The sequence below is a fragment of the Candidatus Baltobacteraceae bacterium genome, from assembly GCA_036559195.1.
Lineage (GTDB): Bacteria > Vulcanimicrobiota > Vulcanimicrobiia > Vulcanimicrobiales > Vulcanimicrobiaceae > JALYTZ01.
This window is the reverse complement of sequence record DATBTN010000049.1, coordinates 1-50,731: the sequence shown is the minus strand read 5'-3', so window position 1 is coordinate 50,731 and position 50,731 is coordinate 1. Positions and strand designations below refer to the sequence as shown.

The window sequence follows — 50,731 nt, the reverse complement described above, 5'->3', positions numbered from 1 at the left end:
GCGATAGCCCAGCCCCGCCGGGGAAGCGCAAACCTACGACGGCGCCCCCGGCATCGAGCGCTCCGCGGAAGACGGCGAACTCGCTCTGCACGAACGCGGCGCCCACGTCTGCCAGCTCGAGGCCAAAGCGCAGGTCGGGCTTGTCCAAGCCGTAGCGCGCGATCGCGTCGCGGTGGCTCAAGCGCGGGAAGGCCGGCAGATCGGTCTCCATCACCTGCGCCCAGACGTAGCTCATCGCCGACTCCATCGTCTCGAGCACGTCTTCTTGCGAGCAGAAGGCCAACTCTACGTCGAGCTGCGTGAACTCCGGTTGCCGGTCGGCACGCAAATCTTCGTCGCGCATGCAGCGTGCGATCTGCATGTAGCGCCCGAAGCCCGCGATCATCAAGATCTGCTTGAGCAGCTGCGGCGACTGCGGCAGCGCGTAAAACGTGCCGCTGTGGACGCGACTGGGCACCAAGTAGTCGCGCGCGCCTTCCGGCGTTGACTTGATGAGCATCGGCGTTTCGATTTCGAGAAACTCGCGCGCGTCGAAGAAGTCGCGCATCGCTTTGAGGATGCGATGGCGGATCGTGAGATTGCGCTGCAGCCGCGGGCGCCGCAGATCGAGATAGCGGTATTCGAGTCGCAGGTTCTCGTCGACGTCGTCGTCGGTGTTGACTTGAAACGGCGGTACGAGCGATCGGTTAAGAACCTCGAGCGTCTGCACGCCAAGCTCGATCGCTCCGGTTGGAATCTTGGCGTTTTCGGTACCGGCCGGGCGAGCGCGAACGATCCCGCTCACGCGCACGACATCCTCGTGACGCAGCCGCTCGGCCTGCGCAAAACACGGCTGCTGCGGATCGAACGTGATCTGCGTGATTCCGTCGCGATCGCGCAGATCGATGAAAATCAAACCGCCGTGATCGCGGCGGCGATTGACCCAACCGTTGAGCTCGGCGCTCGCGCCTTCGTCGCCGGCGCGCAACGCACCGCAGGAGCGTTTGGGTGGGCGGCTATCCGTCATGGTGTGAAACCTTCGGGGCGTCCTTCTCGGCTAGAGCGTTTTTTATGCCGGAAAGATAGTAGTACTGCTGTACGACGTCGCGTGCGAACTTCGAGTCATCGGCGCGCCGATCGAAATACCCGAGCAGCCACGGCAGACGCGTGAGCACGCCGTGCAGTCCGAGCGAGACCGGCGTCATGCCGAGATTGAGCCGCACGTCGAAGTTGGGATGCTTGCGAAAGAACCGAACCGTCGATCGGCCGGCGAGTTTCATCTTTTCTTTTTGGTCGTCGTGCGGAACGTCCTGACAGTGGTAATTCACCGCGTACGGTTCGTAGAGGATCGTAATTCCGGCGTGCTGCAAACGGTAGCCCAGCTCCAGATCTTCGTGGCCGTAGCCGGTGAAATTCTCGTCAAAGCAGCCCACGCGCAAGAGGTCGTCGCGCCGTACCGAGGCGTTGCCGGTCAGAAAGTAGAGCCAGCTCAGCGTCTTGCGCGAAGGCGGATGCAGGCTGCCGCGCGCCTCCGCATGGTCGCGCTTGTACGCGTAGTCGGCGAGGTCTTTGACCTGCACTTCCCAACCGACGACGGCGATATTGCGGCGTTCGCGATGATGGCGCAGGTGCCGCTCGAGCAAATCCGGCGACGTGAGAATGTCGGCATCGTTGAAGAGCACGACCTCCCCGGCGGCCGCACGGATGCCGGCGTTGCGCGCGTCGGCGCGCCCCGTATAGGGCCCGGGCAAATGGCGCACGTTGGGATGCTCGGCGTGAACTCCGGCAAGATACTCCGCCGTACCGTCGCTCGAAAGTGAGTCGCAGACCAGCACTTCGAAATGCTCGGCAGCAATAGTTTGAGCGAGCAGCGTCGGGATGACGTGCCGGAGTGTATCGAGACGATTGTACGTCGGTATGACGACGGAAAGTTCAAGCATGCAATATGTGGGCGACGGCGTCGACGATCTGCGCGCGAAAACGTGCGAGCGATTCGTCAGATTCATCGGCCGGCTTACGAACCAGCACGTTCGGAACGCCGTACGGCGACCATTCTTGCGAGTTCAACCGGAAGTAGCGGTGTTCGAAGGCGACGACCGTGGGCCTGCGCATCGCGCTTGCGACGTGAGTCGCACCGGTATCGACGGTGACGACGGCCCGCGCCCGCTCGAAGACCGCCGCCCAGCGGAAGAAGGGCAAGCCGCCCAGCAACACGTCGGCCACGCGTTCGGCGGAGATGCGTTCGATGAATTGCTCGCACTCCGGCCCATACGTCACGACCAGCGGGATTCCAAATCCGCCGAGTTCGCGAATCAGGGCGATCGTCGATTCGAGCGTGCTGCCGTCGCGAAACCATCGCAGCCCCAGATGCATGACCAGGGGCGCGTCGGGCAAGTAGCCGATCGCGGCGCGGTCTTCGCCCGTTACGTCCAGGCGCAGGGTCGCGACGCGCTTTGTGGCACCGGCCAAGGCCACCAGATCGAGCAATTGGTCCACCTCGTGGCGCACGTGCCGGTGCGGGTCGCGCTCGCTTAAGTCCGGGTCCGCTTCCGAGAGCATCAGCCGGTTAACGTAGAGCCGCGCGGTCAAACGCATCGCATAGCGCCGTACGTACGTGTAGCCGACGCGCACTCGGGCGCGCGTGGCACCGGTTAGCCGCAAGTCGATCGCGCGCGGCGCGAGCGCGATCGCAATATCGGTGGCCCCGCGGTACTGCCGTCCGAACGCCTCGGGCGTCTCGCCGTCGAAATCGGCGATCTCGTCGACGTCGGAGTTGCGCTCCATCACCGCGCGATTGTACGGACTGCAAACCATCGTGATGTGCGCGGCGGGGAACGATGCGCGAACCGTCGCGATCGCCGGCGTCGACAAAATGAGATCGCCCAGCCGGTCGGTGCGCGAGAGCAGAATACGCATCAGTCGCCCGCGCCGCGCGCTCGCTCCAGTTCCTCGAAGTACGTTTCGGAGACGAGCTTGCGCGCGAGACGCAATTCGCGCTTCGAGAGCGTGCGATCCGTCGAAAGGTCGCCGAGCTCCGTGCGATATTTTCGAGCGGCGTCGATGCCGCGCATCCAAGCATGCAAGGCGCGCTGCACGGGGTTGTCGCCGGTTGCGAGATACGTGCGCCAATGCGGATGGATCTTTGCCAACTGCACCGCCGTGCGCGCCTGCGCTCGCGCTTGCCGCATCATATTCTCGACGTTTCCGCTGCGCGGCTGCGGTTTGTAATGATAGACCAGCGCGCGCTTGTTGAAGACCGCCTTCACGCCGCCAAATCGCAGGCGCAGCCCGACGTCGATATCTTCCCACCCGTACTCGGCAAAACTGTCGTCGAACCCGCCGATCGCGCGCATCGTCGCTAGGGGAACCGAGACGTTGGTGGTCCAGAAGAAATTCCCGCTGTAATCCTTGAGACTCCAGACCGGCGGCGGCAGATCGTCGAACGATTCGACGTTGATCGCTCCGCCGCGAACGATCGCGCGCGGATGCCGTTCGTGCGAGTGCAGGTGCGCCTCAACAAAGCGCGGCGTCGGGAGCACGTCGTCATCGATGAAGATGATGCGTTCGCCCGTTGCCGCCGCGATGCCGGCATTTCGCCCCTTCGCAAGCCCCGAGTTGGGCTGATCGATCACGGTCATGGCGCAGGTCGCGCGCGCCTTCGCGCGCGCGATCGTCGCCGGCGTTGCATCGGTCGAACCGTCGTTGACGAGCACGATCTCGTAGCTTTCGGCGGCGGCCGTTTGCTCGAAGCACGCATCGAGCACGCGCTCGAGCAGCACGGCGCGATTGTACGTGCAGAGTTGAATGGTCGCCTTCATGTTCTCCTAGGTCGCTACGCGAGCGGCGGAACGGTGCCGGCGCCGACCGAGTCGAGCGTGATCTCGACGCCGCCCGTCCAGCGTGCGACCAAATTGTAGATCGCGGAGAAAATAATTCCGAAGATAAAACCCAAAATGAAGTACAAAATCGGGAAGAGGACGATCGCGAAGATACCGAGCCCGGCGCCGGGCATCGGGCCGCCGCGCGCGGTGGGAAACGCGGCCATCGTGGCCGCGAACGGGATCCAAAAAAGGCCGATGAGTAAGCCGAGAAACGCATAGATCAACCCCGAGACCAGCGCCCATTGCACGATGTTCATGCTGCGCAAACGCGTGACCATTGCTACACCTCCAGCGATTGTTGCGATTTAGGCAAGCGGATTCGACTCCTGCCGCCGAGCTACTTCATTTCGCGCCAACAACGTCTCGACGGCGGCGACGATCCGCGGGACGTTCAGGTTGGCGACGCAGGCGTAATCGGGACAGGTTTCTTTGCGCTCGCCGGGCCGGCACGGATAGCTCGCGCGCACCGTCGCCGTGCGTTCGCCGGTCGGACCCCAGCGCTCGGGGGTATCGGTTTGAAACGGAAAGATCCCGACGGTCGGCGCGCCGGCGGCCGCCGCTACGTGCATCGAACCCGTCGTAATGCCGGCAAAGAAGCGCGCCCGGCCCGCAAGAGCGGCGAAGGCGCCGATCGAGGTTCGGCCCGCGATATCGATGCCGCCGCCGTCGCGCGCGATCTCCGCGACGATCTCCGCGTCGGCGGCAGATCCGCTGACGAGCAGCGGCATGCCGAATCGTTCGCGCAGCGCGCGGCCGAGCGCGCTCCACCCGACGGTCGGCCACAGCCCGCGCTCGGTGGCGACGGCATTGGCGGGATGAAGGATCGCATACGCGCCCGCAATTCCGAGCGATTCGAGCAGCGCGCCGGCCTCGCGTTCGTCGGCGGATGTGGGAGTTACGCGGGGCACGGAATCGCTCGCGTCGCAACCGATCGCGCGCGCGTAATCCAGGAGGATCTGCGACCAATGCGTGGTGACGTCGCCGCGTTCGCTGCGCACCGCGACCTGATGTGTGAAGCGATGCGAGTAGAGCCGGCGCGATTGTCCGACGCGAATCGGAATCGCCGCCAGTTGTGCCAGACGCGCGGTGCGCGAGGTCGCCCATGTAACGACGCAGGCATCGTACGCATACGACTGGAGCACCTGCGCGGCCGCGCGCATGTCGCCGCCGTCGTCCACGTGAACCCGGTCGATCTCCGCAACGCGCTCGAGGAGTTCGCGATGCGCGGGAAGCGTGAAGGCGTCGACCCGCGCGAATCGCGTTCGCAGCGCCCGCGCGACGACCGAGGCGATCAGCGAGTCGCCGAGACCGCCGCCGGCGCAGAGCAACAGCGCGCGTCCGTCAACGGCCATCGAGCGCGCGCGCGAGTTCTTGCGTGTAGACGCCGTCGAGTAATTGCGAAGTCGCCATCGCGCGAACCGCCGGGGGGAAGCGCTCGTCGGTCGCGACGCCGGCATACACCGGTAATAGCGGCGAGAGTGCTTTCGCGCGCAGCAAATTGAAGCGATAGGCGCCCGTCGCGGAGCGCACCCGGGCCGACGGGTTCTTGCGCACGAACCGCGCGGCCATCTTCGCCTTCTCGATCGCCTTGCTAAGCTGCACCTCGAGCGTGTCGTCGTGGGGAGGCTTGATGTGCCAGATGTACGCGTCCCATGCGAAGCTCCAGCGCAGGCCGACGTCGCGCAAACGAACCCCGAGATCGGTATCTTCCCAGCCGTAGAGATTAAACTGGGCGTCGAAGCCGCCGACCGCATCGAGCGCGGCTTTCGGAATCGATACGTTGCACGTGCAGACGAACGCGCGCGAGTAATTGGCGGGGCTCGGTTTGGGCCGATCGTGATACGACGGCACGTTGAGAATCGGACCGTTGACCACCAGATTGCTCGAAGTGTGCGCCGCCTCGTGCGCGGCTAGAAATCCGGGCGGCGCGTACACGTCGTCGTCGCAGAAGAGCACGAGATGGCCGCGCGCCACGGCGATGCCGCGGTTGCGCGCCGCGGCGCGATTGGGCCGCTCCTCGAAAACGTAGTCGACCTCGAACGGGCAAACCTTTTTCGCTCGCTCGACGACCTGCGCCGTCGCGTCGGTCGAACCGTTGTCGACGACGATCACTTCGAACGGCGGCGCGCCGATCTGTTTGCCGAACGACGCGAGCGCGCGATCGAGGTATTCGGCGCGGTCTTTCGTGGCGATGACGATCGAGAGGCGCATGCCCGTCCTTACAGCTCCAACAAGTCGCGGGCCATGCGATCGGCCGCGCCCACGTGTTCGGTATATAACGTTCCCAAGCTCTTCGCGGTGGCGGCGAGCCAGGCCCGGTCGGCGAACCGCTCGAGCGCGACGCGCGCCACACGCCCCGGGGTCAGCGTGCCGTGCAGTTCGGCGACGAGCATCGCTTGCGCGTCGATATTCGGCTGCGTGTGATAGGTGAATCGCCGGCTGACGCCGACCGCGATCGCCCGCTTGAGCGGCACGCCGATAAGCGGAATCCGGTTCACATAGGTGAGCGGCCCGTTGATCGTAATCTCTTCGGGAGCGTTGAGCGGGGTGATCGTGACCATCGGCTTGCCCAGACTCGCAACTTCGATCGTCTTGGTGCCCGGAATCGTTACGACCAGCCGCGCGACGGTCGTCGCCGAAAGCGCGTTGCGCAGGATCGGAAAGCGCTGCGAGCCGTCGACGCTTGCCAGGTACGCGGCGCCGTTTTCTTCGATCAGGCGCCCCTTCTGGGCCCAGATACGCTCGTGGCCGCCCGCTTCGATCGCGCGCCGAACGGCGTCGAGCGAGGTGAAGGGCGAGATGCCGAAGGCGATCGGCAGCGCCGGATCGTCGCGCCGCATCCAGAGGGCACTTGTAAAGAAAAACGGGATCAGATGCTCGACTTCGTACCGGCGCGAACCCGGCATGAAGAGCACGCCGTCGTGCGGAGCGCCGGCCTCGACGGGGTTCTGCGCTTCGAGCAGGGCGCCGTCGATGGCGAGATTTCCGATCTTGCGGATGCGTTCGGGCGGAGTATTCCAGGCGCGCAGCTGCTCGACGTTGCGATCGTCGACGGCGAAGACCCGTTCGAACGTACGCGCGAGATTCGCGCGCGAGAACTTGTAGCCGGTCGCGATCCCCCGCAGACGTTTGTGCAGCCGAACGACGTGCATGAGATCGCCGCCGAGATATTGGACCACATCGACGGCAGCGGGCAAGCCTGCAACGCCGCGCCCGAGCGCGACGCGCACGTAGGTTTTCGGATCGTAGACGTGCGCGTTTGGAAAGAGCGCGCGCGCGAGATCGGCTTCTTTGCCCGTGGCATAGTCGTCGGGAACGAAGAAGAGATGCACCTCGGTCTGCGGCGCGAGCGCGTAGAGTCGCCGCAGCAACGGCCGAGCCCAGCCCGCCATCTCCCCGGGCCCGTTACAGGTAAACGCGATGCGCATCAGCGTCCTTCGACAGGCTCAGGATGACAAGAGGCAACGCCGCCATGGTGAGCTTGTCGAACCACGAGCGCCACACCGCTGTCATGGTGAGCTTGTCGAACCACGAGCGCCGCACCATTGTCATGGTGAGCTTGTCGAACCATCAGCGCCACACCGTTGTCATGGTGAGCTTGTCGAACCACGAGCGCCGCACCATTGTCATGGTGAGCTTGTCGAACCACGAGCGTCGCACATCGCTGTCCTCGATACCGTTGCTTCGACAGGCTCCGTCCTTCGACAGGCTCCGTCCTTCGACAGGCTCAGGATGACATAATCCGCACACAACGGGTTAGCTGCCGTAGCGTTGGATGATGCGGGCGATCGTGTCGGTCGTCGACGTGCCTTCGATGTGCGGGGCGAGCAGAATCGTTCCGCCGCCGGCGATGACGACGTCGCGCTCGGGCAGTTCGTCTTCGCGATATTGCGCGCTTTTCACGTGGACGTCGGGCTTGATTCGGTCGAGCAGCACCTCGGGCGTACGTTCGCCGAATGCGACGACGGCGTCGACGCTGCGCAGAGCCGCGAGCACGCGGGCGCGTTCGTCGAAGGGCACGATCGGCCGGAGGTCGCCTTTGATCGCGCGCACGGACGCATCGGTGTTTAGGCCCAGCATCAGCGCGTCGCCTTGCGAGCGAGCCCAGGCGAGATAGGCCACGTGGCCGGCGTGCAAAACGTCGAACACGCCGTTGGTAAACACGACGCGCTTGGACTGCGCGCGCAACGCTTCGCGCCACGCGATCGCCGAGTCGAGATCGAGCACCCGTCCGAAAAGGTTCTCAGGCTCCATGTTCGACCAGTCCGATGATTTCCTCGGCCGACGCGGTCGCCGTGCCGAGCTTTTCGACCACGGCACCGGCGGCGAAATTCGCCAACTGCATTGCAAGTTCGATTCGCGCGCCGGCGGCGAGCGCCAGCGTTAACACGGCGATGACGGTATCGCCCGCGCCGCTGACATCGAAGACTTTGCGCGCGACCGACGGGATATGCAAACGTTCCCCGTCGCGCCCGAAGAGCGCCATGCCGTGTTCGCCGCGGGTGATGACGACGTACCGGCACTCCAAACGCTCGAGCAGTAACGCACCCGCGCGCTCGAGCGATGCGTCGTCCACGATGGCGACGCCGGTCGCCTGCGCGGCTTCGTGCGCGTTGGGCGCCACGCAGGTCACGCCGGTGAAGAGCGCGAGATTTTGCGGCTTCGGATCGGCGAGCACGATGGGACACACGAGCGCGGCCTCGGCAATCTCGCGCGAGAGCAATCCCTTGGCATAATCGCTGAGCACGATCGCATCGACGTGCGGCGCGTGCTCGCGCACGACGGCGCAGAGGCGTTCGCGATCGGCCTGCGCGAGCGGTGCGGCCGACTCCCAATCCGCGCGCACGACCTGCTGATTGTGCGCGACCACCCGCGTCTTGCGCGTGGTCGGCCGATCGTCGAGCGCGAGTAAGCCGCCGGCAGCGACGCCCTCGCGTTCGAGCAGTTCGCGCACGTTCTCGGCAAACGAATCGGTACCGACGGCCGCGACGAAATCCACCGCCGCATCGAGCGCGCGCAGGTTGTTCGCAACGTTGCCGGCGCCGCCGAGCGTGAACGAATGATCGGTGACCGCAACGACCGGAACCGGCGCCTCGGGGGAGATGCGCGTGACGGTGCCCCAGATCCATTCGTCGATCATCACGTCGCCGACGACGAGAATCTTGCGGCCGCGCATGCGCGCGAAGAGCGTGCGGGCGTCGGGCGGAGCGAGTACCGTATGCTCCATCAGCGTTCGAAGATGATGCGTTGTTCGACGAGGTCGCAGATGATGTGGCACATGCGCTGATGCACTTCTTGCACGATCGCCGAATAGCCGGTGGGACCCAGCAGCACGAGATCGACGATCTCGGCGACTTTTCCGCCGCCGTTTCCGGTGATCGCGACCGTTACCGCATCGCGTTTGCGCGCCTCTTCGAAGGCCAGCACGATATTCGGGCTGCCGCCGCTGGTGGTAAGGCCGATCAGCACGTCGCCGGGCTGCACGAACGCCTCGACTTGCCGGCGAAAGACGTGATCGTAGCCGTAATCGTTGCCGACGGCCGTCAGCGTGGATGTGTTCACGCTGAGCGCTTCGCTATAGAGGCCCGGACGTTCGCGCAGAAATCGGCCGCTCAGTTCCGCGGCCATGTGCTGGGCCTCGGCCGCGCTGCCGCCGTTGCCCATCCAGAGCACTTTGTTCCCGCGACGCAAGGCCTTGACCATCGCGTCGGCGATCGCCTCGACTTGCACTTTGTAGTGCGTCGCATCGAAAATACCATCGCGGTCGGCCATCAATTCTTCGAAACCGCGCCTGCCCTTGATGTCTACGGTTCGATCCAAAACATCTCCTGACCGAGCGAAACGAGCTCGCCGTTCTCCGGAACGATGCGCGAAACCACGCCCGCGTAATCGCTCGTGATCTCGTTGAAGAGTTTCATCGCCTCGAGGATGCAGAGCACTTGGCCCACCTCAACGCGATCGCCGATTTGCACGAACGATTCGGCATCGGGCGAGGACGAGCGATAGAACACGCCGACCAGCGGCGCCGTGACCTTCTTGATGTTGGCCGAAGCGGCCGCCGGAGCGGTCCCGGAGGGGCCCGCGTTGGTCGCGGCCGCCGAAGCCGGTAACGCACCGGCGGGCGCGTACGCGACCGCATTGCCTTCGCGCCGCACCAATTCGAAGATCTGCTCGCCGACCTTCACTTTAATCGCATCGAGATCGTGCTCGTGCATGATCTCCAGCAGTTCCTGTAGGGTTTTGGTTTCGTCCATCAACGCTCCACTTCAACGAGAGCTGCCACGACGTCTTTTCCGGTCGCGAGCGGCAGGCTCCGATCGGTCCGTGAGACGAGGTCGCGCAGCACGATCGTACCCTCGGCGAGCTCGTTGCTCCCCAGGATCAGCGCGTAGCGCGCGTTGTTGCGATCGGCGATCTTGAGCTGCGCCGCCACCTTGCGCTCTTCGTAGTCCATGAAGACCGGCAGATTGGCGGCGCGGCGAATCTGCGCAACGAGCGCCACCAGGCGTTCGCGCGCGTCGGCGCCTAGGGCAACCGCCTGCACGCCGGCGCGCGCCGGTTCGCCGGTGCCGCCCGCGGCCTCGACCACCATCAAGAAGCGTTCTAGGCCGAGGCCGAAGCCCACCGAGGGAACGTCCGGACCACCCAACGACGCCACCAGGTCGTCGTAACGGCCGCCCGCGCAGACGGTGCTCTGCGCGCCGAGCGAGCCGGAGATAAACTCGAAGACCGTTCGCGTATAGTAATCGAGGCCGCGCACGATGCGCGGGTTGACCACAAACGGGATCCCCAACGCGATCAAATATCGCTTGACGGCCTCGAAGTGCGTTCGGCAATCGCCGCAGAGGATATCTTCAAAAGTCGGCGCCGAGTCGACGTACGGCTTGTCTTCGGAGGCTTTGCTATCGAGCAGCCGCAGCGGATTGCGTTCCAGGCGCCGTCGCGAATCCGCGGAGAGGCTCTCCACGTGGGGGCGGAAGTGCGCGAGCAGCGCCTCGCGATAGTTGGGGCGGCAGACCCGATCGCCGATCGAGTTGACGTTGAGCACGACGTCGCTCAGCCCGTACGATTGGAGCAGATCCCAAGCTAGCGCAATCGCCTCAACGTCGGCTTCGGGACCCTTGTAGCCGATGCACTCGACGCCGAACTGGTGCGCTTGCCGGTACCGCCCGGCCTGCGGGCGCTCGTACCGAAAGATCGGCCCCACGTAGTAGAGGCGTTGCGCGCCGGTCGCGAAGAGGTTGTGCTGCAGCGCGGCCCGCATGACGGGCGCCGTCCACTCGGGGCGCAGCGTCATGCTGCGTTCGCCCTTATCGAGAAACGTGTACATCTCTTTTTCGACGATATCGGTCGTTTCGCCGACGCCGCGGACGAAGAGCTCGGTCGCTTCGAAAATAGGCGTGCGGATCTCGCCATACCCATAGCGATGGGCGAGCGCGTGAATGCGCGCTTCGAGCTCCTGCCAGCGCCCGGAGAACGGCGGGATGAGGTCCTGGGTGCCGCGCGGGGCGGCGATCTTCGATGCCATGGCTTGAGCCCTGTTCGCAGAGCCGCCCGGTATTCTTGCCAAACGCCGCCTCGTCGTGATGGGTGGGCGTGCGCGTGCTGCCGATTCTCGCCGCGACGCTCGCGATCGCATCGCTGCCGGCGGATACAACTCGCTCGCTGCTGGCCTCGACCGCGGCCACGCTGCTGGAAAGCGCGCCCTTCATTCTTGCCGGCTCGGGACTGCTTGCGGTCTCGAGGCGGTGGGGTGCGCGGCTGGTTCCGTACCTCGGATGCGGGTGCGGGGCGGGACCGGTCGCGCGATCGCTGCCGGCGGCGATTGCCGTCGCCTTGGCGTTCGGGCCGCTCGTCGCCGGTGCGCGGCTCGCAGCGGCGATGCTCGTCGCCCGCGCCGTCGATCGAACGGGGCGCGAATGCGGTCACGCGCGCGCTCCGTTGGCGCAGTTACAAACCATCGTGCCGTTCGGCGTTGCCGCCGCGATCGCAGGCGAACTCATCGCGCCGCGATTGACGCTCGCACACCTTCCACACGCGCTCGCGTTTGCGGGCGGAGCCGTTCTCGGAGCCGTCGGCACGGCCTGCGCGCTCGGCGCCGCCGGCTTTGCCGGCGCGTTGCGGACCAGCGCGCCGCTCGTGGCGGCGGGCTTCTTGTGCACGTCCGGGATCGCCGATTTGCGCCTGGCACTACGAGTGCGAACGCACGCGCCCGACACGTCGCACGACGCGTGCGCGTACGTCATCGGCGCGCTTGCCTGTGGGCTCGTTGCCGTTCGTCGCGGCGACGCGCTGGTGCATCCGCACTTCACGTTCGCGCTTGCATGCAGCGCGATCGCCTTCGCATCGCTCGCATGGCGGCATCGCGCGCGCCGCGCACGATACGTCTGGCTCGCGCCCGCGATCATGTTCGCGGGTGCGGTTCTCGGCGCGCCCGCGCCAACGTACCGCGCGAGCGAAACGACGTTGAGCGACGCATTCCCCGGCGAAGTCGTGGATTTTACCGGCGAGGTAACGCGCAGCGGCGCCGCCGTCTCGCTCGTGCGCTACGCGATTACGTGCTGCCGCGCGGACGCCGCGCCGATCGTCCTGCGTTTGGAATCGTCGCCGCGCGAAACGCGCGGCTGGATGCGCGCTCGCGGCACGCTCGTCAACGCACCCGACGGATTGCGCCTGCGCGTTGCAAGCGCCGAGCGGATCGCGCCCCCAGCCGACCCGTTCGTTTACCGCTGAGGGCGCGCGTGGGAAGTTGAAATGCAGTTGACAATATCGCACGTGCGATATAGTATAACAAACAATAGCGCATTTGAGATATGTCTGGAGACATTCGTGCTTGGTACCTCAGAAGACCGCGCTCACCCGCTGGGTGCCAGCGCATTTCATATCCTACTTGCGTTGGCTGACGACGAACATCACGGCTCGTACATTGCCGACGAGGTCGAGCGGACTACCAACGGCGCCATTCGCCTAATGCCCGGGGCGCTCTATCGTTACCTCAAGCAAATGTCGAACGATGGCTGGATCATCGAAAGTGACACCGACGACAACGACGGTCGCCGCAAATACTACCGCCTGACGGCGCGCGGCAAACGCGTCGCGCAGGCCGAAGCGCAACGACTCGATCGCCTCGTGCGTATCGCGCGGACTCGCCGTCTTCTGCCGGTGCTTGAGTGAGCGACCCGGCGATGCACCCATTGCTGCGCTTTGCGCTCTGGTCCTGTCCACGCGACTTTCGCGATAGGTACGGAAACGCCATAGCTCGAGACGCGTCGGAACGCCGGATCTCGTTCGTCCTGGTCGCGCTCGATTTGATCTACCAAGGCAGCGTCATGCGTGCCGAGAGCGTGGCGCGGGATATTGCCTATGGAGCGCGTACGCTGGCACGATCGCCAACGTACACGATCGTTGCGGCAATTGCCATTGCGCTCGCAATCGCCGCGAACGTTGCGGTTGTCAGCGTGCTCAACGGCATTTTGCTGCGCCCGTTACCTTATCCAAGTGCCGAGCGGATAGCCTCCGTTACCTCAGGCGCACAAAACCTAACGAACGCGCCGTTTTCGTATCTCGACGCGCGCGACCTTGGTGCGGCGACGGGCAACACACTGCAGGCCTTTGGCATCTCGTCGCCCGACGCCACCGCGACGCTGAGCGGAATCGCGCGGCCCGTCATCCTGCAAGGGAACGATGTCGATGCGGGCTACTTTCGCGTGCTCGGCGCACGTGCGGCACTCGGGCGCGTTTTCTTAGCGTCCGACCTCGGTACGCATCACGTCATCATCTCCGACCGGCTGTGGCGCACGTTTTTCAACGCGAACCCCGCCGTGCTCGGTCGCACGATGCAACTCGACGGTGCGACCTATTCGATCGTCGGCGTCATGGGAGCGCGGTTTCGCGACGTGACGCCGATCGGTCTCGTGCGGCGAGACTATTGGACCGCTGCCGATCCGCAAGTGCAAAATAATCTCTTTCGCGGCACTATTACCTATAACGGCTGGGCATTGCTGCGTTCGGGCACCTCCTTCGCTTCTGCCCAAGCCGACGTCGACCGCGCAATGAGCGAAATCGTTCGGCGCTACCCCGTCGTTCACGAAGGTTGGGGTAAGCCGCTCCTTCGTCCAGCGCTGGAAACGATCGTGGCCCCCGTTCGCAGTATGCTCTGGCTCCTCTACGCGACGGTTTTGCTGCTGCTGATCATCGCCTGCGCTAACGTGATAAACCTGACATTGACGCGAGCCACAACTCGTAGAGGCGAATTCGCCATTCGTGGCGCGCTTGGTGCCTCACGCACGCGACTGGCCGCACAGCTTTGCTCCGAGACGGCACTCCTTTCGGCGATCGGCGGAGTAGCAGGACTTGCGCTCGGCTGGGGAGCGCTGCGAATCTTTAGCTCGGCTGCCTCACGGATATTGCCACGTTGGGAAGGCGTACACGTCGACCTGTCGGTCCTCGGTTACGTCGTCGGCGTACTCGTGCTCACCACTATAGCTACCGGAATTATTCCGGCGCTCTCCTCGCGGCACACCCTGGTGGCCGGCTTGAAAGCCGCAGGCCGATCCGGCGACGTTGCCGCATCCAAAGCGCTTCGTTCTAGCTTCGTAATTGCCGAGATCGCGTTGGCCCTCGCGGTCGTGCTCTCCGCCGGGCTGGTGGTGCGCAGCTTTATCGCGCTGATGCAGGTCCCGGTCGGTTTCGACGGCCAGAATCTCTATGCAGCCGACGCACCCGGTCTGCCGAGCTCGCGCTATCCAAGCCACGAGGCCGGCTTGCGCGCTGTAGACCGTATCGCAATGCAGTTGCAGGGCATACCCGGCGTGCAGGCCGTCGCCATTACATCCGGGCCGCCGTTCCTGGCTGAGGAGAATACCTACACGAGTTTTCCGGATCATTTGGCGTCGGAGCCGGTTGACTTAAACGTGGTCTCAGCGCGCTATTTCAAAACTATGCGCATCCCGCTGTTACGTGGCCGCGATTTTGATCAGCGCGATCGGCTTACATCCGAACAAGTTGCGATCGTGAACGCGGCCTTCGCCCGCCGTTACTTTGGCACGCTTGAGGTGCTGGGGCGAACGTATCACCCGCATATCGGCTGGAAAGGCCGGGAGATCCGGACAATCATCGGCGTCGTCGGCGATACGCGGAACAGTTTCCACGCACCGATTGCGCCCGTGCAATATCTCACCACGAAGCAGGTTCCCGGCATATTCGCCCAGTTCGTGATCCGGACGAACGGGCAAGACGGTGAACTAGCACAGGCGGTCGCACGCGCGTACGGTAATGTCGATCCACTCTTCCCCGCGCCGAGCGTTCGGGCGTATCGGCAACTCTTTAGTGAGGACGCTGGAAGCGCACGGGTCGCGGCGATGCTCTTCGGCGTGTTCGCGCTGATCGCGCTCGTATTGGCTTTGGCGGGGATCTATGCCATAACGACATACGGTGTGGAGCAGCGCACGCGCGAATTGGGTGTCCGAAAAGCGCTCGGCGCAAGCGATCGCGCAGTTCTTGCCGATGTCTTGATTGGCGCGCTGCGGATAAGTGCGTTCGGCATTGCCCTGGGACTGGCCGTCGCGGCTCTTGGCGCACGACTGCTGACGACGATCCTCTTCCAAACTTCGCCGTTCGACCCGCTGACGTTCGGGGCCGCGATCGCACTCGTGGTCCTTTCGAGTCTATTTGCGGCGTACGTGCCCGCGCTACGCGCGACCCGCGTGCAGCCGGCGATAGCTTTGAGCTATGAGTAACGTCGTTCAACCGCGATCGGTAACGCCAGCCGCCCCGATGGACGTGGCGCGCGAGCGCCGTCGCGCGATACCGAAATCCTTGTATGCCCTTGCCGCAATTGCGCTGCTCGTTGGTCTCACGCTTTGGGCCGTGAACTCTCTTTCAAAGGCCGGCTCCGCCGGCACGGCCGTCGATAAGTCAACGTTGGTCACCGATGTAGTACGGCGCGGCACGTTCGTACGATCGGTGACTGCACAGGGCGTCTTCGCGCCCGAGCGCGTGCGCGTCGTCTCGGCGGCACAGAGCGGCGTCGTTGAGCAAGTCTTGCTAAAGGCCGGCACATTTGTCGAGTCCGGTTCGGTAATCGCGCGCATGGAAAATCCGCAGATCGAAGCAGCAGTGACCCAAGAACAGGCCGCCCTGCAAGTGGCGCAAGCCAACCTTGCCAGCGCCAAACAGCAAGCTCGCGCGGCCGTTTTGACTGCGCAAACGGCATTCGCCGACACGCAGGCGCAGATGCAGCAGGATCATTTGCAGGCCGAATCGTTTGCATCGCTCCACCGCCAGGGCTTGATCAGTACAGTCGATTACCAGAAGGCGGCGATTGAAGCCGCGAAGAGCAGCAACGATCTCCGCGACAGTCGCATACAGATCGGGGTAAGCGCGGCCGATGCGCAAGCGAAGGTCGCGGCAGCGCAGGCACAGGTGGAGCAGACGGCGGCGGTGCTTGCCGCCGAAGGTGCGCAGGTCGCGTCGCTCACCGTGCGTGCCGCCTCAAGTGGCATCGTGCAATCGGTCGATGTCGATCCAGGTGCGAGCATCGCACAGAACACTGAAATCGCACGCGTGGCCGCCATGCACGATCTCAAAGCAATTCTGCAGGTCGCCGAGAGCGACGTGCATCCTGTTACGATCGGCATGCCGGTTCGAATCGACACCGGTAACGGCATCATCATGGGCCAGGTTATGCGCATCGCGCCAGCCGCGCAGAACGGAACGGTCGCCGTTGACGTGACCTTCCGTCGTCCACCGCCGCCGGGCTCGCGCCCCGATGCCAACGTCGACGGCGCGATCGAGATCGCGTCGGTGCGGAATGCGCTCTCGATCGTGCGCCCGGCCGGCGCTTCCGACAACAGCACAATCGATTTGTTCAAGGAGATCGACAACGGCAAGAGAGCCGTGCGCATTCGCTTGCGCCTGGGACAGGGATCGAGTAACCGCGTGCAAGTGCTCTCCGGCCTCGAGCCGGGTGACGTGGTGATCGTCTCGGACATGTCCGGCTACCTCAACCAGCCCGAAGTCACGCTGAACTAAAGGAGATGAACTATGGCGCTTGTTGAACTTCAAGACCTCGGGAAGAGCTTTCTTACCGACGAAGTCGAGACCCGGGCGTTACGCGGCGTCACGTTGCAGATCGGCCGCGGCGAATACGTTGCAATCCAAGGACCGTCGGGCTGCGGAAAATCGACGTTGCTATCGATCATCGGCCTTCTCGACGTGCCCACCGGAGGGAAGTATTTCTTGGATGGAACGGCCGTGGAGCAATTAAGTTCAGGCGAGCGTTCTCGAATCCGCAATCAGGCAATCGGCTTTATTTTTCAGAGTTTCAATTTGATCGGCGACCTCTCGATTTACGAGAATGTGGAGTTGCCGCTGGTGTACGCCGGTATGACGAAAGGCGCACGCCGTACGCGGGTGGCCGAAGTCCTCGAGCGCGTGCGAATGTCCCACCGCGCCAAGCACTACCCGATGCAGCTCTCGGGCGGCGAGCAACAGCGCGTGGCAGTGGCGCGCGCTCTCGCTGGCGACCCTGCAATCATGTTGGCCGACGAGCCAACCGGCAATCTCGATACGCGCAATGGGGAGGCCGTTATGGAGCTGCTGCGCGAGCTGAACGACTCAGGCTCGACGATCGTCATTGTGACGCACGATTCACGCTTCGCCAAACACGCCAAGCGCACGATCTGCCTCCTCGATGGGCAGCTGGTCAACGGGCCGCTTTCGGTGATGGCCGGCTAAGGGTCGTCGACTGACTCGTTGCGGTTTAGTAGTGAGGCGCGTGTCGGGACTCGGGTGCGATGACATTCACACGAAAGATCACCGGACGTGCGCCAGGTGCGGATAAACGCAACGTATCGCGGCCGATTCGTTTTGTCACATAGCCGCCTTGAACTCCTCGCATCCACATCACACCGATGCGCGGCGCCAGTATGGTCGGGTCGGCGTTGGCAACTCGCCAGGTGCGGCCGTCGCGCATCGCGACGAGGACCGAATCTCCGAGCGGCACCGCGATCGTGCGGCCCTTCTGCGCGGTTGACAATTGAACCGCGGCGCCCGCGTGGTTCCGCAGCGGCAAAGCGAGCGTGGCGGCGAGCGTAGCTAGCGCAAGCATCATCATACCGTTACTACGTAGTACGGACGGAAAACGTTCTTAAGACGGCGAGTCTTTCGTGCGCGGCTCGAGCAGTTCGATCGGAATGCCGTTGGGATCTTCGACGAACGCGATCGCGCGCGTGCCGCCCGGCGACTTGTAGACGTCCTTGAGAATCTTTACGCCGCGATCGCGCAGACCGCCCACGTAGGTTTGCAGATCGCCCTCGACCTCGAGTGCGAGGTGTTCGTAGCGATTCCCGAGTTCGTATGGCGGGTGTTCTTCGAGATCGTAGACCAGCTCGATGTACGCATTCCAATCGTTCCCGACAAACGCCATGTCGGCGTTGCCGGGATAATGGTACGGACCGTCGAGCAGCTTCATTCCGAGCTTCTGGGTATAGAAGTCGATCGTCGCCTGCATGTCGTTAACGAAGATCGAGGTATGCAAAAAACGCGGCATGCGGCTAGTATACCCGTTTGCGCGCATGTGGTCCGTCCTTCGACAAGCTCTGTCCTTCGACAAGCTCTGTCCTTCGACAAGCTCAGGATGACAAGGGAAAGGGGGGTGTTGCTGCGGGTTAGTGGAGGAAGTAGCGGTGGGTTGAGAAGACGAGGGAGACGCCGAGGCGGTCGGCGGCGGCGATTACTTCGGCGTCGCGTACCGACCCCTCGGGGGCGATGATCGCGGTAATGCCGGCGGCGGCAGCGGCTTCGAGTCCGTCGGCGAATGGGAAGAACCCGTCGCTCGCTAGTGCGGCGCCGGCGGCTTTCGCGCCGGCTCGAATGCCGGCGATCTTCACCGCGCTCACGCGATTGGTTTGGCCGGCGCAGATGCCGTGCGTCGCGCCCCCTCTGACGATGACCACGCCGTTACTCTTCACGTGGCGCACGATGTCCCATGCAAAGGCGAGATCGTGCCACTCCTGGGCGAGCGGTTCGCGCGCGCTCACCGTGCGCCAGGTTTCGGGCGCGAAATGCGGATCTTCTTCTTCGGCCAGCACGCCGCCAAGCGCGCTGCGTACGCGCAATTCGCGCTGCAATTCTTCGGGGGCGGCTGCATCGAACCGCATGATTCGCAGATTTTTTTTCTTACGCAATAGAGCGAGCGCGTCGTCGTCGAATTCCGGTGCGGCGACGATCTCCAAAAAGAACTGCGCGAGCGCCTGCGCGGCTTCGAGGTCGATGCGCGCGTCGACGGCGATGATCCCGCCGAACGCCGAGACCGGATCGGCATCGAGCGCGTCGCGAACGGCTTTGCCCACGCTCGAACGCTGCGCGACGCCGCACGGCACCGTGTGTTTGACGATCGCGGCGCGCACGAAACGTTCGTGCTCGGAACCGAAGCGGGCCCCGAACGGCGCACGCGCCAGCAGTCGGAGGGTCGCGTCGAGATCGAGCAGGTTGTTGTAGCTGAGCGCCTTGCCGTGGAGCTGCTTGGGCAAACGCTCGGGGCGCGCGAGATAAAACGCCGCGCGTAATTGCGGGTTGGTACCATAGCGCAGCCGCTGTTCGAGCGGCAGCGTCAACGTCAGCGAACCCGGCAGCTCGCTCGGTAGGAGTTCGCCGTCGCTCGCGAGATAGTGGGCGATCGCGGCGTCGTATTCGGCGGTTCGCTCGAACGCGGCGATCGCGAGCAGGCGGCGTGCGTTCGCATCGAGCCCCCCGTTGGAAAGCGCGGCGAGGTAGGCCGCGTAATGCGACGGATCGCTCAAGATCGTGACGTCGTGAAAGTTCTTGGCGGCGGCGCGCAGCAGCGAGACGCCGCCAATATCGATCTGTTCGATCGCTTCCGAGAGCGTCGTTCCATCTTTGGCGACGGTGGCCTCAAAGGGATAGAGGTTGACCACGAGCACGGAAAGATCGGCGATGTGATAGTGCTCGGCCTGCGCGTTATGGTCCGAGGCGGCGCGGTCGCGCAAGATCGCTCCGAACACTTTGGGATGCAGCGTTTTCACGCGACCGCCGAAGAGCGCCGGAAAGCCGGTCAGATCCTCAACGTCGCGCGCGTCGATGCCCGCTTCGGCGAGAAACGTCCGCGTGCCGCCGGTCGCGTAGATCGAGTAGCCGCGCTCGACGAGCGCGGCCGCCACCTCGGCGGCACCCGTTTTATCCGAGAGTGAGAAGAGCGCCGCTTTAGGCAAGGGCAGGCTCCGGTTCGCGGTCGCGCGCCGTAAGTTCCGCGGAGATCAGCGTGCTGATTCCGGCTTCGCCCATCGTGACGCCGTACATACGATCGGCCAGCTCCATCGTCTGTTTGTTGTGCGTAACGATGATCATCTGCGAGTCGCTCGCCAGTTCGCGCACCATCTTCGAGAAGCGCTCGACGTTGGCGTCGTCGAGGGCCGCATCGACTTCGTCGAGCAGATAGAACGGCGCCGGACGCACGCGAATGAGCGCGAAGATCAGGGCCGCGGCCGTCATCGCGCGTTCGCCACCCGAGAGCGTCGCGAGCGGCATCAGCTTCTTGCCCGGCGGTTGAATCGAGATCTCGATGCCGGTCTCCGAAAGATTGTCGGGGTTCGTCTGCCACATCTTTGCCAGACCGCCCGGAAAGAGCTTGGCGTAGATATCGGTGAAGGCCTCGGAGACCGCATTGAAGGTCTCGTTGAACTGCACTTGCGTCTGCGCCTCGATCTCGTGGATCGACTGCAGCAGCGTTTCGCGCGCCCGCGCCAGATCGTCGAGCTGTTCTTTGAGGAAGGCCTCGCGCGCGCCGAGTTCGTCTCGGTCGGTCTCGGCGTTTAAGTTCACGTTCGAAAGACGCGCCAAATCTTCGCGCAAACGCGGCAATTCGTCGGCGATTGCATCGGGCTCGTCTTTGTAGCGCCCCTCAACCTCGCGGCACTCGTCTTCGGTCGCCGGATTCTGCGCGAACTGCGAAACGAGCATCCCGAGTTCGGCTTCGATCTCGGCCAAGCGCGTACGGTAGCGTTCGCCGCCCGCGGCCGCTTCGCGCTCCGCGATCTCGGCCGTGCGCACGTCAGATTCGAGCGACGTAAGCCGCTCGCTCATCGTCTCGCGCTCTTTGCGCGCGGCGTCGAATTGCGCGTCGGCCTCGCGAACCGCCGTCCGCAGCCGTTCGAGCTGCGCGCTTGCCGTGTCGGTCTGCGTGACGAGGTCGCCGATTTCGGCGAGCATCGTCTCCCGCGCGGTTCGCGCGCGCTCGCCGTCCGCATCGATAATGCCCAACCGCGCCTTCGCGCCGTCGCGCTCCGCACCCAGCGCCGCGAAGCGCTCGCGCAGGTCGCCGGCCTCCGAAGCGGCCTGCGTCTGCACGCCTTCGGCGCGCGCGATAGCCTCGCGGGCCTGTGCGAGTTCGGCTTCGAGCCGAACGCGATCTTCATCGCTGCGCAGCTCTCCGGCGCCCGCGCCCTCGAGCTCCCGCTCGCGCAGGCGGGCCGCTTGCGCGGCGGCGTGCAATTCGCTCACGCGCGATCGCGCGAGCTCGTACTCGGAGCGCATGCGCTGCGCGTCGGATGCGAGATTGCTCATTTCGCCGCGCATTTCGGTGAGCGAGACTTCCGCGCTGCGCGATGCTTCGTTGGCCGCTTCGCGTTCGGCAAGCGCCGATTCGCCGCGCACGCTCGCCGCCGTAACGGCGGTTTCCAGCGACGCCAAGTTGACGCGCATCTCGATGAGCTGCTCGCGCAGGGTCTGCGCCTGCACGCGCCGGGAAAGAATCGACTTCTCGCGGCGATAACGACCGCCGGTGATCGCGCCGCCGCCGGTGATCTGTTCGCCCGAAAGCGTGACGATCGTGTCGCGGAAGCCGCGATTGCGCGCGAGATAGATGCCGGTCTGCAGCGTGTCGACCACGAGCACGTTGCCGACCAAGAAGCGCACGACGCCTTCGTACTGCGGCTGGGTGCGAATCAGCGCGTGCGCGTACTCGATCACGCCGCGCACGCCGCGCAAGTCCGCCGTCAGTTCCTTACCGGGCCGATTTGCCAGCGTGTCGAGCGGCAGAAAGGTCGCGCGCCCGCTCTCCTTTGCATTCAAATACTCGATCGCGCGTTCGGCATCTTCGGAATTGCTCGTGATGATATTCGAAAGCCGCGCGCCGAACGCCACGTCCATCGCGCGCGCGTATTGTTCGTCGGTCGTGATGAGGTTGCTGACGATGCCTTCGATGCCGCGCAGCTCTCCGCGCTGCCACGCCTCAACCACGGCGCGGGTGCCCGGAACGTGTCCCTCGAGCGACGCCTCGAGTTCCTCGATCGTGTGCAGCCGCGATTCGGCGGCTTTAAGTTCGCCCGAATAATCGCGCGCCGCGGTCATCGCGTGCGCGAGTTCGCCCTGCGCCTGCGCCATCGCACGTTCCGCGTCTTCGAAGCGTCCGCGCGCGCCGAGCAGCGTCGTCTCGAGCGAGGTGAGATGCGTCTCGCGCTCGGCGTGTTTGTGCAGCGCGGCGCCGGCCGCGATCTGCATCTGGTCCGCGCGGCCGTTGGCGGCTTGAGCTTCGCCCTCGAGGCGTTCGGCCTCGGCGCGCGCGTGCTCGCCTTGGGCGCGGCGTTCCGCTTTTTTCGCGGCGAACTCGGCCGCCGCCGATTCCACTTCGCGCAGCTTGGTAAAGATCGCATCGAGCTCGCCGCGCGCGCCGGAGAGTTCGGTCTGCGCGGCTAGTTCGCGCTCGCGCGCCGATTCGAGCGCGCCCGCGAGCGGCTCGATGCGCGCGTTGAGGCCGGCGATACTCGCGGCGAGCGTCTCGCGCTCGGCCTGCACGCGAGCGACGTCTTCGGAGGTCTGCGTGCTCTGCGACTCCAGCGCTTCGCGCCGCGCTAGGGCGCCGGCGTAATCGGCTTCGAGTCGCGCGAGCTGCGCGCGAAGCTGCTGGCTGTGGGTGCGAAATTCCTCGAGTGCGAGTTCGTGCTGGTAGACGCTCGTGCGCAGGGCGGCGTGATCGGCGCCGAGCGAGGCCGATTTGGCGGCCGCCGCGCCGCGCACTTCGTCGTTTTTCTCGAGGTCTACGCGGAGACGATCGCGTTCCGCTCGCCGCGACGCGCTGGCGCGAATGTACGCCAGGATCTCGATGTCGCGCACGCGCGCGCTCAATTTCCGATAGCGCTTCGCGCGGCGCACCTGCGTGTCGAGTTCCGGAATGCGGCGCTCGAGCTCCTGGATCAAGTCGTTGATGCGAATGGCGTTGGCCTCGGTCTGTTCGAGGCGGCGCATCGACTCGTTTTTGCGCGCGAGAAATTTCGCGATGCCGGCGGTCTCTTCGAAAAGCGCGCGCCGATCGGCCGGCTTGCTGGTTAAAATCGCATCGATCTGCCCCTGCGAGACGATCGAATAGCTGCCGGGTCCGAGGCCCGTGCCCATCAACAATTCCAAGATGTCGCGCAGACGGCACTGATTGCGATTGATGAAGTATTCCATCTCACCCGCGCGATAGGCGCGGCGCGTCAACTCGACTTCCGTGTAATCGATCGGCAGCGTGCGATCCGAGTTATCGAACGTGAGCGAGACCTCGGCCAGGCCGAGCGGCTTGCGTTTTTCGTTGCCGGCGAAGATGACGTCTTCCATTTTGCCCGAGCGCAGACTCTTGCTGCTCGTCTCGCCCAGCACCCAGCGAAACGCGTCGATCAGATTCGATTTTCCCGATCCGTTCGGACCGACGATGGCCGTAATCCCGCCCGAAAAATCGAGCGTGGTGGATTCGGCAAAGGTCTTAAAACCAAACGTCTTGAGTCTCTTTAATTTCATACTCGTGCCTGTAGGGTGGTTAGTGCTTGGGTCGCGGCCGCTTGCTGGGCGTCCTTCTTCGACGGACCGCTGCCGGTTCCGAGCAATTCGCCGTTCACGCTTACGGTAGCGGTAAAGCGTCGCTCGTGCGCCGGGCCTTGGCCTTCTTCGCGATAGACCGGCATGCAGGCGAAACGCTCTTGTGAGAGCTCCTGAAGCTGGGTCTTCGAGTCGGCGAGATTGGCGGTGGCGTGATCGACGAACGCGATGTGTTCCCGCACGACGAAGTCGCGCGCGGGCTCGAGTCCGTACGTTCCGTAGACCGCGGCGATAAACGCTTCGAAGCAGTCGGCCAGGATCGAGGTACGTTCGGTGCCGCCGTGGGCTCGCTCGCCGGCGCCGACGTGCAGCAATTCGCTAAATCCCAGCCGGCGCGCGCTCGTTGCGAGCGATCGATCGCTCACGATCGCGGCCTTGCGCTTGGCGAGCGTGCCTTCTTTATCGTCGGGGTAGTTCGCATAGAGCCAGCCGGCAACGATCGCGCCGAGAATCGCGTCGCCGAGAAACTCCAACCGTTCGTTGCTCGGGATTCCGCCTTCGCGCGCCGCACTTTCGTGCACGAAGGCCGGTTCGAGAACCTCGAGGGCTCCGGACGGCAGATTCGCAACCTCCAGCAACGCCCGCATGCGGCGCCGACGGCTTTCGCCCGCCACCTGCAGCTACTGCTTGAGCTTGCCGAAAACGAGCACGCTGTTATGCCCGCCGAACCCGAAGCCGTTGGAGAGCGCGACGTTCACCGTCGCCTTGCGGGCCACGTTGGGCACGTAGTCGAGCGTGCACTCGGGATCGGGGAATTCGTAATTGATCGTTGGCGGCATGATGTCGTCGCGCACGGCAAGCACCGTTGCGATGCCTTCGATACCGCCGGCCGCACCGAGCGCGTGACCGTGCATCGATTTGGTCGAACTCACCGCAACGCGCGGTTCCGGACCGAAGACGCGCGCGATTGCGGCCGATTCGGCGACGTCGCCGAGCGGCGTGGAAGTGCCGTGCGCGTTGATGTAATCGACGTCGCCGGCGGCAATGCCCGCGCGCGCGAGCGCCCGCTGCATCGCGAGTTCCACGCCGCGGCTCTCCGGATCGGGCGCGACGAGGTTGTATGCATCGGAGGATTGCCCGTATCCGAGTACCTCGCAATAGATGGTCGCGCCGCGCCGCCGCGCCAGTTCGTACTCCTCTAGAATCAGAATCCCGGCGCCCTCGGCGAGTACGAAGCCGTCGCGCTGCTTATCCCACGGCCGGCTGGCTTTGGTCGGCTCGTCGTTGCGGGTCGAGAGCGCTTTCATCGTGCAGAAACCACCCAGCGCCAGCGGCGAGATCGTCGCTTCGGTGCCGCCGGCGACCATCGCGTCGCAGTCGCCGTTGACGATGTAATTGTAGGCGGTGATGATCGCGTCGTTCGCCGACGCGCAAGCGCTGGCCACCGAAAAGAACGGACCGCGAAATCCGTACTGCATCGAGATGTGCGCCGGCGCCGCATTGGCCATCAGCATCGGAATAAAGAAGGGCGTCACTTTCGCCCAGGTTCCGTTCTTATTGGCAATATCGGAATTGTGCCAGAACGTGAGGATGCCGCCGATCCCCGTGCCGAGCACCGAGCCGACCCGTTCCTTAAAAGCCTCGTCGTCGGGCAGGCGCGCATCTTCGATCGCCTCGCGGGCCGCGACCAGTGCGTACTGCGCGAAGCGATCCATTCGCTTGGACTCTTTTTTCCCGATCAGCGTCTCACCGTCGAAGTCTTTGACTTCGGCGGCAAAACGCGTCGAAAAATCGCTCGCATCGAACGCCGTGATCGGGCCCATGCCGCTCTCGCCGGCGACCAGCCGGCGCCAGAACTCGCCGGTACTATTTCCCAGGGGCGTCACGGCCCCGAGGCCGGTGACCACCACGCGCCGCCGGGCGGGGCGTGCATTCATCGAATCGTCCAAAACGCACCTGAGTTACGGCGACCCGGGACGGGAACCTCTCGGGAGAGGCGGCGAGCGAGCGGTTTCCTGCGAACAAACGCGGCCCTCATCGCGTTTTAACCAGGACGAGCGTCGGCAACTGTTCCGGCTCGCACCTCAAAGGAGTCCCGCAGAATGAACAAACTCCACACGGCACTGCTCGCCACGGCTTTCGGGCTCGGCTCCGTCGCATCGATCGGCCTGCACCAGGCTCAGAATCCGACGGCCGGTTCCGCCGGCCTCCTCAGCGCCGGCGCATCGATCGCGCTCGCCGACGAGGGCGACAATCACGGCGACCACGGCGACCAGCAAGGCGACCAGGGCAACCACAAGGATCGCGGCCATCACCGCGGCCATCGCAATAACAACAACAATTGCGGCTATTACGGGAATAACTGCAACAACAATAATTACAATCGCTGCGGCAACAACAACGGCGAGAACGAAGACAACAACCGCGGCCGCAACAACTGCAACAACAACGGCGGCTATTACGGCAACGGCCGAAACGGCAATCAGAACGGCAATCAGACCGTCAGCGGCGTAATCGTCGGCGTCAGCGGCAACCAGGTCACGATCATGCAAGGTCTGCTCCACCGCATCACCATTAACGATCAGCCGGCGCTCGATCGCCAGGCCACGGGACGCATCGAGATCGGACGCTCGATCACGGCCTACGGCTACTACAGCAACGGCACGTTCTACGCAACGAGCATCAACTAGCCGCGTCGAAAGCAGTCATCGGGCGCCGGGCAATTGCCCGAGCGCCCGCCCTCCGCTTCGCCAAAGCCCTAAAACCGGTTTAGCGAAAACTTCTATTCACGGCAGGCCGCCCTGGAGACGACCGGCTATTAATACATAGGATGTGCAGCTCATTGCATCGTCCGTTCTCTTTCCGCCCAGCTATGGGCACGGTGCCGAAAAGGAACAACACGTGAGCGACCCCGGCGCATCACCAATCATCTCGTCCGTGCACTCCCTGAGCAGGGCGATATCGGCGCTCACGCGCGGCGAGAACGAACAGCAGCATTTTGAGCTTGCCGCGCAGCGCATCCAACATGCACTGTTGGACATCGCGATTCCGAGCGTACCCGGATTCGATATGGGAATGTGTGCCGAGCCGGCGCGTCTCGTGGGCGGCGACTATATCGATCTCTACAAGTCGCCGGCCGGCGCACTCGTCTTTGGCCTCGGGGATGCATCGGGAAAGTCATTGGCCGCCGCGCTGAATTCGCTGATGCTTCGCTATCTCGTGAGAGGACTCGTTCGAGCGCTAGACGCCGACGATCTCGTCTCGGTCGTTACGCATGCAAATGTCGTCTTGTATGAAGACATGGCCGATGATGATTTCATTACATTTCTACTCGGTGCGGTCGACTGCGATACGGGCCAACTTCGAGTCGTAAATGCCGGCCACGAACCGCCGTTGATTCTCGCCCGCGATGCGCAGGACACCATCACGCTCGATTGCCACGATATCGTCCTCGGTATTTCCGAAACGACGGACTATCGGCAAGAGGAGTACCTGCTCCGACCTGGCGACACGGCCGTCTTCTACACGGATGGACTCACCGAGGCGACCGACACACACGGTGAGATGTACACGATCGCCGGATTAAAGAAGGAACTCGTTCGTTCGCGCCATCTGAGCGCTCAAGATCTCGCGACGGCAATGTTTGAAGCGGTGAAATCCTACGCCGTGGCCCCGCTTCGCGACGATTCGACGATCTTTATCCTGCGACGGACGACGGTCTGAGACCAGCGCAAGGGCAGCCCCGATCGACCCAATGGGGACCTGCGACCTGCCGAGCGTCTTCGGCCGTTGACGCGAAGCGGCCCGGATGTTATAGTCTTGCGGCTATGTTCCAGTTCGATCTCCAGCTTTTTGCCTCAAAAAAGGGCGCCGGCTCCACTCGCAACGGTCGCGACTCCAACGCGCAGCGCCTCGGCGTCAAGCGCTTCGGCGGTCAGGTCGTGGTCGCGGGCAATATCCTGATTCGTCAGCGCGGCACCAAATTTTACCCCGGCGAGAACGTCGGCATCGGCAAGGACCACACGCTCTTTGCCTTGGTGGACGGCACCGTCGAGTTTGCGACGCATCGCAATCGCAAGCACGTGCACGTCCGCTCGGCGGCCGCCTAAGCTCGCTTCGATCGGAACGACGAACGTGAGGACCCTCAGGGTCCTCTTTCATTTGATGCGGAAGTAAGGTCGGCGTGCAATTTATCGACGAGGCCACAATCACGGTGGCGGCGGGCGGCGGCGGCGACGGCATCGTCGGCTGGCGGCGCGAGAAGTACGTGCCCAAGGGCGGCCCGGCCGGCGGCGACGGCGGGCACGGCGGCACCGTCTATCTCGAGGCGACCCCCGAGCTCTCCACACTGGTCGAGTTCCGCTTTAAGCGCCAGTTCGCCGGCGAAGCCGGCAGAGCCGGCGGCGGCTCCAACAAGTCGGGCAAGGCCGGCGAGGATCTCGTCATCTTCGTTCCGGTCGGCACGCTCGTCTACCGTACGCTCGACGAACAGCCCGAAGCCTTTCTCGTGGACCTCAAGACCGCCGGCGAACGCGTCGTCGTCGCCAAGGGCGGCCGCGGCGGCCTCGGCAACCAGCATTTTGCCACCAGCAAGCGCCAGGCGCCCCACTTCGCCGAGAAGGGCGAGCCCGGGCAGCGTTGCGCGCTGCGTCTCGAGCTGCGCCTGCTCGCCGATTGCGGCGTTATCGGTCTGCCCAACGCAGGCAAGTCGACGCTGCTCTCGGTCGTCTCCGCGGCCCGCCCGAAGATCGCCGACTATCCCTTTACCACCCTCGAGCCGCAGCTCGGCGTCGTGCGTATCTCCGAGGAAGAGTCGTTCGTTATGGTCGACGTGCCCGGATTGATCGAAGGCGCGCATGAAGGCGCCGGTCTCGGCGACCAATTCTTGCGTCACATCGAACGGACGCGCGTGCTCGTGCACCTGCTCGACGGCGGCAAACCGCTCGACGAGATTCTGCACGACAAAGAGATCATCGAACGCGAACTCGTCGCCTGGAATCCCAAACTCGGCGAGAAGCCGGCGCTGCTGGTCGTGAGTAAACTCGATCTCCCCGACGCGCAAGAGCGCCTCGGCGAACTGCGCGCCAGCTTCCCCGAGATTCGCGGCGTCAGCTCCGCCACCGGCGAAGGCGTGCGCGAGATGCTCTTCGCCGCGTGGAAGACGATTGCGGCGACGCCCCTGCCCGAGGTGGTCGTGCCGGAAGCGCCGCGCATCGTGCTCAAACCGAACGAGCCGTTTACGATCGCCAAGGACGACGACGTCTTCGTCATCGCCGGCGAACGCGTCGAACGCTTGGCGTCGATGACCGACTTCGACGCCGACGAGGGTCTCGCGCGCTTCGAACAAATTCTCGCGAAGATGGGCGTCGACAAAAAACTCCGCGAACTGGGCGCGAAAGAGGGCGACACGGTTCGCATCGGGGGCTTCGAGTTCACGTACTCGTGAAACTCGGAATCTTCGGCGGAACGTTCGACCCGGTCCACAACGCGCATCTGTTCGTTGCCGAATCCGCTCGCCGGCTCGAAGAGCTCGATCGGGTAGTGTTCGTTCCGACGAATCACACGCACTACCGCGACGGCGCGCGGGCGAATAGCGCGCACCGCTGCGCGATGATCCTCGGCGCGATCGCGAGCAATCGCCGTTTCGCGCTCGACGATACCGATCTGCGCGACGACGCCACCGGCTACACCGCCGATCTGCTGCCGCGGCTCAAGCTGAAGTACCCGGATGCGACGCTGACGTTTATCACCGGCGCGGATTCGCTCGCGAGCAATGCGTGGGTGCGCTTTGAGGAAGTCGTCGACGCGCTCGATGCCTTCGTGGTGGCGCCGCGCGCGGGAATCGCGATGGAAGCCGTCTCCCGCGCCATCGCCGTCTTGCCCCAGCGCCTGCGCGATCGCGTCAAAGCCTTGAACCTGCCGGAGATTCCCGAGAGCGCCACGCTGATACGCACGCTGCTCGCGCAAGGAAAGTCCGTGCGCTACCTCGTCCCCGAGCCGGTGTGGCAATACATCTCCGCCCACCATCTCTACGGTATCGCGGCCGCCGACGATGCGTAAGATGCTCACCGCGGCGATCGCGATGTTGCTCGCCGGCTGTTCCGGGGGCGGCGCACCCGGCGTACGCGCGGCGATGGATGCGTGTTCGCGCGGCGCGGCACACGTGGAAGTGCGCGATTCCGGCACCGTCGTTCGCGTGCTCGGCACGCGTGAATCGCGCAGCGGGCGCCACGAAGGGTTCGTCGTACGCCTCAACGGCATCGAACTGCGCGTGGAAGACAACGCGGATATAACCGGGCCGATCCCACTGCGCGCCGGCGAACCGATCGCGTTGCAGGGCCAATACGAATGTAACGACGGCGTCATCCATTGGACGCATCACGATCCGCGTTTTCGCCACCCGGCCGGCTACATCGAGGTCGGGGGAACGCACTACCAATGAATCTCGATCGAATCGTACTCGCGAGCGCATCGCCGCGACGGCTGGAACTGCTGCGTTCGCTCCACCTCGACGTCACGGTCGTTCCGAGCGCGTACGACGAGCCCGAGCATCCCGGCATCGCGCCGCACGAGCTCGCGGTCGCGCACGCGCGCAACAAAGCCGGCGACGTGCGCCGCGCCTACGCGCGCGACGTCGTCGTCGCGGCCGACACGGTCGTCGATGTAGACGGGCTCGCGTACGGTAAACCGAAAGATGCGCTGGACGCGCGACGCATGCTGCAAATACTTTCCGGACGCACGCATCGCGTGCACACCGCGTTTGCCGTGAGCGTGCCGCAGCGAGACGATCTCGTCGAAGCGTGCTCGAGCACCGCCGTCACGTTCTACGCGCTCGACGACGCGGAGATCGCACGGTACGTTGCCGGCGGCGAGCCGATGGATAAAGCCGGCGCGTACGGAATTCAAGGGTACGGCGCGACGCTGGTCGAGCGCATCGACGGAGACTTTTACACCGTCATGGGCTTTCCGTTAGCGAGATTCGTGCGGTCGCTGCGCCGCCTGGGTTTTACGTTCCCGGTAGCGAACCCTCACGCGAAGAGCCCCTAAGCTAGGGCGGGAGCGGACATCTTTACCTATCGGGACGAGCGGCGACTCTTTGCGGTAATCAGCGTGATTATCGTCATGTCGCTCGTTGCGCTGATCCAGGTAAGCGCCGCCCGCAGCGGCTCCGCGAGCCCGATCACCGTTGCCGGTACGACGGCCGCGGCACTCCTGGAGGGGGCCGCGAGCGCCGTCATCGGCGGCGTCCGCGCCGGCTCGCGCGGGCTCGTCGATCTACCGCAGCTCGAACGTGAAAACGGAGCGCTCCGCGCCGAAAATACGGCGATCGAGCAAGAGAATGCCCGCTTACACGAACAAGTCGTCGCCTACAGCCAACAGCTCGCGCTCGCGCCGCGCATGGCCGAATATCGCAATGCGATCGCTGCGCGGATCATCGGCTTTCCGCCGGAGAACGAAGTTCGCAGCGTCACCATCAACCGCGGAACGCGCAACGGCGTGAGCCGCGACGACGGGGTGCTGGCGGCCGGCGGTGTCGTCGGGCGGATCGTCGAGGCCGGGCCGTTCACGAGCAAGGTCGCGTTGATCACCGATTTCACCTCGAGCATTCCCGCGATCGTGCAGCGCGGCCGCTATTGGGGCATCGCCAAAGGGAACGCGGCGAGCGTGCGTCTCGAATACGTTTCGCAGGACGCCCCGCTGCGGGTCGGCGACCGCGTGGTCACGGGCGAGGCCCGTTCCTTTCACTCCGGTGCGCTCATCGGCACGATCGTCCGGATAGAGCGCTCGGATGCGAGCCTCTACGAAACCGCGATCGTCAAGCCCGCCGTCGATCTTTCGAGTCTCGACCGCGTTGTCGTTGTCCCGAAGTAAACCGCAGGAGACGCCCTTTACGGGTCCGGTCTGGTGGCGCGCGGGAATCTATCTCGCGGTAGCGCTGCTCGTCCAAGTCGAGTTGATGCATTTCTTCCGTTTCCGCGATGCCGAAGTGAGCTTGGTGCTGGTCGTCGTGGTCTGGTATTCGATTCGGGTGGATGCCAAGCGGGCCGCCGTCTACGGGCTGCTCGCCGGGCTCGGCGAGGATATTTTAGCGGCGCAGACCGGCGCCGCGTGGACGATCTCGACGACGATCACCGCGATACTCGCGGGCATGCTCTCGCGCGGATTCTTCGCCGACTCGATGCCGCTCGCGACGGCGATCGTTGCCATCGCGACGCTGATTCGCAGTCTGCTGTTTTGGATCGTGATGGCGCTCGAGGGCTATCCGCCCGGGTATGCGGCGCTGCACTTGCACCAGAGCCTGTGGCAGGCACTGCTCAACGCCGTCTTTGTGGCGGTAGTGATGCTCGCGCTGCGATATCGCGAAACGCTTTCGGCTCGATGATTCCGTATTACAAGCGCCGCAAGACGCCGTGGGAGCGCTCGCCGTTACGCATCGGGGCCTTTATCGCGGTAACCGTGTTCGCGCTCGGGGCGCTCCTGTTTCGCCTGATCCAAGTGCAGATCGTTCACGGGCAAGAGTACCGGCTCGAAGCGCAAGCCAACCAAGTGCGGTTGATTCCCGTTTCGGCTCCGCGCGGGTTGATCTACGGCCGCTACGGCAAAGTGCTGGTGCGTAGCCGCCCGTCGTTCGTCGTAGCGCTCATCCCCTCGGAGGTCAAAGACGTCGCGAGCGAGTTGCGCGTGCTCGCGCAGACGATCGGCATTCCTGCGGCGCAACTCGAACATCGCTTGCTGCATCATCACGGCGTCAACTACACCGACTTCGCGCAAGTCGCGACCTACGAACCCTACGGGCCGGTGATTTTGGCGAGCGATCTTTCCGTGGCCAAAGTCGCGCGCATCTCCGAGTTGCTCAACGATCTTCCGGGCGTCGATCTCGAGGCGCAGCCGATTCGCAACTATCCGTACGGCACGACGGCCTCGCATCTCTTCGGCTACGTGGGCGCGATCACCGCGGAGGAATACAAGACGTTGCGCCACCGCGGATACTCGCCGAACGACGTGGTGGGAAAGGACGGGCTCGAGTTTGCGTACGACCAATACTTGCGCGGGCAACCCGGAGGACAGCGGATCGTCGTCGATTCCCAAGGCCAGGTGGTTTCCGCCGTCAAGCTGCCCGCGAAACAGCCGGTGCCCGGCGACAGTTTGGTAACGAGTATCGATTGGCGCCTGCAGTCGATCGCCGACAAGGCGCTTGCGGACGGGATCAAGTCGTGGGGGCACGGCCGCAAACTCTCGGGCGCGGCGATCGCGATCGATCCCTACAGCGGCGCGATTCTGGCGCTCGCCGCTTACCCGAACTTCGACCCCAACGCGTTTGCAAGCGATAACTACAAGAAGATTTCGGCCTATCTCACCGATCCCGCCCAACCGCTCTTCGACGACGCGATCGCGGCCGCCACGCCGACCGGATCGACGTTCAAGATGGTGACCGGGTCGGGCGCGATCAGCGACGGCGTGGTGACGCCGACCGAGATCGTCTACGATTCCGGCGCTTGGAACTGCGGCGGCTACATCGCGCGCGACATCGCTTCGGGCGGGCTTGGGGACACCGCGTTCGTTCACGCACTCGCCGCGTCGTCGGACGGATATTTCTACCAAATGGCCTGGCGGCTCGGCAACAAGCGTCTGCGCAAATGGGCGCTCGCATACGGACTCGCACAGAAATCCGGAATCGATCTTCCCGGGGAGAACGCCGGGAATTGGCCGACCAACGCGTGGAGCATGAAGACCTTCGGCGTCCCGATGGAGCCCGCCGACGTGTGCTCGCTCGGCATCGGCCAAGGCGCCATGCAAGCCACGCCGCTCCAAATCGCCAACGTCGCCGCCACCGTCATCAATGGCGGCACGCTCTATCATCCGCGCATCGTGTGGCAGATTCGCGATGCGAACGGGAACGTCGTCAAGCGCTACGCGCCGTCGGTTTTCAAACACGTTCCGGCAACGCCGCAAGCCTTCGAAGCCGTTCGCCAAGGCATGGCGAAGGTGACCGATCCCGGCGGCACGGCGTACGGCCTCGCGATCCCCGGATTACATTACTCCGGCAAGACCGGCACGGTAGAAACGGCCGGCGGATCGGGACCGAACACGACGTGGTTCGTCTGCTGGGCGCCGACCGATCGGCCGAAGTTCGCGATGGCCGTTTTTGTCGACCGTTCCGGCGGCTACGGCGCGAGCGTGGCCGCGCCGATCGCGCAGAGTATCTTGTTGAAGTACTTCAAGAAAAAACTGTAGGGTGGGTTTCGGGCGCGCCTGCGAACGCGCGCTCGAGCGCGGCTCGCAGCCCGGCGTCGGTCTCTTCGGCGGTTGCGGCGCGCAGGATCTCGCGACTCCAATCGTTTCCAACCAGCGCCAAACGCTCGATCATTTCGCGCCGCTCGGCGAGGCTCAGATTCGTCAGCGATTCGTCGACGAGTGCGGGCCACGCCGTCGCACCGCTCGTTGCGCCGGGTGCGGGCGCAACGGTTTCGCGCGCCGCATCCGGCCGCACTTTCGACGAGCGCACGAGCGACGAGCCGATGCCGAAGAGCAGCACGCCGACCAGGAAGACGACGCCGAGGGTGAGGCTCAGGGCTAGTCGACCGCGACGCGCGCCACGCCGCGCAGCTCTTCGACCACCGTCTGCAGCGATGCGTCGAGCGACCGATTGACGCTCGAGGTCAGCACGCGATGAAACTCCGGAATCGGCAGCGTTTCGAGCAGCGAGAAGACGCGCAGCAGTTCCGCGCGGTACGAGCCCAGCGCGTGCGTGCGGCCGGAGTCCGATTCGATCGAATCGCCGAGCAATCGAACGTACGCAATCCACGGCACGACCGCGCCCAACGGCGCCGTCTCGAGCGGCGCTACCAGCGCGCGCAACGCGGATACGTCGATCGAGCCGCTCAGCCGAACGGTTTCGCGCGCGCGTTCGCCGACGGCACCGGGTTGCGCGCGGGCGATCACGTCGTCGACGAGCGCGCGCAGGGCGTAACGGCTGTCGCGATCCTCGAGATCCTTAGCGGTTACCGTTAGGCGCGGAAGATGCAGGCGTACGAAAAGGCGATCGAGCGGCGCGCGCATCGTGCGCGCCGCCGTCTGCGCGTTGGCCTCAACGTCGGCACTCGCGGCGCCGACGCGGTGCGGAAAGAAGTTTTTGATGGCGAAAATGTGCTGCATGAGTCCGCCGGCATCGCTCTTCTCAAGCGTCCGGATCATCGCCGCGAGCTGCTCTTGCGAAAAATCGGTGAAGAGCGTCGGCGACGGGGCCACGTCTTCCACGGGAACGCCCGGCTCGGGAGCGCGCGCCGGTTCGGCTTGAGGCTCGGCGGCCGCCGCGCCGGTAACGGCTTCGGCCGCGGGCTCCGGCGCGAGCATCTCCTGCGCCGGCGGGTCGAACTGCGGAAAGATCTGCGCGATCGAGATCGGGGTACCGGCGGCGGTCGCTTCGAGCGAGGGTGAGGAGACGACGCGCAGCGTCGGCGCGGAGAGCGCCACCGATTTCGCGTCGTCCCAATCCACGACGACGCGCGTTTCGACCGCGGTGCCCGCCGCCAGCGGCGACATGACGATCATCTCCCAGCGTATGCGCAGCTCGAAGTTTGGATTGACGTCGGTGAGCATGAGGCCGCGCTGCGACCAGAGCTGTGAGGCGCCCAGGTCGTCGGCGACGTTTAGCCCGTTAATCGCCGTGCTGCCCGGAACGTAAACCGCGAGGTTCGACGGAATCGTTCGCACCGTAAGCTGCTCCGACGGTCCGTCGCCCGTGTTGTGAAGGCGCAATTCATAGGTAACGCGTTCGCCCGCGTTGACCAGATCGGCCGGGTTGCTGCGCAGCTCGGCGCCGGCGGTAAATTTTGCTTCCGCGAAGACGGGAATCTCGAGCGCATGGAATTGCACCGGACTCACGCCGCGCCCCGCGAGCGATCCCGCAAGCACGAGTACTCGCTCGCGTTTAGGCGCGCCCAGCAGACGCACCGTAAGGTGCGCTTCGTGCGTGGTATTCGCGGGAATGTCGCCAAAATGCAGCGAGCGCAGCTCTCGGCGCGCGTTCTGCGCCCGTTCGAGCGCGAGTTCGGCCGGCATCGTAAGCTCCATACGCGCGTCGCGAAGCACGTCGGAGCCGCCGTTCGTAAAACGAATGACGATGTCGCGCGACTGCCCGGGCCGCAGATCCGCGCCGCCGACGAGCTCCCAGGTGCACGATTCGGCTTCTAACTGCGGGCGCGAACGCACCACAATGGTGCCGACGCCGAGATCGAAATCACCGGCTTCAAACTCCAGCACCGCACCGAGCGTCGCTTGCGAGCGATCGGGAACCGGCGATGCGACGCGCGCCGTGATGGCAAAGACGCGCTCCGAATGCGGCGCGATCGAACCCAGTGCGACCGGTTCGAGATACGGCAGCGACTCATCGGGAACGTGCGCGATACGCACGTCTTCGAGGAATGCGCCCGGTATCAAGCGCAGGCTAACGTTGCGCTCCGGGGCCGTCCCGTCGTTAAAGACGTGCGCGGTGAAGAGCACTTCGTCGCGCGCGCGTACCACGCCGCGATCGACGTCGATGTAGTTGCGCGCACGCGTGAAACGCGGCGCGACGCGCACGCTGAGACGGCGCGCGAATCGGCGCTCCGCCGCCCCCGCCGAACCTTTCCACCGCAGCGTTGCCGAAACCGGCAGCGCGACGTCGTCGCTCGAAGGAACCGCGACGGTTGCCGACAACCCGACGTCGACGACGCGGCCCGCGGGCAGCGAGCCCAGCGAAAACACGTTCTCGGCGAAACTCTCGTCGCTCACCGGCTGGCCGTCAACGTGGGCCGAACCCGGCGTGTAGACCAGGCCCGGCGGCAATTCGAAACTCATCGCGACCTGCTGCGCGCCGCCGGTCCCCGTATTGACCGCGCGCATCGTCATCGGAACCCGCATTCCGGGCGTTACCATGTCGTCGCAATGCAGCGTCAGTTTGGTTTCGTCGTTTTCAAAATCGACCGGGGAGTTGACGAGTATCTCCGACGACTGAATCGGAAACTCCACGACCTCGCGCGAGGCAACGACGCCGGCCACGCGCAGCCGCGTGCCGTCGGGCAGCGGCGCGTCGATGGTCGCCTGATATTCGACGACGACGGACTGACCGGGCGTGAGGCGCTGCGCGACGATCGTTTCGCTCGCGTAATCGAAGGGTTCGGACTCCACGCCCAAAAGCGCGCGCCCGGCGACCCGCGCGCTGCGCGGCACGTAGGTCGTGTACTCCGGCAACGGCAAAATCACCACCACGTCGGTGGCGCTGGACTGCCCCGTGTTGGCGATGGTCGCGCGCACGGCGATCGTGTCGCTCGGCTTCGCGTGGTCGGATGCCACGATCGTTACGAGCGTTTGCGTGTTCTGCAAGACCGGCGCGCTGCGCACGACGAGCCGTTCGATGTTCGACGCGACGAGCGACGCCTGCTCGGCAACGAGCGCGGCCTGAAACGCGAGTTCGGTGCCGTCTTCAACCGGTTCGTTGACGCGGAAACTGCAGGCGACCGTGCGTTGCGCGTTCGGAGCGAGATCGGCGAGCGCCGCACCTTCCGTCGCAACCAGCGTCATCCCATCGGGCAGCGGCGTGGCATCGACCGCGTCGGTACCCGGCACGTGCGAAACGCCCGGCGGGAGACCGAAACGAACCCGCACGCCGGTCGCCGACGCGCCGCCGAGATTCGAAAAACTAAATTCGACGCGAATCGTTTCGCCCGGCGTCACGTTACGCCGTGGCGTAACGACCAGCGTCCGCAAGCTCTCAAAGAGAGCCGGCGAGCCCGGTGCGAAGATTCCCGTCAACGTGCTTCCCAGCGCGCGATGAGGTGCGGTCACAAGCCAGCCTTTCAAAGGACGCCGCCGGTCGCGCAGCGTTTGGAAACTCTTTCCCTGCAGCCCGCGGGGCTTACTGCCGCTTCAGTCGAGCAGCGAGAGCGTTCTCTCTAGAGTATCGGCACGAACGCCCGGGTGCGTACGCGCGTAATCGACCACGTCCTCGCGGTGCCCGTTTCGGGCTAGCGCGTGCGCCGCGGCGAGCGCCACCGGATCGGCCGGATCGTCGAGCGCGTGGGCGAGCAGCCGATGCGAGCGCTCGTCCTCGAGCGCGGCTACCGCAAAGATCAGGTCGCAGCGTGCCGACTCCGAGAGGCCGGCGAATTCGTGGCCGGCCTCGCTAGTCCACTCCGAAGTCGAAAGCCGCAGGGGTTCGGGAGCCGGCTCCGGCGCGGGCGCGGGGAGTGCCGGCACGCTCCGGCGCGGGGCGAGCAGAGCGTATGCGCCGATCGCCGCGCCCAGAATGAAGAGCGCGACGAGCAGCCAGAGCAGCGCCGCCATCAGGTTCGAATCGTTGCTAGGCTCGCCCGTACGACATCCAATGCCGCGTCGAGCACCGGATACGGCTTGCGCTGGAGGGCGTCGATGAAGGCCTCCACGTCGTGCGTCTCGAGATCGCCGAGCGATGCGAGCAGCACGCTGCGATAGTTGTGCAGCTCCGGCGAAGCGGCCGGAATGAAGTGCGCGAGCGCGAACCACGGCGGCGCGGTAGCCAAGGGCGCGTCGTGCAGGCCGGCGCGAAGCTCCGCAATCGTTTGCGGCGCGATGGATCCGGCAAACATCCGAGCTCCCGGGAGTGCTGCCGGCGGCGTTCCGCCGGCCAGGCGCGCGGTCGTGAGAAAGGCTTCGAGCGTCGCTCGCGACGCGCTCGTCTCCAGATCGCGCGGCGCGATCGCGTAGTGCGGCAACCGCAGTTTAATGAAGAGCCGGTCGAGCGTCTCGCGCAGCGTTTCGCGTTGCAGGGCCGGGGCGCCCGACTCGCCGATCGCGTCGGGAAAAAACGCGCGGATCGCAAAGAGATGACTCACGAGCCCGCCGAAACGGGCCTCGTCCAGGAAGCGCAGCGTCTTTTCCAATCGTTCCGCGCTCAGCGAAAGCTGCAGCGGCGTACCGGGCGCTTCATCGTGCGCGTGGCCGTTTTCGTGCGGCGGCGGCAGATACTGCGGCTCGGGATCTTCGAGCCGATAGGTTCGGTCGCCGTTTCCGTTGACCGGGGTCGCCGGCGGCAATTCGAGAAATTCGCTTCCCGCGATGGCGCGCTGGCCACCGAGCGACGGGCCCACCATACCGTCTAATCCGAACGGCAAGCCGGTGATGTTGTTGGCAAACGCCGGTGCCGACCGCACGTTCACGTCGTTCGAACTCACGTCGTCGGTGCGGTCGCCGTCGTAGCGCACGTGCGCCACGCGCGCGATCGAAACGCCGGCGGGCAACCCGTTATGCACCACGTCGCGCCAGCGGATCGTCGCCTCGACGCCCGGATCGACGTCGTTGAGCACGATGCCGCGCTCGGAGAAAAACGCCGCCGAAGCGCCCACGTCGCGCACGGGCACGTCGTTAACCGACGTGCTGTTCGGAACGTAGATCAACGCATCGCTCGCATCGATGTGAATCTGCACGCGTCGCGCCGGGCCGTCGCCGCCGTTACGAACGTGCAGCACGTAGTCGATCGTTTCGCCGACTTCCACAACGTCCGCCGGCGCGCTGCGAAACGTGGCGACGGAGAAGTCGGGTTCGGCGGTGGTGACGAGCGTAAGACGATGCAGCTGCACGGGCAGCATGGCATCGGCCGTGAGCACGCCTTCGAGCGTTACCGGATATTCTTTGGCGAGACTACGGAGCAGCCGCAGCCCCAAGCGCCCTTCGGCGACGGCGCCGGGCGCGATCTCGCCAAAGAGCAGCGTGGACTTCTCGCGCGTCGCGCCGTCGACCGACTCGAGACGAGCCTCGGGAGAAACGTACAGCCGCAGGCGCACGTTTTGCGCCGCGTCGGTACCGTCGTTGCGCAGGCGCACGATCACCTCCGCGAGCTGGTTCGGGCGAAAGACGTCGTCGTTAGTTAAACCGAGCGTGGAGGAATCCGGCGCGAACGCGGGATGGGAGTCGATGCGCCAGGAGGCCTCGCCCAACGGCGTCTCGCCGAGTTCGTGCGCGTGCAGACTCGCACCGATACGCACTTCCGTTCGATCGGCATACGGCGAGCGCACGCGCGCGCGTAAGGTGAACCGCCGCGTGCCGTACGGTTCGATCGAGCCGATTTCGATGCTGTCGCCGTCGAACGCGATCTTGCCGTTCTTATCGAAAACGCGCAGATCGTCGAGCGCCGGATCGACGCGCAGTTGGAGCACCGAGTCGGTTGCGGCCGCGCTGCCGTCGTTGGCGAGCGCGATCGTCGCCTCGCATTCTTCTCCCGGGCGCACGACGGCGCCGTTCGCGCGTTCGATCGCGTTGCGCCGCGGCGTTAGAAATGGTTCGGAGCGGATGCCGACCGCGCGTTCGAAACGGCGCTCTCCCGCCCCCGAACCCGACGAGGGTTGCCACGCTAGGGTCGCCGCGACCGGTAGCTGCGTTCCATTGGGCAGCGGCGAAACGACGGTCGCCTCGACGAGCAGTTCGGCGCTCGCGCGCGCCTCCACGCGACCCAAATCGTAATGAAGCGTTTCCTTTTTGCGATCGCGCAGCGGCCGCCCCTCGACGCGCGCAGCGCCGCGAACCGGAACGAGACCCTCCGGCAGCGCGATTGCAACGGTGACGCTTTCGGCGGCCGCGGTGCCCGCGTTGAGCGCGCGGACCCGCATCGCGACGCGCGTGCCGGGCGCGACGTCGTGCGCCGGTTCGATCGTACACGTCGTCCGGTCGTCGTCAAAATCGGGCGACGCCACGACGACGAGCGAAGCCGGCTCGAGTGCGAACGCGGGCGTTTCTTGCGACGCGACCCGAGCCGCGGCCACGATTCCAACGCCGCTGCGAAGCGGCTCGTCGATGCGGATGCGATAGGTCAGCGTCGCGGTGGCGCTGGCGGGTAAGTTCTTGACGATGACCGGCGCGTGCGCGCGCTCGAAACTCGCGCCCAAATCGCGCTCGATCTCGCGGCCGTTCACGCGGGCGGAGTTTGAAACGTACGTCGCGTGCTCCGGAATCGGCGCCACGACGACCACGTCGTGCGCGCTCGACTCGCCGGCGTTGTGCACGCGCACGGTTACGGTTGCCTCGCTACCCGGATTGGGTTCGGGGCGGCCCTCGATCGCGACGACCGTGAGCGGACTTTCGAGCGACGGTTTGCTGCGGGCGACGAGCCGTACGATATTCGAGCCGACCGGCTGCAGTTCGAAGGCCGCAACCGCCGCCTGAATCTCGACGGTCGAGCCGTTTTCGATCGCGCCGGCGACGCTGTACGAAATCTCCAGGCAGCGTTCTTCCCCGGGCGCAACGTCGCCGATATGCGCGCCGCCGCGGGCAAGCAAGGGCGAGTTCCCCTGCTCGTCGTCGAGTTCGTGGCCGTCGAGCTGACCCGTGCCGACCAGATACACGAGGCCGTCGGGCACGCTAAAGCGCACGCGAACGCCGGTCGCGGGCGCCCCTCCCTGGTTGCGAAACGTAAAGGACGCGCGCACGGTCATCCCAGGTTCCAACTCCCGCTCGGGCGAAACGACGAGCGTTCGGAGGCCCTCAGGCAGTGTCGGTGCTCCCGGCGCGAAGACTTCGGTCAAGGTGCGCATGACGGCGAGAGGTTCTTCCGTAGGCCTTTCGGCCCCTTGACGGTTTATGCAAAGCGCACTTCCTCCCACGTAATAGTATCTGAAAGGTTCTCGATGATCGCATCCAACGCCGATCGCTTTTGCGCCGCTCTCTCGCGCCTCGGAAGCGAGAGCGCATTCGAAGTCCTCGCTCGCGCCCGCGCTCTCGAAGCGCAAGGCAAGCGGGTCGTCCACATGGAGATCGGCGAGCCCGACTTCGATACTCCCGCGCACATTAAGGAAGCCGGCATCCAAGCGATCCGCGATAACTACACGCACTATTCGCCATCGGCCGGTATCCCCGAACTGCGCGACGCGATCGCGGCCTACGCCGGCGACTTCCGCGGCATGCCGTTCGCGCGCGAAAACGTCGTCGTCTCACCGGGCGCGAAGCCGATCATTTGGAACATTCTCTCCGCGATTCTCGATCCGGGCGACGATTTCGTGTACTTCGATCCGGCGTACCCGGCGTACGCATCGTGCTCGAGCTATCTCGAAGCGAATCCAATCGCGATTCCGCTGCACGAATCCAAGAACTGGCGCATGGATCTCGACGAACTCGAGCGCCGCGTTTCGAACAAGACCAAAGCGATCATGATCAATTCGCCGCACAATCCGACCGGCGGCGTATTGACGCGCTCGGATCTCGAGCGCATCGCGCAGCTCGCGCAGAAGTACGACTTCTGGGTGATCGCCGACGAAATCTACAGCCGCAATTTCTATCTCGATTCGAAGTTCGATTCGATCGTTACGATCCCGGGAATGGCGGAGCGCACGATCATCGTCGACGGCTTTTCAAAAGCCTACGCGATGACGGGCTGGCGTTTGGGTTACGCGATCATGCCCGAATCTCTCGCCAAGCACGTGACGCTCTTCAACAATAATACGTTCTCGTGCGTGACGACGTTCGTGCAGGTTGCGGGCATCGCGGCACTGCAGGGCCCCGACGCGGCGGTCAAAGAGATGAACGAGATATTCCGGCAGCGCCGCGATCGTCTGGTCAACGGATTGAACGCGATCCCCGGCGTTTCGTGCACGATGCCCGAGGGCGCGTTCTACGCGTTTCCCAATATCACGAAGATCACGCACGACGATAAAGCGCTCGCGGCCTTCTTCCTTACCGAAGGCGGCGTCGCGTGTTTGGGCGGCTCGGCGTTCGGCGCGGCCGGTCAAGGCTACCTTCGCTTCTCGTACGCGGCGTCGCTCGAAGACATCGACTACGCGCTCGAGAGCATGGCTAAAACGATCCCGAAGTTTCGCGGCTAGAGGTTCGAGTACGCGGCGTTCGCAAGTTCGCCGAGCACTTGACCGGCGGTGCGCGCCGCATCCTTTCCGTGCTCGACCGGCAAGTTATTGAGATAGAGCGCGAACGCGAGATGGCGCCCGCCGGCGGTCGTCATATAGCCCGCCAGTCCTTTGGACGTAATGACGCTGCGATCGTTCAAGCGATCGCCGGCGCCCCACGTGCCGGTCTTGGCGTGCACCTTGCCCGCCCCGGGCGTGCCGTTTTGAATGTTGAACAGCGTGCCGTCGACGCCGAGGATCGGTAAGCCGTCGTAAAAGTCCGCGAAGAACGGCTGCGCGCGCAGAAACTCAAGATATCGCACCATCACCGCCGGTTGATAGAACGCGTTGGTTCCGAGACCGTCGTTTTGAATGAAATCCTGCGGATCGAGGCCGCCGCCGCGCAGGAACGCCTTCTCCATCGCAAAGGCGGTGCGCAGATAGTTCGCACTCGCGTGCGCTTTGTAGACGGCCCACACGTATGGCATGAGATCCGCATGTAGGTTGTCGCTCACCTTGAGCGTGATCCGTACGTCCTCGCGTAGCGGCGGCGACGTATGCACCGCAACCACATTTGCGTCGGTATAAAACGCGGCCAGTTTCGATGCGTCGGCGGGAGCGTCGGCACCGGGCATGGCGATCGCGACGCCCGCATCCTGCAGCGCCTCGGTCAGGGCCACTTCCGCGAATCGGCGCGGCGACGGCACGTCGTACGCATAGAGAATGCTCGGCGACGCTTGCGGCAGGGTGCCCGCGATCGTCACGGTTCGCTCGCCGTTTGCATCGGCAACGTCGTCGCTCAGGTCGATCGTGCGATCGCTGCCGGCGGCCGCGGTCGTCGCTCGATTCACGAACCGCACGTACGCCGTCTGCGGGGAAACCGCGATCGAGACCGGATCGCCGGCCTTCGCGCCGGGCGTTACGGTCACGTCGACGATGTTATCGTTGACGACGATCGGTGAGACGACCACGCCGGTGCCGGCTTCGTGCGCGCCCTCCGGAAAAAGCGTCGAGTCGACGACGACCCGGCCGCTGACGCGTTTGATACCTTTCGCCGCGATCGCTCGCGCCAACTCGCGCAGCACCTGCAGCGGATCGCCGGGAACGGCCTTCGTGTCGGGCGACCCGTCGTACGAGTGATCCTCGTTTTCGAAGGCTAGCGTTGCGTTCGGCTCGATCCGATTCGAAAGATCCGGATCGCCGCCGGCTTTGAGGACCAGATCGCCGTCGAGCGTGCCGTCGGCGCCGATCGGACCGGTGCGGTACACGGGCGTCGTAAATCGGAAATCGCCTCCCAAAAGCGCGAGCGCCGTGCCTTCCGTCAGCGTCTTGGTCGTCGACGCCGCCAGAAAATACTTGCGCTCGTTCAATCCGTAGACGAGCCGCTTGGAATCGAGATCGTAGAACGCGACGCCGATCTGCGTGTGGCGCAGCTCCGGCCGGCCGACGATCTGCGCGACGCGCCGGGCGAGCGGCGACGGCGCGGTTGCGGCAAACGCCGTCGCGTTCGACGTCGCGAGCAGGGCGGCGAGGATCGCCGGAAGGGCACGTACGAAGCGGCTCGTCACGTTAGCACAACTTCATCGCGCGCTTCACGTCGGCCATCGTTTCGAGCGCGACTTCGCGCGCGCGCGCCGTGCCGTCGGCAACGATGCGCTCCACCTGCGCCACGTCGCCCGCGAAAACGGCTCGCCGCTCGCGCACCGGCCGCAGATACGCGTTGAGAGCCTCGGCAAAAGCGGTCTTGTCCGCGACGCATCCGAGCGCTCCCGAGCGGCAATCGCGCGCGATGCCGTCGATCTTCAAGAGATCGACCAGCTTCCAGAGGTGAAAGACCGGACAGATCTCGGGACGGCCCGGATCGTGCCGGCGAACCTTAAGCGGATCGGTCAGCATCGAACGAACTTTTTTCGCCGTCGTCTCGTCGTCGTCGGCGAGCAGAATATAATTGTCGTACGACTTGCTCATCTTGCGCCCGTCGGTGCCCGGAACTTCCGGAAAATCCGAGAGCGTCGCTTGGGGTTCGACGAGAATCTGCGCGCCGTCGCCGTAGAGATAATTGAAGCGCCGAACGACTTCGCGGCCAAACTCGAGATGGGCGACTTGATCGCGTCCGACCGGCACTTCTTCGCCGCGGAAGATCGCGATGTCGCAGAGCTGAAGCAGCGGATAGCCGAGAAAACCGTAGGTCGCGATCTCGCCGCCGAGCGCTTCGATCTGTCCCTTGTACGTGGGCACCCGTTCGAGCCACGACTGCGGCGTGATCATCCCGAGCAAGACCTGCAGTTCCGAGATCTCCGGGATGCCGGATTGCAGATAGAACGTCGACTTTGCCGGATCGACGCCCGCCGCGAGCCAGTCGATCACCATCTCCGTGCGAGCCGCGCGAATCTTTTGCGGATCGGCGAATTCGGTGGTGAACGCGTGCAGATCGGCGATCTCAAAGTACGCGTCGGCGACCTCGGCGTACCGCACCCACTGCGTCAGCACGCCGACGTAGTGTCCGAGATGCAGTTTCCCCGTGGGGCGCATGCCCGACATCACGCGCGGGCGTTTGGCTGTGGTTACGGCAGTCATGAAGGCCCGTTTCGTTTCACGCGCCTCAAAACGCGACCTGCAATCCACCGAGCATCGCGCGGGCCGCGATCCGCTCGCGCACGAACGCGCGCGCCGACTCGACGGCCGCCCGCAACGTACGGCCGCGCGCGAGTTCGCAGGCGATGGCCATCGCAAGGACGCATCCGGTGCCGCGCATCGAGCCCGGCAGGCGCGATTCCGTATAGAGGCGGGCTTCGTCGGCGGCGGCAAATGCATCGGCCGGGTCGCCGGCGAGATGGCCGCCTTTGAGCAGCACGGCCTGCGGCCCGCGCGCGCGCAGCGCCCGCGCGCTCGCCAGCAGATCGTCGGCGCGCGACGGCATCGGCCCGGCCAACAGCCGCGCGGCTTCGTACATATTCGGCGTTAGCACGACCGACGGTTCGGGCAGCAGCTCGGCCGCGAACGCGGCGACGGTCGCGTCGTCGGCGAGCGCGCCGCCGAGGCTCGCGGCGAAGACGGGATCGACCACCGCCGCAACGTGCCGATGCGCGCGCACGAACCGCGCGACCTCGCCGACGTTTTGCGGCGAGCCGAGCGCGCCGATGCGATACGCTCCAACGCCGTCGGGGAGCGCGTCGAGCTGCGCGCGCAGCACGTCGGCGGGGATCGGAAACAACGCGCGCACGCCGCCGGCATCCTGCGCGCTCACGGCGGCGATCGCAATGACGGCGCGCACGCCGAACTCCGCGGCGACGCGCACATCCAAACCGATGCCGGCGATATTCCACGGATGCGTCGTCCCGATCGAGGCGACGATCGCGCTCACGCGCCGGCTTTCCACATCTCCACCAGGCCGGCGGTGGCGCGCCGCGGATCGGCCGATTGCGCGATCTCTGCGATGACGGCGGCCATCGCGGCGCCCGCCGACGCGATCTCCGGCAGCCGCGCGCGCGTGATCCCGCCGATCGCCGCGACCGGCACGCGCGCCAAGGCCGTGGCCGCACGCAGTCCGCGCAGGCCGATCGGTTCGCCGGCATCGGGCTTCGAAGTGGTCGCGTAGACGCTGCCGACGCCGATGTAGTCGAGATCGCGCCGATTTGCGGCCCGAACTTCGTCGAGCGTTCCGCAGGAGACGCCGATCAATCGGTCCGAGAGCGCCGTTCGAATCGCCGCGAGTTCGTCGGGACGCGCGTCGTCGGGTCCCAGATGGACGCCGTCGGCATCGTACGCGAGCACGTCGCGCCAGGCGTCGTTCAAAACGAACAGCGCGCCGGCCGCGCGCGTGAGGTCGCGGAGTGCGCGCGCGTGCATCGGAACGATTCCGGTTTTTGCCCGGTACTGCACGATGTGCGCGCCGCCGGCGAGAATCGCGCGCGTCAGGTCGACGGGGTCCGGCGAGCCTTCGTTGACGATCGCGTAGATGCCGTGCAGCCGCTGCGCCAAATACGCGCGGCTCACGATTGCTCGCGTTCGCGCTTGCGCATGCGCACGAAGACGTATGCGTTGAACGCAACGTACGCGAAGTAGAGCACCAGCAAACCGATCGCGAGTTTGACTTGATGGCGCGAGAACGCCAGCGGAACGAGAAAGACGCAGACGAAAACCGTCGCCATCAACAGCGCGATGACGCGTTGGAAGTTGACCACGTTAGCCTCCCGCGGCGTGCGAATTCATGGATCGATCGGCTAGTCTATCTGGCCCACGAGCAGGTCGGCGATGCGAATCAGGTCCTTCTCGCTGCCGTAACGGATCTCGATCTTTCCGCCCTTGCCGCCGCGGCGCAGCGCGACGTGCGTTCCGAGTTTCGTTCGCAGCTGCGATTCGAACGCGCGCTGCTCGGGCGAGAGCGTCCGCTCGAGTACGACGGGTTTGGGTTCGGGCGGCGCGCTAAAGGCCATCGCCAATCGCTCGAGCGCCCGCACCGTCATCCCCTCGTTCGCGGCGCGCTCGGCGAGCGCGAGCCGATGCGACTCGGGTGCCGCGAGCAACGCGCGCGCGTGGCCGGCCGTCAACCGGCTCGCAACGAGCATCGTTTTGATCGCTTCGGGCAGCCCCAGCAAACGCAGCGCATTGGCGATGGCCGGGCGCGACCGGCCCAAACGCTCCGCCGCCTGCTCTTGCGTGAAATTGTACTCCTCGATGAGATGCGCGATGCCGGCGGCCTCCTCGAGCGCGTTGAGATCTTCGCGCTGTAAGTTCTCGATAATCGCGATCTCGAGACTGTCGCGATCGTCGCTCGCGCGCACGATCGCCGGGATCGTGGCGTTCTGCAACGCCGCGGAAGCGCGCCACCGCCGCTCGCCCGCGATCAGTTCGAACGCGCCGTTTCGTTCGCGCACGATGACCGGTACCAGCACGCCGAACTCGGCGATCGAACGCTTGAGTTCGTCGAGCGTTTGAGGATCGAAACTCTTGCGCGGCTGAAATGGGTTGGGCGTGATCTCGCCGATTGCGATGTCGCGAACGTTCCCCTCGGTGCGGGGTCCCATCGAGATCGGCGACTCGCCTAATAATGCGCCGAGCCCGCGGCCGAGGCCGCGCCGTTGGTTCGCGGTCATGCCACCACCCCGCTCTGCGCTTCGAGCATTTCGCGCGCCAGCGAAAGGTACGCCTGCGCGCCGCGCGACTTGACGTCGAATAAGATCACCGGCTTGCCAAACGACGGCGCTTCGGAGAGACGCACGTTACGCGGAATCTGCGTCTTGAACATTTGGCGCGGGAAATAGGCGTTGAGTTCATCGAGCACTTCCATGGCGAGTTTCGTGCGCCCGTCGAACATCGTAACGAGAACGCCCGACACGTGCAGCTTCGGATTGAGCGCTTCTTGCACGCGGCGCACGACGGCGGTGAGCTGCGAGAGCCCCTCGAGCGCGTAGTACTCGGCTTGCACGGGAATGATGATCTCTTGCGTCGCGGTAAGGGCGTTGATGGTGAGTAGACCGAGCGACGGCGGGCAATCGATCAGCACGTAATCGTAGTTGCCGGCGATCGGCGCGAGCACGCCTTTGAGCCGGTTCTCGCGCGAGAGGGCGCTAACCAGTTCGATCTCCGCGCCGGCTAAATTGATCGTCGCGGGAATGAGATGCAGCCCGTCGATCTCGGTATGCTTGAGCACGTCCGAGATCGGCGAATGGTGCAGCAGCATATCGTAGATGTCGCGCTTGACGTGCGCTTTGTTGACGCCGAGCCCCGTCGTCGTGTTGCCTTGCGGATCGAGATCGACGACCAGCACTTTTTTGCCGAGAACGCCTAGGGCAGCGCCAAGATTGACGGTCGTCGTGCTCTTGCCGACGCCGCCTTTCTGATTTACGAGCGCGATGATTCGCGACAGCTTCGGAATCCCCCTAAAACCGTTCAAACGTCAACGCTCCTACGCGCGTCCGGCGCCGCGATGGGCGTCCAGGTACTGCTCGAGGAGCGTTTGGAGCGTGTTGCGCTCGTTACGCTCGGGCGCATCGGTGACCTGCTCGAAGAGGTACGCGAGCGCCTCGCCGACGCGACGATCGCCGCGAAAGCCCGGCGCCGCCTGCCCGCGACGCACCATCGTGTCGATCACGGCGGCGCCGTCGATCTGCAGATCTTTCACCGAAAAGGCCGGCTTGCGGGCGACCTCGGCCCAGACGCGAGCTTCGAAGCGCTCGTTGCTGTCGTCGCGCTTGGGCAGTCCGCTCCCGGCGATATCGGCGTGGCGCAGCGCGAACTGCCGGCGGAGATTGGCCACGCCGATGCGCCGGATAAACCGGCGAATCGCCGCGTCGCCGAGTGCGGGATCCTGGCTGTACATGTGCTGGCGAACCAAGTGCTCGGTCGCCGTCACGACGTCGCCGGCAAACCGGTAACGCTCCAGCATCGCCACGACGAGGTCGGCTCCGACGTGTTCGTGCCGGTAAAAATGCGGACCGTCTTTGACGCGCGGCTTTCCGACGTCGTGCAAGAGCGCGGCCAAGCGCGCGATCAAATCGCCGGCCGCGATTGCGTCGACGGTCGCGAGGTTGTGCCGGTACACGTCGTGCGCGTGCCACTCGTTCTGTTCGATGCCGTCGCCTTCGAGCAGCTCCGGCCAAACGTGCGCGAGTACGCCGGTTTCGCGCAACAGTTCGAGCCCGATCGACGGCTGCGGCGCGCGCACGAAGAGTTTCGTCAATTCCTCGGCGACGCGTTCGGCGGAGACGCTTCGTACGAGCGGCGCGGCCGCCGCCATCGCCGAGCGCGCTTGGTCGCTGACGCCGTAACCGAAACGCGCCGCGAATTGCGCCGCGCGCAGCATTCGCAACGGGTCTTCGTTAAACGCATCGCCCGTTAGAATATCGATTCGGCGCGCCGCGATGTCGGCTCGGCCTTCGTACGGATCGATCAATTCGCCCGACGGAAGCGCGCGCGCGATCATGTTCATGCGAAAGTCGCGGCGGGCGAGATCGTCGCGCAGCGGAACGTCGGGGCCGCTCTCAACATCGAAGTCACGATGCCCGACGCCGACCGATCGTTCGCGTCGCGGTAACGATACGTCAACGGTCTCGCCTTCGACGCTGAGTTTGATAACCGCGAACGAAGCGCCGACCAAGTCGACGCGGCCGATGCGCTCGAGCGCCTCGCGCAACTCGGCAAACGAGTGCCCGACGACGACGTAATCGCGATCCTTGCCGGCCACGGCGACGCGCTCGATCTCGGCCCGGAGCTCGTCGCGCACGCGCCCGCCAACGGCAAACAGGCTGCCGGACGGCAGAACGGCGGCCAAGCGTTCGTCGAGCGGGTGTGACACGTACATAACCTAGTCGTCTAGTGTATCACGCACGCCAGAGGTAACCGCTGATTTTACTTTAACGGTTACGGATGGGCGAGCGTGATGACGGTCGCCAGCGCGAGGAGCGCGCAGACCGCAAATCCGAGATGCGGGAGCCAACGGGGCGGGTGAGACGGGAACGGCGAGTGCGGGTGCGTCGACATGATCTCTTCCCAGGATACGCCCGTTTCGGTACCCGACGTACGACTTTTCCTCGTCGCCGGAGGGGCGAAGCTCGTGTTTCCCGTGAAACAACCGGAATGATCCGCATCGCGTTGAGCTATACCGGGGCCGGCGATCGATTCGAGGAGTATCCCGCCGCCCTGGATTCGGTGGCGGCCGAGCTCGGGCTCGAGGTCGAGCTCGTGTGGCTGGCGAGCGCGTCAGGTGAGTCGGCGGCGCTCGACGATTCGTTCGATGGGCTCCTCCTGACGGGCGGCGTGGACGTCGATCCCGCCCGCTACGGACGTCCCGATGCGGCCGAGTACGCCCTCGACGTCGATCGGCGGCGCGACCGAATCGAGCTGGCCGCCCTGGACGCCGCCCATCGCGGGCGCCGGGCCGTCCTAGGCATCTGTCGCGGTGCCCAGCTCCTCAACGTCTGGGCCGGCGGCACGCTTGTTCCCGACCTCGCGGGTCATCGCAGCGCAGACGAGCGCGATATCGAACACCCCGTTGAGTTGACGGCCGATTCACTCGTCGGCGCCCTGGCCGGAACGCCGCGCTCGATCGTCAACAGTTCACACCATCAAGCCGCCGAGCGCCTAGCCGCACCCTTCCGCCCGACGGCCGCCGCCCCCGACGGCACGATCGAAGCCTTCGAACGCACGCAATCGCTCCCCGGCCCCTATCTCCTGGGCGTTCAATGGCATCCGGAACGAATGTCCCGCACCGCC

The 50,731-nt window shown here is 65.0% G+C and carries 49 protein-coding genes; 17 read left to right on the top strand and 32 right to left on the bottom strand.

Translation table 11 applies throughout. The annotated features are described in order from the left end of the window. The 14 genes from aspS to hisS all read right to left on the bottom strand — a co-directional run. Nucleotides 1-1,006: aspartate--tRNA ligase (aspS, locus tag VIG32_07525; GenBank protein ID HEY8297854.1), on the bottom strand; the 1,006-nt coding region annotated here is incomplete at its 3' end. Then, nucleotides 996-1,919: a glycosyltransferase gene (locus tag VIG32_07520; protein HEY8297853.1), complete on the bottom strand. Its 924-nt coding sequence runs from the start codon at nt 1,917-1,919 to the stop codon at nt 996-998. The genes VIG32_07520 and aspS, both read right to left, overlap by 11 nt. Beyond that, nucleotides 1,912-2,895, bottom strand: coding sequence for a glycosyltransferase family 9 protein (locus VIG32_07515; protein HEY8297852.1), 984 nt, complete (start codon nt 2,893-2,895; stop codon nt 1,912-1,914). Before VIG32_07515 ends, VIG32_07520 begins: the two co-directional genes overlap by 8 nt. Then, nucleotides 2,895-3,797, bottom strand: coding sequence for a glycosyltransferase family A protein (locus VIG32_07510; protein ID HEY8297851.1), 903 nt, complete (start codon nt 3,795-3,797; stop codon nt 2,895-2,897). The genes VIG32_07515 and VIG32_07510 overlap by 1 nt, the downstream gene beginning before the upstream one ends. Nucleotides 3,798-3,811: 14 nt before the next feature. Then, nucleotides 3,812-4,138 (bottom strand): DUF3566 domain-containing protein, encoded by a 327-nt coding sequence (locus VIG32_07505; GenBank protein ID HEY8297850.1) that lies wholly within the window; start codon nt 4,136-4,138, stop codon nt 3,812-3,814. Between the two features lie 27 nt (nt 4,139-4,165). Then, a complete protein-coding gene (locus VIG32_07500) occupies nt 4,166-5,212 on the bottom strand; it encodes a glycosyltransferase family 9 protein (protein ID HEY8297849.1) in 1,047 nt (348 codons plus the stop codon). Next, nucleotides 5,202-6,071, bottom strand: coding sequence for a glycosyltransferase family A protein (locus VIG32_07495; GenBank protein ID HEY8297848.1), 870 nt, complete (start codon nt 6,069-6,071; stop codon nt 5,202-5,204). Before VIG32_07495 ends, VIG32_07500 begins: the two co-directional genes overlap by 11 nt. An 8-nt stretch (nt 6,072-6,079) precedes the next feature. After that, on the bottom strand, nt 6,080-7,288 hold the full coding sequence (locus tag VIG32_07490) for a hypothetical protein (GenBank protein ID HEY8297847.1): 1,209 nt from the start codon (nt 7,286-7,288) through the stop codon (nt 6,080-6,082). After that, nucleotides 7,266-7,406: a hypothetical protein gene (locus tag VIG32_07485; GenBank protein HEY8297846.1), complete on the bottom strand. Its 141-nt coding sequence runs from the start codon at nt 7,404-7,406 to the stop codon at nt 7,266-7,268. Before VIG32_07485 ends, VIG32_07490 begins: the two co-directional genes overlap by 23 nt. Nucleotides 7,407-7,616: 210 nt before the next feature. Continuing rightward, on the bottom strand, nt 7,617-8,114 hold the full coding sequence (locus tag VIG32_07480) for an adenylyltransferase/cytidyltransferase family protein (GenBank protein HEY8297845.1): 498 nt from the start codon (nt 8,112-8,114) through the stop codon (nt 7,617-7,619). Further along, nucleotides 8,104-9,087: a D-glycero-beta-D-manno-heptose-7-phosphate kinase gene (gene rfaE1, locus VIG32_07475; protein ID HEY8297844.1), complete on the bottom strand. Its 984-nt coding sequence runs from the start codon at nt 9,085-9,087 to the stop codon at nt 8,104-8,106. The genes VIG32_07480 and rfaE1 overlap by 11 nt, the downstream gene beginning before the upstream one ends. Then, a complete protein-coding gene (locus tag VIG32_07470) occupies nt 9,087-9,680 on the bottom strand; it encodes an SIS domain-containing protein (GenBank protein ID HEY8297843.1) in 594 nt (197 codons plus the stop codon). The genes rfaE1 and VIG32_07470 overlap by 1 nt, the downstream gene beginning before the upstream one ends. Continuing rightward, nucleotides 9,665-10,114: an acetyl-CoA carboxylase biotin carboxyl carrier protein gene (gene accB, locus VIG32_07465; protein HEY8297842.1), complete on the bottom strand. Its 450-nt coding sequence runs from the start codon at nt 10,112-10,114 to the stop codon at nt 9,665-9,667. The genes VIG32_07470 and accB overlap by 16 nt, the downstream gene beginning before the upstream one ends. Continuing rightward, nucleotides 10,114-11,388: a histidine--tRNA ligase gene (gene hisS, locus VIG32_07460; GenBank protein HEY8297841.1), complete on the bottom strand. Its 1,275-nt coding sequence runs from the start codon at nt 11,386-11,388 to the stop codon at nt 10,114-10,116. The genes accB and hisS overlap by 1 nt, the downstream gene beginning before the upstream one ends. A gap of 68 nt (nt 11,389-11,456) precedes the next feature. On the opposite strand from hisS, the gene VIG32_07455 reads away from it, so the two are divergent. The 5 genes from VIG32_07455 to VIG32_07435 all read left to right on the top strand — a co-directional run bounded on the left by VIG32_07455 (nt 11,457) and on the right by VIG32_07435 (nt 17,597). Next, the gene (locus VIG32_07455) at nt 11,457-12,593 is read left to right on the top strand and encodes a hypothetical protein (protein ID HEY8297840.1); all 1,137 of its coding nucleotides are present in this window, start codon (nt 11,457-11,459) and stop codon (nt 12,591-12,593) included. Between the two features lie 162 nt (nt 12,594-12,755). Continuing rightward, the gene (locus tag VIG32_07450) at nt 12,756-13,034 is read left to right on the top strand and encodes a PadR family transcriptional regulator (GenBank protein HEY8297839.1); all 279 of its coding nucleotides are present in this window, start codon (nt 12,756-12,758) and stop codon (nt 13,032-13,034) included. Nucleotides 13,035-13,045: 11 nt separating this feature from the next. Next, nucleotides 13,046-15,598: an ADOP family duplicated permease gene (locus VIG32_07445; protein ID HEY8297838.1), complete on the top strand. Its 2,553-nt coding sequence runs from the start codon at nt 13,046-13,048 to the stop codon at nt 15,596-15,598. Nucleotides 15,599-15,635: 37 nt separating this feature from the next. Then, a complete protein-coding gene (locus VIG32_07440; GenBank protein ID HEY8297837.1) occupies nt 15,636-16,892 on the top strand; it encodes an HlyD family efflux transporter periplasmic adaptor subunit in 1,257 nt (418 codons plus the stop codon). Between the two features lie 12 nt (nt 16,893-16,904). Further along, the gene (locus VIG32_07435; GenBank protein ID HEY8297836.1) at nt 16,905-17,597 is read left to right on the top strand and encodes an ABC transporter ATP-binding protein; all 693 of its coding nucleotides are present in this window, start codon (nt 16,905-16,907) and stop codon (nt 17,595-17,597) included. A gap of 25 nt (nt 17,598-17,622) precedes the next feature. Here VIG32_07435 and VIG32_07430 read toward each other — a convergent pair whose 3' ends face one another. The 6 genes from VIG32_07430 to fabF form a co-directional block, all read right to left on the bottom strand. Next, the gene (locus VIG32_07430) at nt 17,623-17,976 is read right to left on the bottom strand and encodes a hypothetical protein (protein HEY8297835.1); all 354 of its coding nucleotides are present in this window, start codon (nt 17,974-17,976) and stop codon (nt 17,623-17,625) included. Nucleotides 17,977-18,009: 33 nt separating this feature from the next. Continuing rightward, nucleotides 18,010-18,411: a VOC family protein gene (locus VIG32_07425; protein ID HEY8297834.1), complete on the bottom strand. Its 402-nt coding sequence runs from the start codon at nt 18,409-18,411 to the stop codon at nt 18,010-18,012. A 118-nt stretch (nt 18,412-18,529) separates the two neighbouring features. Next, nucleotides 18,530-20,092, bottom strand: a complete 1,563-nt coding sequence (purH, locus tag VIG32_07420) for a bifunctional phosphoribosylaminoimidazolecarboxamide formyltransferase/IMP cyclohydrolase (protein ID HEY8297833.1) — start codon at nt 20,090-20,092, stop codon at nt 18,530-18,532. Continuing rightward, a complete protein-coding gene (gene smc / locus VIG32_07415) occupies nt 20,085-23,654 on the bottom strand; it encodes a chromosome segregation protein SMC (protein ID HEY8297832.1) in 3,570 nt (1,189 codons plus the stop codon). Before smc ends, purH begins: the two co-directional genes overlap by 8 nt. After that, nucleotides 23,651-24,319 carry a ribonuclease III gene (gene rnc / locus VIG32_07410; GenBank protein HEY8297831.1) on the bottom strand — a complete coding sequence of 223 codons (669 nt, stop codon included), beginning with the start codon at nt 24,317-24,319 and terminating at the stop codon, nt 23,651-23,653. The genes smc and rnc overlap by 4 nt, the downstream gene beginning before the upstream one ends. Before the next feature lie 33 nt (nt 24,320-24,352). Then, on the bottom strand, nt 24,353-25,609 hold the full coding sequence (fabF, locus tag VIG32_07405) for a beta-ketoacyl-ACP synthase II (protein ID HEY8297830.1): 1,257 nt from the start codon (nt 25,607-25,609) through the stop codon (nt 24,353-24,355). 165 nt (nt 25,610-25,774) lie between these two features. On the opposite strand from fabF, the gene VIG32_07400 reads away from it, so the two are divergent. The 10 genes from VIG32_07400 (at nt 25,775) to mrdA (ending at nt 33,908) form a co-directional block, all read left to right on the top strand. Next, nucleotides 25,775-26,362, top strand: a complete 588-nt coding sequence (locus tag VIG32_07400; protein HEY8297829.1) for a hypothetical protein — start codon at nt 25,775-25,777, stop codon at nt 26,360-26,362. 211 nt (nt 26,363-26,573) lie between these two features. Then, nucleotides 26,574-27,395 carry a PP2C family protein-serine/threonine phosphatase gene (locus VIG32_07395; protein ID HEY8297828.1) on the top strand — a complete coding sequence of 274 codons (822 nt, stop codon included), beginning with the start codon at nt 26,574-26,576 and terminating at the stop codon, nt 27,393-27,395. A 104-nt stretch (nt 27,396-27,499) separates the two neighbouring features. After that, nucleotides 27,500-27,781 (top strand): 50S ribosomal protein L27, encoded by a 282-nt coding sequence (gene rpmA / locus VIG32_07390; protein HEY8297827.1) that lies wholly within the window; start codon nt 27,500-27,502, stop codon nt 27,779-27,781. 74 nt (nt 27,782-27,855) lie between these two features. Then, entirely contained in the window at nt 27,856-29,118 is a 1,263-nt protein-coding gene (gene obgE / locus VIG32_07385; protein ID HEY8297826.1) for a GTPase ObgE, read from the top strand. Next, complete coding sequence (gene nadD / locus VIG32_07380; protein HEY8297825.1) at nt 29,115-29,732, top strand: nicotinate-nucleotide adenylyltransferase; 618 nt, start codon at nt 29,115-29,117, stop codon at nt 29,730-29,732. The genes obgE and nadD overlap by 4 nt, the downstream gene beginning before the upstream one ends. Further along, nucleotides 29,725-30,114, top strand: coding sequence for a DUF3465 domain-containing protein (locus VIG32_07375; GenBank protein ID HEY8297824.1), 390 nt, complete (start codon nt 29,725-29,727; stop codon nt 30,112-30,114). Before nadD ends, VIG32_07375 begins: the two co-directional genes overlap by 8 nt. Beyond that, the gene (locus tag VIG32_07370) at nt 30,111-30,719 is read left to right on the top strand and encodes a Maf family protein (GenBank protein HEY8297823.1); all 609 of its coding nucleotides are present in this window, start codon (nt 30,111-30,113) and stop codon (nt 30,717-30,719) included. The genes VIG32_07375 and VIG32_07370 overlap by 4 nt, the downstream gene beginning before the upstream one ends. Before the next feature lie 63 nt (nt 30,720-30,782). Then, nucleotides 30,783-31,544 carry a rod shape-determining protein MreC gene (gene mreC / locus VIG32_07365; protein HEY8297822.1) on the top strand — a complete coding sequence of 254 codons (762 nt, stop codon included), beginning with the start codon at nt 30,783-30,785 and terminating at the stop codon, nt 31,542-31,544. Next, nucleotides 31,531-32,055, top strand: coding sequence for a rod shape-determining protein MreD (mreD, locus tag VIG32_07360; protein HEY8297821.1), 525 nt, complete (start codon nt 31,531-31,533; stop codon nt 32,053-32,055). The genes mreC and mreD overlap by 14 nt, the downstream gene beginning before the upstream one ends. After that, nucleotides 32,052-33,908 (top strand): penicillin-binding protein 2, encoded by a 1,857-nt coding sequence (gene mrdA, locus VIG32_07355; GenBank protein HEY8297820.1) that lies wholly within the window; start codon nt 32,052-32,054, stop codon nt 33,906-33,908. The genes mreD and mrdA overlap by 4 nt, the downstream gene beginning before the upstream one ends. On the opposite strand, the gene VIG32_07350 is transcribed toward mrdA, so the two are convergent. The 4 genes from VIG32_07350 to VIG32_07335 form a co-directional block, all read right to left on the bottom strand. After that, the gene (locus VIG32_07350; protein ID HEY8297819.1) at nt 33,892-34,209 is read right to left on the bottom strand and encodes a hypothetical protein; all 318 of its coding nucleotides are present in this window, start codon (nt 34,207-34,209) and stop codon (nt 33,892-33,894) included. The two genes, mrdA and VIG32_07350, sit on opposite strands and share 17 nt — an antisense overlap. Nucleotides 34,210-34,247: 38 nt before the next feature. Continuing rightward, nucleotides 34,248-37,499 carry a hypothetical protein gene (locus VIG32_07345; protein HEY8297818.1) on the bottom strand — a complete coding sequence of 1,084 codons (3,252 nt, stop codon included), beginning with the start codon at nt 37,497-37,499 and terminating at the stop codon, nt 34,248-34,250. Nucleotides 37,500-37,580: 81 nt separating this feature from the next. Further along, the gene (locus VIG32_07340) at nt 37,581-37,997 is read right to left on the bottom strand and encodes a hypothetical protein (protein HEY8297817.1); all 417 of its coding nucleotides are present in this window, start codon (nt 37,995-37,997) and stop codon (nt 37,581-37,583) included. After that, the gene (locus tag VIG32_07335; protein HEY8297816.1) at nt 37,997-41,215 is read right to left on the bottom strand and encodes a hypothetical protein; all 3,219 of its coding nucleotides are present in this window, start codon (nt 41,213-41,215) and stop codon (nt 37,997-37,999) included. Before VIG32_07335 ends, VIG32_07340 begins: the two co-directional genes overlap by 1 nt. A 93-nt stretch (nt 41,216-41,308) precedes the next feature. Between VIG32_07335 and VIG32_07330 the strand changes: the two genes are divergently transcribed. Continuing rightward, nucleotides 41,309-42,499, top strand: a complete 1,191-nt coding sequence (locus tag VIG32_07330; protein ID HEY8297815.1) for a pyridoxal phosphate-dependent aminotransferase — start codon at nt 41,309-41,311, stop codon at nt 42,497-42,499. On the opposite strand, the gene dacB is transcribed toward VIG32_07330, so the two are convergent. Genes dacB through VIG32_07290 form a run of 8 tightly spaced genes read right to left on the bottom strand, consistent with a single transcriptional unit; the run spans nt 42,496 to nt 49,814 of the window. Further along, nucleotides 42,496-44,085, bottom strand: coding sequence for a D-alanyl-D-alanine carboxypeptidase/D-alanyl-D-alanine-endopeptidase (gene dacB / locus VIG32_07325; GenBank protein HEY8297814.1), 1,590 nt, complete (start codon nt 44,083-44,085; stop codon nt 42,496-42,498). The genes VIG32_07330 and dacB overlap by 4 nt on opposite strands. A 1-nt stretch (nt 44,086) precedes the next feature. Beyond that, nucleotides 44,087-45,094 carry a tryptophan--tRNA ligase gene (gene trpS, locus VIG32_07320; protein ID HEY8297813.1) on the bottom strand — a complete coding sequence of 336 codons (1,008 nt, stop codon included), beginning with the start codon at nt 45,092-45,094 and terminating at the stop codon, nt 44,087-44,089. Between the two features lie 25 nt (nt 45,095-45,119). Then, entirely contained in the window at nt 45,120-45,896 is a 777-nt protein-coding gene (locus VIG32_07315; GenBank protein HEY8297812.1) for a hydroxymethylpyrimidine/phosphomethylpyrimidine kinase, read from the bottom strand. Continuing rightward, the gene (locus tag VIG32_07310; protein ID HEY8297811.1) at nt 45,878-46,513 is read right to left on the bottom strand and encodes a thiamine phosphate synthase; all 636 of its coding nucleotides are present in this window, start codon (nt 46,511-46,513) and stop codon (nt 45,878-45,880) included. Before VIG32_07310 ends, VIG32_07315 begins: the two co-directional genes overlap by 19 nt. Continuing rightward, nucleotides 46,510-46,701, bottom strand: coding sequence for a hypothetical protein (locus VIG32_07305; GenBank protein HEY8297810.1), 192 nt, complete (start codon nt 46,699-46,701; stop codon nt 46,510-46,512). Before VIG32_07305 ends, VIG32_07310 begins: the two co-directional genes overlap by 4 nt. 39 nt (nt 46,702-46,740) lie before the next feature. Beyond that, on the bottom strand, nt 46,741-47,613 hold the full coding sequence (locus VIG32_07300; GenBank protein ID HEY8297809.1) for a ParB/RepB/Spo0J family partition protein: 873 nt from the start codon (nt 47,611-47,613) through the stop codon (nt 46,741-46,743). After that, a complete protein-coding gene (locus VIG32_07295) occupies nt 47,610-48,413 on the bottom strand; it encodes an AAA family ATPase (GenBank protein ID HEY8297808.1) in 804 nt (267 codons plus the stop codon). Before VIG32_07295 ends, VIG32_07300 begins: the two co-directional genes overlap by 4 nt. Before the next feature lie 12 nt (nt 48,414-48,425). After that, nucleotides 48,426-49,814, bottom strand: coding sequence for an HD domain-containing protein (locus VIG32_07290; GenBank protein ID HEY8297807.1), 1,389 nt, complete (start codon nt 49,812-49,814; stop codon nt 48,426-48,428). 281 nt (nt 49,815-50,095) lie between these two features. Here VIG32_07290 and VIG32_07285 point away from each other — a divergent pair. Then, nucleotides 50,096-50,731: gamma-glutamyl-gamma-aminobutyrate hydrolase family protein (locus VIG32_07285; GenBank protein HEY8297806.1), on the top strand; the 636-nt coding region annotated here is incomplete at its 3' end.

What these genes read in the sequence shown, in the direction of transcription:
- VIG32_07425 (HEY8297834.1), bottom strand. Translation starts at nt 18,411, where the DNA reads ATGCCGCGTTTTTTGCATACCTCGATCTTCGTTAACGACATGCAGGCG.
- VIG32_07335 (HEY8297816.1), bottom strand. Translation starts at nt 41,215, where the DNA reads ATGCGCACCTTGACCGAAGTCTTCGCGCCGGGAGCACCGACACTGCCT.
- VIG32_07515 (HEY8297852.1), bottom strand. Translation starts at nt 2,895, where the DNA reads ATGCGTATTCTGCTCTCGCGCACCGACCGGCTGGGCGATCTCATTTTG.
- VIG32_07510 (HEY8297851.1), bottom strand. Translation starts at nt 3,797, where the DNA reads ATGAAGGCGACCATTCAACTCTGCACGTACAATCGCGCCGTGCTGCTC.
- VIG32_07370 (HEY8297823.1), top strand. Translation starts at nt 30,111, where the DNA reads ATGAATCTCGATCGAATCGTACTCGCGAGCGCATCGCCGCGACGGCTG.
- VIG32_07435 (HEY8297836.1), top strand. Translation starts at nt 16,905, where the DNA reads ATGGCGCTTGTTGAACTTCAAGACCTCGGGAAGAGCTTTCTTACCGAC.
- VIG32_07400 (HEY8297829.1), top strand. Translation starts at nt 25,775, where the DNA reads ATGAACAAACTCCACACGGCACTGCTCGCCACGGCTTTCGGGCTCGGC.
- VIG32_07495 (HEY8297848.1), bottom strand. Translation starts at nt 6,071, where the DNA reads ATGCGCCTCTCGATCGTCATCGCCACGAAAGACCGCGCCGAATACCTC.
- accB (HEY8297842.1), bottom strand. Translation starts at nt 10,114, where the DNA reads ATGGACGAAACCAAAACCCTACAGGAACTGCTGGAGATCATGCACGAG.
- hisS (HEY8297841.1), bottom strand. Translation starts at nt 11,388, where the DNA reads ATGGCATCGAAGATCGCCGCCCCGCGCGGCACCCAGGACCTCATCCCG.
- VIG32_07480 (HEY8297845.1), bottom strand. Translation starts at nt 8,114, where the DNA reads ATGGAGCCTGAGAACCTTTTCGGACGGGTGCTCGATCTCGACTCGGCG.
- VIG32_07375 (HEY8297824.1), top strand. Translation starts at nt 29,725, where the DNA reads ATGCGTAAGATGCTCACCGCGGCGATCGCGATGTTGCTCGCCGGCTGT.
- VIG32_07485 (HEY8297846.1), bottom strand. Translation starts at nt 7,406, where the DNA reads ATGGTGCGGCGCTCGTGGTTCGACAAGCTCACCATGACAGCGGTGTGG.
- rpmA (HEY8297827.1), top strand. Translation starts at nt 27,500, where the DNA reads ATGTTCCAGTTCGATCTCCAGCTTTTTGCCTCAAAAAAGGGCGCCGGC.
- VIG32_07490 (HEY8297847.1), bottom strand. Translation starts at nt 7,288, where the DNA reads ATGCGCATCGCGTTTACCTGTAACGGGCCCGGGGAGATGGCGGGCTGG.
- VIG32_07300 (HEY8297809.1), bottom strand. Translation starts at nt 47,613, where the DNA reads ATGACCGCGAACCAACGGCGCGGCCTCGGCCGCGGGCTCGGCGCATTA.
- smc (HEY8297832.1), bottom strand. Translation starts at nt 23,654, where the DNA reads ATGAAATTAAAGAGACTCAAGACGTTTGGTTTTAAGACCTTTGCCGAA.
- VIG32_07520 (HEY8297853.1), bottom strand. Translation starts at nt 1,919, where the DNA reads ATGCTTGAACTTTCCGTCGTCATACCGACGTACAATCGTCTCGATACA.
- rfaE1 (HEY8297844.1), bottom strand. Translation starts at nt 9,087, where the DNA reads ATGGAGCATACGGTACTCGCTCCGCCCGACGCCCGCACGCTCTTCGCG.
- fabF (HEY8297830.1), bottom strand. Translation starts at nt 25,609, where the DNA reads ATGAATGCACGCCCCGCCCGGCGGCGCGTGGTGGTCACCGGCCTCGGG.
- VIG32_07330 (HEY8297815.1), top strand. Translation starts at nt 41,309, where the DNA reads ATGATCGCATCCAACGCCGATCGCTTTTGCGCCGCTCTCTCGCGCCTC.
- VIG32_07440 (HEY8297837.1), top strand. Translation starts at nt 15,636, where the DNA reads ATGGACGTGGCGCGCGAGCGCCGTCGCGCGATACCGAAATCCTTGTAT.
- VIG32_07445 (HEY8297838.1), top strand. Translation starts at nt 13,046, where the DNA reads ATGCACCCATTGCTGCGCTTTGCGCTCTGGTCCTGTCCACGCGACTTT.
- VIG32_07500 (HEY8297849.1), bottom strand. Translation starts at nt 5,212, where the DNA reads ATGGCCGTTGACGGACGCGCGCTGTTGCTCTGCGCCGGCGGCGGTCTC.
- VIG32_07340 (HEY8297817.1), bottom strand. Translation starts at nt 37,997, where the DNA reads ATGGCGGCGCTGCTCTGGCTGCTCGTCGCGCTCTTCATTCTGGGCGCG.
- trpS (HEY8297813.1), bottom strand. Translation starts at nt 45,094, where the DNA reads ATGACTGCCGTAACCACAGCCAAACGCCCGCGCGTGATGTCGGGCATG.
- VIG32_07430 (HEY8297835.1), bottom strand. Translation starts at nt 17,976, where the DNA reads ATGATGATGCTTGCGCTAGCTACGCTCGCCGCCACGCTCGCTTTGCCG.
- rnc (HEY8297831.1), bottom strand. Translation starts at nt 24,319, where the DNA reads ATGCGGGCGTTGCTGGAGGTTGCGAATCTGCCGTCCGGAGCCCTCGAG.
- VIG32_07505 (HEY8297850.1), bottom strand. Translation starts at nt 4,138, where the DNA reads ATGGTCACGCGTTTGCGCAGCATGAACATCGTGCAATGGGCGCTGGTC.
- mrdA (HEY8297820.1), top strand. Translation starts at nt 32,052, where the DNA reads ATGATTCCGTATTACAAGCGCCGCAAGACGCCGTGGGAGCGCTCGCCG.